The organism is Streptomyces sp. NPDC001781 (assembly GCF_053596035.1).
On the sequence record NZ_JBSFFI010000009.1, the window covers coordinates 1 to 56,592 of the forward strand.

The window sequence follows — 56,592 nt, forward strand, 5'->3', positions numbered from 1 at the left end:
CACATACGCCCAGTATGCGGACGACCCTCCGCCTTGCGATGCACCGCATCTGACGCCGCGCGCTGATCCACCGTGGATTACGGGACAGCCCTTAGTGCTGTGACTGAAAGGTTTGCCGGACGCCGCGAGCCGGTGAACCCTTCCGGTCACAGCACCAGGAGGCCGGCGGCCGCGTCCAGCGTGCCCAGGCGGCCGCCTACGGCTGGGACAGCACCACGCAGGACTCGCCCGGTACCTGGAGCATCCCGTCCGGCCCCGGCGGCTCCACCGAGTCGTCCCACGCGGCCAGGATCTCCAGGTGGCCCGTGCCCAGCGGGATGGCGGCCGGCTCCTTGCCGAGGTTGACCGCGACGCGGATGTCGCCCCGCCGGAAGGCCAGCCAGCGGGCGGACTCGTCGTAGGCGACCTTGGTGTCCGCGAGGTCGGGGACGGTGAGGTCGGGGCGGTCGTGGCGGAGCGCGGTGAGACGGCGGTACCAGGCGAGGATCCGGGCGTGGGGCTCGCGCTCCGGCTCGGACCAGTCCAGGCAGGAGCGGTCACGGGTGGCGGGGTCCTGCGGGTCGGGCACGTCCTCCTCGGCCCAGCCGTGGGACGCGAACTCCCGCCGCCTGCCGCGCCGTACGGCCTCCGCCAGTTCGGGGTCGGTGTGGTCGGTGAAGTACTGCCAGGGGGTGCCGGCCGCCCACTCCTCGCCCATGAACAGCATCGGGGTGAGCGGCGAGGTCAGGGTCAGCGTGGCCGCGCAGGCCAGCAGGCCGGGGGAGAGGATCGCGGCGAGGCGGTCGCCCTGGGCGCGGTTGCCGATCTGGTCGTGGGTCTGGCTGTACCCCAGCAGCCGGTGCCCGCTCAGCCGGGCCCGGTCCAGTGGGCGGCCGTGGGCCCGGCCCCGGAAACTGGAGTAGGTGCCGTCGTGGAAGTAGCCGCCGGTCAGCGTCTTGGCCAGCGCGGCGAGCGGGGCGCGGGCGAAGTCGGCGTAGTAGCCCTGGGCCTCACCGGTCAGGGCGGTGTGCAGGGCGTGGTGGAAGTCGTCGTTCCACTGGGCGTGCAGGCCCAGCCCGTGCTCGCTGCGCGGGGTGATCATCCGGGGGTCGTTGAGGTCGGACTCCGCGATCAGGAACAGCGGCCGGCCCACCTCCTCGCCCAGGGCGTCCACCGACTCCGACAGCTCCTCCAGGAAGTGCCGGGCGCGGTCGTCGCGCAGGGCGTGCACGGCGTCCAGACGGAGTCCGTCGAGGCGGTAGTCCCGCAGCCAGGCCAGGGCGCTGTCCCGGAAGTAGGCGCGCACCTCGTCGGAGCCCGGCGCGTCCAGGTTCACCGCGGCGCCCCACGGGGTCTGGTGCGTCTGCGTGAAGTACGGGCCGAAAGCAGGAAGGTGGTTGCCGGAGGGGCCGAGGTGGTTGTGCACCACGTCCAGCACCACGCCGATGCCCAGTCCGTGCGCCCGGTCCACGAACCGCTTCAGGGCCTCCGGGCCGCCGTACGGCTCGTGCACCGCCCACGGCGCCACCCCGTCGTACCCCCACCCGTGCCGGCCGGGGAAGGAGCACAGCGGCATCAACTCGACGTGTGTGATGCCCAGTTCCCTCAGATGGCCGAGCCGGCCGGCGGCCGCGTCCAGCGTGCCCTCCGGGGTGTACGTGCCCACGTGCAGTTCGTACAGCACCGCGCCCGGCAGGCCGCGCCCCGGCCAGCCGGCGCGCCACGCGTACCGGTCCTGGTCCACGACCGCGCTCAGTCCGTCCGGGCCGTCCGGCAGGCGGCGCGAGCGCGGGTCGGGCAGGACGGGGCCGTCGTCCAGCGCGAAGCCGTACCGGGCGCCGTCCGCCGCGTCCGCCTCGGCCGTCCACCAGCCCGTCCGCCGCGGATCTGGTTCCATCGCCCGCGTGGCGCCCTCGCACCGGAGCGCGACCCGGTCTGCCTGTGGTGCCCACACCTCGAACTTCACGGACGGTTCCCCTTCGTCGGCCCACCGTGACGCAGTCCGTCCATCGTGCCGCGAATTCGATCAATCCGCTTTCGAATCGGGGCTTTCCGCCCGGGTGTCGCGGAAGTGGGCGGGTGCGGGCGCCGGTTGCCTCTTCTGGACACCTCGGGGTGCGCTGCCCGACAATCACGGATGTGACGTCGTCCTTCGAATTCCCCGTGTATCCCGTACGGGTCTCCGACGCGCAGCGCGACAAGGCGCTGCGGGTACTGCGGGACGGCGTCGCACTGGGCAGGCTGTCGCACGACACGTTCGTGCACCGCATGGAGCTGGCCCTCGCCGCGCGCAGCCCCCGCGAACTCGCCGTGCTCACCGCCGACCTCAAGGACGGCAACCGGCTGAGCCGTGCCCTGTTCGGCACCGTGGAGGCCGTGTCGGGCTTCGGTGTCCGGCTGAGCCGGGCCTGGCGCGCCGAGCGGCTGCCCAAGCTGCTGCTCCCCCACCCCGCGCACGGCCACCCGCTGCGCATCGGCCGCGATCCGGCCAGCGGGCTCCGCCTCAACCACGACACGGTGTCCCGCGTGCACGCCGAACTCCGCTACCAGGGCGGCATGTGGGTGCTGCGGGACCTCGGCTCCACCAACGGCACCACCGTGAACGGGCGCCGCGTGCTGGGTGCCGTGGCGGTGCGCGAGGGCGACCTCGTCGGCTTCGGCACGGTCGCCTACCGGCTCGCGGCCGACTGACGCGCGGGCCCGGACCGGTGTGCCCGTGTCCCACGCCAGGGCGGCCGTTCGGGTGAGACGGGCCGGCGCGGCCCGGCCGTCAGGCCGATGCACCCGGCACGACCCGTCTGGCACGCACGGCGGCGCTCGCCGCCCTCATGGCCGCCTGTCTGCTCGCCCCCGGCACCACGGCGCTCGCGGCGTCCGGTGACCGGCTCGCCCTCACCGTCACCCGGCCCGGTACCACCAGCGGCGGCGGCCGCGCCGCCCTGCTGCTCTGCGACCCGCCCAAGGGCCACCCGAAGGCCGCCGAGGCGTGTGCGGAACTCACCTCCGCCGAAGGCGACTTCAGCCGTCCGCGCGACAGCGGCACCCTCTGCGCGCTGGTCTGCGCACCGGTTCGTGCCCGCGCCCAAGGCCGCCGGCACGGCAGGCGTTGCCGAGCAGGACCGGACGGCTCGGCAACGCCTGCGAGATGCGCGGCGAAACGGGTGACGTGTTCGCCCCGGAGGGCTGACGGCAGGGCCGGGTGGCCCCGCTTACCCCGGCCACCCGGCCCGCCCCCGACCCTCAGACCACGTCGCCCGCTTCGTCCACCCGCTCCAGCAGCCCCACCGGCAGGGCGGAGAACAGGTCCTCCGCGCGCACCTCGCCGGTGAACTCACGGTCCGGGGCCAGGACGTCCCGCCAGCGGCCGGGCGGCAGCGCGAGGTGGGTGTCGTGCCAGCCGCCCGCCTCCTCCAGGTGCACCGAGAGCCGGGTCACCGCCGTGATCACCTCGCCGGAGCGGGAGAACGCCAGCACGTGCTCGGCGGAGGGCCCCTCGGCGAGCAGCGGGGCATAGGCTCCCTCCCTGCCGAAGACCTCCGGCCGGCGCGCCCGGAGCCGGAGCGCCGCCCTGGTCAGCGCCTCCTTCTCGCCCGGAGCGGCAGGCGGGAAAGGCACCGGACGCCGGTTGTCGGGGTCCACCAGCGCCCGGTACTCGCTCTCCGTGCCCTGGTACAGGTCCGGCACGCCCGGCATCGTCAGGTGGACCAGAGCGGTGCCCAGCACATTGGCCCGGATGTGCGGCTCCAGCCCCTTGCGGAAGGCGGCCACCCGCTCACCGGGAGGCCCGCAGGGCCCGGCGGCGACGAACGCGGCCACCGCCTCCTCGTAGAGCCGCTCCTGCTCGGTCCAGCTCGTGTACATACCCGCCTCGCGGACGTGCTTCAGCAGCGCCTCGCGTACCCGCTCCTCCTCGGCCGGGCCGAGCCCGAACACCGTCTGCCAGGCGGCCCAGGCCAGCTGGCCGTCCGGGACCACCTCCGGCTCCCGGCTCACCTCGGCGAGCAGCTTGGCCCAGCGGCCGGGACACTCGGTGAGCACGTTCAGCGCCGCCCGGACGTCCGCGCTGCGCTTGGTGTCGTGCGTGGTGACCACCGTGCCGGTGTCCGGCCAGTGGCTCGCCAGCCGGGCGCAGTAGGCGTGGAACTCCGCCGGGGATACCCCCACCCTGCCCGGATCACCGCCCACCTCGGTCGCCGACAGCAGCGGGACGTACCGGTAGAACGCCGTGTCCTCCACCGACTTGGCCCGCAGCGCCGACGCCGTCTGCGCGAACCGGCTGCGGAACTCGCTGAGTTCCGGCGACGTACGGTCGTCCGGGCCGATCAGCAGTCCCCGTACCAGATCGACGGCGCCGGCCTCCTCCGCCACCGCGAACGCCCGCCGGGCCTCGGCCGCGGCCTCCTCGGTGACGACGGCTGCGGCGTCCTGAGAGGCGTAGGGCCGGTAGACCGGCATCCGGACCAGCAGCTCCTCCAGGGCCGTGCGCAGCGCCCAGGGCGCCCGGTCGCGCAGCGCCAGGTCCGGGGAGGCCGCGCAGAGCCGGACCGCCGAGCGGGTGAGCCGGTCCGCCTCGGCGGCCAGCTCATGGGTGAGCACCTTGTACGCGGCCCGGCGCACCGTGGCGTCCCAGTCGCCGCCCCGGTCGGCCTGCGGCGCCGCGAAGGACCGGTAGTGGGCTTCGAGTTCGGCGGCACCGGCCGGACCGGTGAACACGCCGTCGATGCGGCGCAGGGCGTCGTAGCCGGTGGTGCCGGCGACGGGCCAGGAGTCCGGAAGCTCCTCCTCGTCGGCGAGGATCTTCTCCACCACCGTCCAGCGGCCCCCGGTCGCCTCGTCCAGCCGGGCCAGATAGGCGTCGGGGTCGGCGAGGCCGTCCGGGTGATCGATGCGCAGGCCGTCGATCACGTCCTCGGCCAGCAACTGGAGGATCCTGCCATGGGTGGCGTCGAAGACCTCGGGGTCCTCCACACGCACCCCGATCAGCTCGGAGATGCTGAAGAAGCGCCGGTAGTTCAGCTCGGTGCGGGCCAGCCGCCACCACACCGGGCGGTACCACTGGGCGTCCAGCAGCTCGGGCAGCGGCAGGCCCTCGGTGCCGGAGCGGAGCGGGAAGAGGTGGTCGTGGTAGCGCAGCAGCTCGCCCTCGGCCACCAGGTGCTCCCGCTCGGCGCCGACGGGGCCGCCGAGGACCGGCAGCAGCACCTGCCCGCCGCGCGAGCCCCAGTCGATGTCGAACCAGCGCGCGTACGGCGACTCGGGGCCCTCGCGGAGCACCTCCCACAGGGCGCGGTTGTAGCGGGGGGCCATCGCCATGTGATTGGGCACGATGTCCACCACCAGGCCGAGTCCGTGCTCCCGCGCGGTGCGCGACAGCGACCTGAGCCCGTCCTCGCCGCCCAGCTCCGTGCGCACCCGCGTGTGGTCCACGACGTCGTATCCGTGGGTGGAGCCGGGGACGGCCTCCAGGACAGGGGACAGATGCAGGTGCGAGACGCCCAGCGACGCCAGATAGGGCACGGCCGCCTCGGCGGCGGCGAAGGGGAACGAGGGCTGGAGCTGTAGGCGGTAGGTGGCCGTGGGCACCCCTGGTCCGGGTCGCACTGAAGTCATGCAGAGCTACGTACCCCGCGAGCCGCCCTTCGTGTCACCCGAGGGGGCATCCGGCCCGGGACGGCCCACGGGAACCGGACACCGGCCGGGGACGCGGCCACCGCCGTGTCCCCGGTCCGCAACCGTCAGGCGGGGCGCTGCAGCACGGTCAGGCTGCGGTCCGGCAGGGTGAGACGCTCACCCGCCGCCACCTTCGGGCCCGTGCCGGGCGGCACACCCTCGGGCCGGGCGGTGTCCACCACCACCTGCCACTGCCTGCCGTGGTCCACCGGCACCAGGAAGTCCAGCGGCTCGTGGGAGGCGTTGAACATCAGCAGGAACGAGTCGTCCGCGATCCGCTCCCCGCGCGGACCCGGCTCCGAGATGGCGTTGCCGTTCAGGAACACCGCCAGCGCGGAGGCGGGCGCCGCGTTCCAGTCCGCCTGCGCCATCTGCTCGCCCTCCGGAGTGAACCAGGCGACGTCCGACAGCTCGTCCTGCGTGCCCTCCACCGGGCGCCCGTGCAGGAAGCGGCGGCGCCGGAACACCGGGTGCTCGCTGCGCAGCCCCACCATCGCGCGGGTGAACTCCAGCAGCGCCTCCCGTTCGTCCCCCTCGGTCTCCTCCAGCCCGGGCCAGTCCACCCAGGAGATCTCGTTGTCCTGGCAGTAGGCGTTGTTGTTGCCGCGCTGGGTGCGGGCGAACTCGTCGCCGTGGCTGATCATCGGCACTCCCTGGGACAGCATCAGGGTGGCGATGAAGTTGCGCATCTGCCGGCCGCGCAGCTCGCGCACGGCCACGTCGTCGGTGTCACCCTCCACCCCGCAGTTCCAGGACCGGTTGTGGCTCTCGCCGTCCCGGTTCTCCTCGCCGTTGGCCTCGTTGTGCTTGTCGTTGTACGAGACGAGGTCGTGCAGGGTGAAGCCGTCGTGGCAGGTGACGAAGTTGATCGAGGCCAGCGGACGTCGGCCGTCGTCCTGGTACAGGTCGGAGGAGCCGGTGAGCCGGGACGCGAACTCGGCCAGCGCGCGCGGCTCCCCGCGCCACAGGTCCCGCACGGTGTCGCGGTACTTGCCGTTCCACTCGGTCCACAGGGGCGGGAAGTTGCCCACCTGGTAGCCGCCCTCGCCCACGTCCCACGGCTCGGCGATCAGCTTCACCTGGGAGACCACCGGGTCCTGCTGGACCAGGTCGAAGAACGACGAGAGCCGGTCCACCTCGTGGAACTGCCGGGCCAGGGTCGCCGCGAGGTCGAAGCGGAAGCCGTCGACGTGCATCTCGGTCACCCAGTACCGCAGCGAGTCCATGATGAGCTGCAGGACGTGCGGCGAGCGCATCAGCAGGCTGTTGCCGGTGCCGGTGGTGTCCATGTAGTAGCGCGGATCGTCGGTCAGCCGGTAGTAGGAGGGGTTGTCGATGCCCTTGAACGACAGCGTCGGACCCAGGTGGTTGCCCTCGGCGGTGTGGTTGTAGACCACGTCGAGGATGACCTCGATCCCGGCCTCGTGCAGTGCCCGCACCGCCGACTTGAACTCCAGCACCTGCTGGCCCCGGTCGCCCCAGGAGGCGAAGGCGTTGTGCGGGGCGAAGAAGCCGATGGTGTTGTAGCCCCAGTAGTTGTTCAGGCCCATGTCGACCAGGCGGTGGTCGTTGACGAACTGGTGGACCGGCATCAGCTCCAGCGCCGTCACACCGAGCCGGGTCAGATGCTCGATGACGGCAGGATGGGCGAGGCCCGCGTAGGTGCCGCGCAGTTCGTCCGGCAGTCCCGGATGGCGCATCGTCAGGCCCTTCACATGGGCCTCGTAGATCACCGTGCGGTGGTAGTCGGTGCGCGGCGGGCGGTCGTCGCCCCAGTCGAAGTAGGGATTGATCACCACCGAACTCATGGTGTGCGGCGCGGAGTCCAGGTCGTTGCGCCGGTCGGGGGCGCCGAAATGGTAGCCGTACACCTCCTCGCCCCACTGGACCGACCCGCTGACCGCCTTCGCGTACGGGTCGAGCAGCAGCTTCGCCGAGTTGCAGCGCAGCCCCCGCTCGGGCGCGAAGGGTCCGTGCACCCTGAACCCGTACCGTTGTCCCGGCATCACGCCGGGCAGGTACGCGTGCCGGACGAACGCGTCGCTCTCGCGCAGTTCCACCGCCGTCTCGGAGCCGTCGTCGTGCAGCAGACACAGCTCCACTCGGTCCGCGGCTTCGGTGAAGACCGCGAAGTTGGTACCGGCACCGTCATAGGTGGCGCCGAGGGGATACGCCTCTCCAGGCCAGACCTGCATGCGCTCGACTCTTCCAGGTGCGGGGCCCCGGTGGGGGCGCGTTGGCGGCGAGTCTCCCCGAAAGTGAGGGCGACTGACGTCTCCCGCCCCCCGCTGCCGGCCGACCCGTGGTCATGGATCACCTCTACCCCCAGCCGAAGGAGGGAAGCCGGGCCGGGCCCGGCGAGCCCGGCCCGATCCGGGCCGGCCCGCGCGCTCCGGGCGAAAGCCCCCGGCGCACGGGTCGCTCACCAGCGGCGCGCCGCCTCGGGCGCCGGTTCGAGCCGCTATGACTCCGCTCACTCACACTGCTCCCGGACGCCCGGAACAGCCACTGTCGGCAGGCAAGTTGAGAAACCGACCTGTCCATCCGGCTGCACCGCCGACCGCTCCCGGAGTACCCTTCCTTGATCGTTGGGACGGGGAAGGTCCGGGGGACGGAAGGCGGTGCAGGGTGGGCTCGGGAGGGCTGGAGCTGCCCCCTGGTGGCGAGGGTCACGAGGGGAGCGGTTCCACGGACGTCCCGCCCGGCGCGGTGTCCCTGGCGCGTCCGATGAGCGCGGGGTCGATCGGACCGGAACTGGACTGGGACACGGGAGCCTGGCTGGAGGTGCGCACCCGGGCCCAGCGGGCGGGCCGCGCCTACATCTGGCTCAACCTCGTCGAGCAGCGGCTGCGCGCCGTCGTGGCCGCCGTGCTGCGCCCCGTCTACGAACCCGTCCACGGCGACGACTGGGTGGTGGCCGCCGCGGGACCGGCCGGTCAGGAGTGGGTGCAGCGGGCCGTCGCGGTGCGCGAAGTCAGCCGCCGCAAGGGCTACCTGCTCGACCCGGCCGACGACAACGTGCTCAGCTTCCTGACGTTGCCGCAACTGCGCGAGCTGATGGTGCAGCACTGGCCGTGCTTCGAGCCGTACTTCGACGAACGCCGGGACCTCGAACTCGCCCTGGACGAGCTGGAGGTGACCCGCAACGTCGTCTCCCGCAACCGTGCGCTGTCCGAGGCGGTGCTGAACCAGGCCGAGCGCGCCTCCGCCCGGCTCCTGGAGCTGCTCGGCGCCGCCGGTGACGTGCCCTCGGCGGGCCGGCTCCCGGTGGACGCCGTCGAGGACCTGGTCGGCGACCGGTACGCGGACGTGGTCGCCGTGCACTCCGACCGGGTGCGGCTGATGGGCCAGTTCCCGGCCGAGGACCTGTTCGGCGGGGCCCGCCGGCTGGACGCCATCGGCATCGGGCTCAACCTGCTGGTGCAGAACTTCTCCGGCCGCCGCCTGGTCCGGCTCGCGGAGTCCGGCTGCCGCATCCGGCTGCTCTTCCTCAACCCGGCCTCCAGCGCCGTCAAGCGCCGGGAGCGGGAACTCGGCATGAAGCGGGGTGAGTTGGCCCGCTCGGTCGAGATGAACATCCTGCACATGCGCCGGGTCCGCTCCCGGCTCCGCGACCCCGGCGCCTTCGAGATCCAGGTGTACGACGAGACCCCGCGCTTCACCGCCTACCTGGTGGACGGCGACGGCGCGGACGGCATCGCCGTGGTGCAGTCCTATCTGCGCGGGGCACGCGGCATGGAATCGCCGGTCCTGGTGCTGCGCGGCGGCAGCCGGGTGGTCACCTCGGACCAGTCGGGCGATTCCGGACTCTTCCCCACCTACCGGGAGGAGTTCGAGCTGGCCTGGGCTGACTCGCGGCCGGTGTCCTGACGTCCGGCGCCGGCGGGCGGCCCCGGGGCGTTGTCAGTACCCCGTGTCATGGTGGAGCCACTGGGGGAACGCACCACCAAGAAGGGGGGCCGCCCATGGGCTGGCACCGGAAGCCGCTGATCGGCTTCGACCTGGAGACGACCGGGACCGATCCGCGTCAGGCACGCATCGTGACGGGCGCCGTGCTGGAGGTCAGGGACGGCGAGGCAATGGGCCGCCGGGAGTGGCCGGCCGATCCGGGCGTGGAGATACCGCCCGACGCGGTCGCCGTGCACGGCATCAGCAACGAACGCGCCGCGGCCGAGGGCCGTCCGGCCGGCCAGGTCGCCGACGCCCTGGCGAACGCACCGGTCTCCGCCTGGGATTCGGGCATGCCGGCCGTCGCGTACAACGCGGCCTTCCATCCGCGTACTTCGAGTACGTCTCAGGAGGTTCTGGTGGGTGGGGCCCTGTGATGAGCTGGACCAGCGGGACGTTGGTGGCCTTCGACCTGGAGACCACGGGGACCGACATCGAGAGCGACCGGATCGTCACCGCTGCCGTCGTGGCTGTGGGCGCGGATGAACGACCACCGAATGCCCGGACATGGCTGCTCGACCCGGGGGTGGCCATCCCGCGGCAGGCTTCGGCCATCCACGGCATCTCCACGGAACACGCCCGCAGGCATGGGGTAGCGGCAGCTCCCGCGATCGAGGAAATCACTTCGGCCGTCACCGAAGTGCTGGACTCGGGGACTCCGCTGGTGGTGATGAACGCGCGGTACGACCTCTCCCTCCTCGACCGTGAGTGCCGACGCCATGGCATAGAGCCGTTGGTCAAGCGGTTGCACGGAGGGACATCGCCCGTCATCGACCCTTTGGTCCTGGACAAGCACGTCGACCGATACAGGAAGGGGTCACGGAATCTCCAGGCGCTCTGCGAGTACTACGGTGTGCCGCTCAACGACGCGCACAACGCTGTTGCGGATGCGGTGGCCGCAGCGCGTGCGGCGCGATCCATGGGCATCAAGCATTCGGTCATAGGAACGCTGGGGGCTGCGGAGCTCCACGATCTCCAGGTTCGTGCGGCGGCCGAGCAGGCTGCCTCTCTCCAGAAGTATCTGCGTCGTACGTCGAATGCGGCTGCCTACGTCGAGCCGGCATGGCCGATCGTCCCGTTCAGTCGCGAGGAGATCGGTCCTCTGGCGCGAGGGTGAGGGCTGTCCCGTGATCCCCGGCGGGCGCGCGACGACAGCCACGGCGCCTCGCCGCGTTGCCGGATCGCCCCCGTACGCCCAGCACGAGGGCGAACCTCCGTTTTGCGACGCACCGCATCTGCCCCCGCGCGCCCGCCGGGGATCACGGGACTGCCCTTAGCAGGACGAGGGCGAGGACGCCGACGCCGACGCCGACGCCGACGCCGACGATGCGCCGGGTGCTGGCGCCGGCGGAGTGCCGGGCAACTCGCGGATACGGGGGACCGGCGAAGGCAGCACCCAGACCAGGCACAGCACGGCCCCGGCCGTTGCGATCCACAGTGTGGGGCGCAGCCCGATACCCGTGCCGAGTGCTCCTCCCGCGAGTGCGCCCAGCGGGCGTACGCCGTGGGTGAGGGTGCGGTAGGCCCCGTCGACGCGGGCGCGCAGGGCGTGGGGGATGAGGGCCGTTTGCAGTGAGCCCAGCGAGATGTCGACGATCATCGCGCCCACGCAGGAACCGAATTCGGCGAGGAAGAGGAGGCTGAGGACGAGCGCGTCCGGCCCGTCCGCGAGGGGTACGAGCAGCAGCGGGACCGGGAAGGCCGCGAAGCCGATGACGACGGCGGGCCCGATGCCGGCGCGGCGCACAAGACGGCCAGTGAGGGCGGCACCGACCAGCCCGCCGATCGCGCCGACTCCGAGGACCGACCCCAGCACGCCTGCGCTCAGGCCGAGTTCGGTGGTGGCGTAGAGCACGAAGAGTGTGTGAAAAATGAAATTGAAGAACTGAACCGTGGCGGATCCGGCGAACGTGGCGCGCATGACGCGCGAGCGGAAAATCCACCGCAGGCCTGCGGTGAAGTGCCCTTTCGCGGGTGGCGCGGCCTGCGGTTCGGCGGGGGTCGTACGGGCCAGACAGCAGGCGGAGGCCAGATAGGTCACCGCGTCGGCGAGGAGCGCGAGCGGCGCGGTGAACAACTGGACGAGGAGACCGCCTGCGCTGGGACCCGCGACGAAGGACATGGCCCGGCTTCCGTTGACGAGGGAGTTGCCCTCGATGTAGCGCTCGGCGGGGATGAGCGAGACGAACAGGATGGCGTTGCAGACGTCGAAGAGGACGGTCAGTGCGCCGATCCCCAAGGCGACCGCGTAGAGCTGCGTGAAGGTGAGCGCGTCGAGGGCGTACGCGATGGGAACCGACGCGATGAGCAGGGCCCGCGCGAGGTCTGTGGCGATCATGACGCGGCGGCGGTGCGGTCTGCTGTCGGCCCATGCGCCGGCGGGGAGAGAGAGCAGCAGGGCGGGCACGAGCTGCGCCGTCGCGAGCCAGCCCATCTGGGCGGCGTCGGCGTGGAGGGCGAGGACGGCGACGAGAGGGAGGGCGATCTGGGATATCTGGTCGCCTGCCAGGGAGATGCTCTGGCCGGTCCAGTAACGGCGGAAGGAGTGCTCGCGCAGCAGGTCGGGGATCGCCGCGGACAAGCGGCCCGAGGCCGTCACCGCGGGTCGCCCATGCTGTCCGGAGCGAGGGAAGTCTCGTCGTCGCCTGCGTGCCGTCGGGGCAGGGGGAAGGCGGCCCGGATGATCTGGACGAGGCGTACGCCCTCGGGGCGGGCGGCCGGGTTGCCTTGCCGGTCCTCGTAGGGGCGCAATAGACGGTCGAGCTTTTCGCCGAGGTCAGCGAGTTCCTCTGCCGTCAGGTAGAGCACTTGATCGCCGATGTGCTCGGCTTCCTGCCACTCGCGCGGTAGATCGTGGCGCTCTTCGACAGCGCGGCTGATCAGCTCGAAGTAGCGTTCGGCGACCGCGGTTTCCAGTGCCTTGCTGGCCTCCGCGACGGCAGGGTCTTCGGAGTGGCTGGGCCACTCGGTGAAGCGTGCGGTGGCCCGCCAGGGTTTCTCACGGCCTTGGCCACCCGGTGCGACCTCGACCAGTCCGTACTTGGCGAGCATCCGCAGGTGGTACGAGCAACTGGCAACGGATTCGCCTGTGAGCTCGGCCGCGCGGGTCGCGGTGAAGGGGCCTTCGGTACGGAGCAGGCCGACAAGGCGCATGCGGGTGGGATGGGCATAGGCGCGCAGAGCGCGGGGGTCGGTGAGCTGCGTCGTGCGTGCCAGGGTTTCCGCCGGCTCGTCCCTCTGACTGTTCGACATGATGTAAAGGTATCTTTAGAAAGATTGCTTTACAACGGGCTCCGGGCGAGTGTCCTTGCACGAAGGCCGACCGGTCCGGCGGAGGTTCGGGGGAGGAAGTTCCGCGCTCTACGCGGCCCACGACGCCTCGGCGGACGCGCTGGCCGCGGCCCGGCTCGCCAAACGCGACAGCGGAGCGGCACCCGAAGACAGCCGGGCTCGGCCCGGCGGAGCTGCACCGCTGCCAGGTGGAGTGGTACGCCGAATGGGCCGCCGACTTCGAGGTGTTCCTGCGGCGCAAGGGCGAGGCGGACGCGGTCGTCGAGCGGGTCTGGCCGGTGCGCGCGCTGACGGACGCGGTCGCCTCCTAGGCGGCACCGGCAGGGCTCAGAACGGGTACCAGCGCACCGACTCGTCCCCGTCCCGCAGGGACGCCACCCGGCGCTCGAACTCCGCGAGCGCCTTGGGGTTGGCCGGGGCGTGCTGGGCCACCCAGGCGCAGCTCGCCGTCTCGCGGGCGCCTCGCAGCACCGAGCAGCCGTCCCACTCGCGCACATCCCAGCCGTAGGCCGCGGTGAAGGCGTCGTACGCCTCGGCGGGCAGGCCGTAGCGGTCGCGGGAGAGGGCCATCACCACGAGGTCGTGCTCGCGCAGATCTGCGGAGAAGGTCTCCAGGTCCACCAGGACCGGGCCGTTGGGGCCCATGTGCACATTGCGGGGCAGTGCGTCCCCGTGGATCGGTCCGGGCGCCAACCGGGGGGTCAGCGCGGCGGCGGCCGAGGCGAAGCCGTCGCGGCGGGCGCGCAGATAGGCCGCGTCCTCGGGATCGATCGCGTCGCCCGCCAGCCGCAGCCAGCGCTCCACCCCGCCCAGCAGCTCACGGGGCGGCAGCGGCACCGGAGGAGCGGGCAGGGCGTGCACCAGCCGCAGCAGCCCGCCGAGGTCGCGGGGTTCGGCGGGGCGCAGGGCGTCCGGCAGCCGGTGCCAGACGGTCACCGGGTGGCCGTCCACCAGCAGCGGTTCCGGCTCCGCCGCGCGCACCGCGGGCACCCCGGAATCGGCCAGCCAGCCGGCCACGGCGAGCTCGCGGCGGGCCCGGTCGAGCAGTTCGGCGTCCCGGCCGACCTTGACGACCAGGTCCCCGGCGGCGAACACGGCGTTCTCGCCGAGGGCGAGGAGGCGCGCGTCCGCCGCCGGGGGCAGCACTTTCGCCCCGGCCAGTACCGCCCGCGCCCGTGCCTCGTCCATCGTCCGCCTCCGTGCCCTGCGCCCGTGTCGTGTGTCCCGATCCCGGCCAGTCTCGCATTCGCACAGGTCGGACGATGTGCGCTCCCTTGACGGACCGCGCCGTGTTCACGACCATGAACACGCCAACCGGGCCAGGCGAAGGGGCTGATTCCATGACGTCGCCGGTCCAGGCGCGGCGCCCGCCCGTGCGCACCGGCTGCCGCGACCAAGCGGTCTGGTTCCTGGTGCTGCCCGCCCTCGTCCCTATCCTCGTGCTCAGCGTCGGTCCGCTGCTCTACGGCGTCCTGCTGTCGCTCACCGACGCCCAGTCCGGCCGCACCGCGCCGACCCGCTGGATCGGCGCGCTGAACTTCCAGGACCTCCTGCACGACACCCTGTTCTGGGAGTCGTTCCGGATCGGCCTGGTGTGGGCGGTCGGCGTGACCGTGCCCCAGTTCCTGCTGTCGCTCGGACTTGCCCTCCTGCTCGACCAGGATCTCCGGCTGCGCTGGGCGGCCCGCGCCCTCGCGATCGTGCCCTGGGCGATGCCCGAGGTGGTCGTCGGCATCATGTGGCGCCTGGTCTACAACCCCGACGCGGGCATCCTCAACGTGACGCTGAGCGACCTCGGCCTCGGCGGCGGGCGGGACTGGCTGAGCGGTCTCGCCACCGCGCTGCCCGCCGTCGTCGTCGTCGGCGTCTGGGCCGGGATGCCGCAGACCACGGTCGCGCTGCTCGCCGGGCTGCAGAACACCCCGCGCGAACTGCACGAGGCGGCCGCCGTGGACGGCGCCGGCGCCTGGCGGCGGTTCCGCGCGGTCACCTGGCCCGCGCTCAGGCCCGTGGCCCTCTCCATCACCGCGCTCAACCTGATCTGGAACTTCAACTCCTTCGCCCTGGTGTACGTGCTCACCGGCGGCGGACCCGGCGGAAAGACCCGGCTGCCCATGCTGTTCGCCTACGAGGAGGCTTTCCGCTACGGCCAGTTCGGCTACGCCGCCGCGATGGGCTGCGTGATGGTCGCCGTCGTCTCCGTCGTGCTCGCGGTGTTCCTCGCGGGCCGGCTCAAGAGCGGTGAGGACGCGTGAGGACCCGGCCCGCGGCCCGCGCGGGACAGTACGCCGCTCTGCTGGCCTATCTGGTCTTCCTGGCGTTCCCGTTCCTGTGGCTGCTGTCCACCGCGTTCAAGCCGCCGCGCGAACTCGGCAGCCTCCACCCCACGTGGATTCCGCACCACCCCACCCTCGCCAACTTCCGCCAGGCGTTCGCCGAGCAGCCCCTCCCGCACGCCGCCCTCGACTCCCTGCTCGCCGCCCTCGGCGCGGCCGTGACCGCCGTACTGATCGCCACCCCGATGGCCTACGTCATGGCCCGGCACCGCACCCGGCTCGCGCGGGCGGCGAGCGGGTGGGTGGTGATCAGCCAGGCGTTCCCGTTCGTGCTGGTGATCATCCCGCTGTTCCTGGTGCTGAAGCGGCTGCGGCTGATCGACTCCCTGGCCGGCCTGACCCTGGTCTACGTCGTGTGGTCGCTGCCGTTCGCGCTGTGGATGCTGGTCGGGTACGTGCGGGCGGTCCCCGTCGAGCTGGAGGAGGCGGCAGCCGTCGACGGGGCCGGGCGGTTGCGGACCCTGGTGTCGGTGACGGCCCCGCTGCTCGCGCCGGGCATCGCGGCGACCGCGCTGTTCGCGTTCGTCACGGCCTGGAACGAGTTCTTCTTCGCGCTCGTGCTGCTCAAGAGCCCCGGCCACCAGACCCTGCCGGTCGTGCTGACCCATTTCATCGGCGCGGAGGGCGTCGCCGACCTCGGCCCGCTGGCCGCGGCCGCGTTCCTCGCCACCCTGCCCTCCCTCGTGGTGTTCGCCCTGCTCCAGCGGCGGATCACCGGGGGCCTGATCGCCGGAGCGGTGAAGAGCTGATGCGGACCAGGATCACCACGGCGGTCGCCGCCCTTCTGCTGCTCCTCGCGGGATGCTCCTCCGGCGGCCGTCAGGACGGAGGCCCCGTCACCCTGCGGTTCCTGTCCCTCGCCTGGCAGCAGGAGTCGGTCGCCGCCAACAAGCAACTCGTGCGGGAGTGGAACGCCGCGCACCCGGACGTCCGGGTCGAGTACGTTCAGGGCGACTGGAACAGCGTGCACGACCAGTTGCTCACCTCCTTCGAGGGCGGCGAGGCCCCCGACGTCATCCACGACGCCTCCGACGACCTGGCCGACTTCGCCTACGGCGGTGACCTCGCCGACCTGAGCGGCCTGCTGTCCGCCCGGCTCACATCCGACATACCGCGGCGCAGCTGGCAGGCGGCCACCTTCGGCACGGGCGTCTACGGCGTGCCCTTCCTCCAGGAACCCCGCGTGATCGTCGCCAACTCCGACCGGCTGCGGAAGGCGGGGGTGCGTATCCCCACGCCCGGACGTCCCTGGAGCTGGGCGGAGTTCCGGAAGATCACCGCACGGCTCAGCGGCGACGGCAGGTACGGGGTCGCCTGGCCGCTGAAGGAGCCCGTGTCCGTCACCCTCAACCTCGGGCTGTCGGCCGGCGGCACGCTCTTCCGGCGGGACGGCGACGGCAAGGTGAGCGTGCGGTTCGGGGCCGGTGACGCCGTCGTACCGCGCACCGTGCGCGACCAGGTCACCCGCGACGGCAGCGCGCCCGCCTCGACGCTGGGCAGCGGGGGCTCGGACACGCTGCCCGGCTTCTTCGGCGGGCGGTACGCCATGGTCCCGCTGGGCTTCTCCTACCGCCAGCAGATCGAGCAGCAGGCGCCCGAGGGCTTCGAGTGGGAGGTGCTGCCCGCCCCCGCGGGCGCCGACGGCCTCACCCAGGGCGTCAGCCCGCAGACCCTCTCCGTCTCCCAGGACTGCCCGCACAAGAAGGATGCCGTCCGGTTCATCGACTTCCTGCTGCGGCCCGAGAACATGGTCCGTCTGGCCCTCGGCGACTGGATGCTGCCCACCGGCAGCGAGGCCCTCGCCGACCCCGCCCTGCACACCGCCCGCCACGGCTGGGCCACCGGAACCGCCCTGGCCGCGCACCTCCGCCCGGCTCCCGCCCAGTCGGTGCGCGGCTACCCGGAATGGAAGGACAAGGTGGCCACCCCGGCCTTCCAGGAGTACTACAGCGGCGCCATCGGCCTCGCCGGGCTCCGCGAGCGGCTGGAGCAGGACGGCAACCTGGTGCTCGCCCGCTACCAGCGCTGAGCCGGCGGCCGAAACCGGCTGGAGCGGGCCCTCGGGCGGCACCCGGCCTCCACGAGGAGGAGGCCGCGGAGCCGATCCGGGCCGAGCCGCCGAAGACCGAGCGCGGCCGGGCCCCCCACGCCCGGTTCTCGGGCCGCCGACCGGTTCGGCAACGCCGTCATGCTCCAGGCGCTCGGCGTGGCCCGCACTCTGCTCACCGGGGACGCCGCCGCCGAACGCCTGCGCGAGCCCGCCCTCGCCCTGGCCGGCGGCCCCGGTGGAGAAACGTTGGTGAACCAGTCACAAGATCGTGGAGGAGTTGCTCCGCGCCCCTTCGGTCCGACAGAGTCTCCCGCAACGGGCGTACCGTCCGGTACGGCCGTCGTGCCCGCCCCCACGGGGCACGACGGCCGTTCTATCGTGGCCGGATGACGACGACGTACGCGGCGCTGCTGCGCGGGATCAACGTGGGCGGCAACAGGAAGCTCCCCATGGCCGACCTCCGTACCCTGCTCGCCGAGCTGGGCCATGACGACGTGCGTACCCATCTCCAGAGCGGACAGGCCGTGTTCACCGCCTCCCGGGGCGACGAGGACGTCCTGGCGGGGGAACTGGGCGCGGCCGTCGAGAAGCGGTTCGGGTTCCCGGTCGGCGTGATCGTGCGGGACCACGCCTATCTGACGGCGGTCGCGGAAGCCTGCCCGTTCCCCGCCGACGCCCTGGAACCCAGGCAGGTGCACATCACCTACTTCTCCGGCCCGGTGGACCCGGAGCGCTTCACCGGGATCGACACCGCCGCCCGCCGCCCCGAGGAGTTCCGCCTCGGCGACCGGTGCCTGTACCTCTACGCACCCGACGGGCTCGGCCGCTCCAAGCTGGCCGAGGAACTGAGCCGCCCGCGCGTCACCAAGGGCCTGATCGCCACCACCCGGAACTGGAACACCGTCCGCAGACTGGTCGAGCTGACCGGCTGACGGTGCCTTTTACCGGACGGCCGGGGAATGTCAACCCCCTTTCACTCCAAAGGGGTTGATTGCTGGTGCCGCCGGCCGCCTCATGGGTAACGTCGCCGACCGAGCCGACCCGGCACGCTTCCCTCGCCGCAGCCCGGCCCCCGCAAGGCACCCGGATCAGGAGTGAGGACGACCGACGTGAACGCGTACAACCACCCCGGCAGCACCTCGGGCCGACCGGTACCCGGCGGTGACGGAACCGACCTGGAGACCCTGATCCAGCTCGCGGACGGACTGGTCGCCGCGCTGCACGCCGAGTACCCCGTGCTCCTCGAACACGGTGAGATCATCCAGGCCGAGCTGGCCCTCGCGGCCGACGACGGCTTCCCGCCCAACCGGGGCCGCATCCGCCACCAGCTCGACGACCTCTGCATCGGCGCCGCCGCCGGAACCGGCACCCTCGAGTACACCCGGCGCCTGACGACCGCGCTCAGACTCTGAGGGCCGCCTCGTGATCCCCGGTGGATCAGCGCGCGGCGGCGGATGCGTTGCGCCGCAAGGCGGAGGGTCGCCCTCGTACCGGGCGTATGGGGGCGACGCGGCGAGGCGCCGTGGCTGCCGTCGCGCGCCCGCAGGGGCTCACGGGACAGCCCTCAGGCACCCACGGCCGACGGGACGGACCGCAGCGCCTCGGTGTAGCGGTCCAGCAGTACCCGCGCCACCTCCGGCGCCGGACCCAGCACATCGGCCAGGACGTCCGCGTCCGCCGCGCCCCGCGCGATCCGGTCGGGCAGGAAGCCCGGCGCCAGCACATAGGGCGCGACGGCGATCCGCCCGCACCCCTGGGCGCGCAGCTCGCGTACTGCGTCCTCGGTGCGGGGGAGGCGGGCGGAGGCGAACGCGGGTCGCACGGCGCGCCAACCGGTGCGCCACCACTCCCGCGCGATGTCGGCGATCACCGCGATCGCCTCCGCGTCGGAGGACCCCGCCGAAGCCAGCACGACCCCGGTCGAGGACTTGTCGGCGGGATCCAGCCCCGCCTCGTACAGGCGCCGTTCCAGCGCCGAGACCAGCAGCGGCGACGGGCCGAGCACCTCGGCCTGCCGGACCCGCAACCCGCGCGGTGCCTCCCGGAGCACGGCCGGGATGTCAGCCTTGGCATGGAAGGCGCGGGTCAGCAGCAGCGGCTGCGCCACCACCTCGCGGACCCCGTCGGCCGCCAGCGACTCCAGCACACCGCCGACCGAGGGCACGTTGAAGTCGAGGAAGCCGGTCACCACCCTGAGGCCGGGCCGCATCGACCGCACCCGCGAGACCAGGGCGTGCACGGTCGCGGCGTGCCGGGGGTCACGGCTGCCGTGGGCGACGATCAGGAGAACGGGTGTGTGATGCATGGGAGTTCAGCCCTTCACCAGCAGGCCCCGGCTGCGCAGCACCCACCGCTCCAGCGGACTGAAGATCAGCAGGTCGACCGCGATGCCGACGAACAGGATCAGCAGGATGGCCTCGAACACCATCGCCATGTCGAGGGCGTTGCGTCCGTTCTCCAGCAACTGGCCGAGACCGACGCCCAGATCGGGAAAAGACGCGATGATCTCGGCCGCCATCAGCGAGCGCCAGGAGAACGCCCAGCCCTGCTTCATCCCGGCCACATAGCCGGGCAGCGCGGCCGGCAGCGTGATGTGCCAGACCCCGCGCAGCCCACCGGCGCCCATGGTGCGGCCCGCCCGCAGGAACAGCGGTGGCACCTGGTCGATGCCGGAGACCAGGCCGTTGGCGATGGAAGGCACCGCGCCGAGCAGGATCACCGCGTACATCATCGAGTTGTTCAGGCCCAGCCAGATGACCGCCGGGGGCACCCAGGCCACCGAGGGCAGCGACTGCAGACCGGACAGGATCGGGCCGATCGCCGCGCGCACGAACCTCACCCGCGCCACCAGCAGCCCCAGCGGGGTGCCGATGAGCAGAGCCAGGCCGAAGCCGAGCAGGCCGCGCGAGACGCTGGTCCAGATGTAGCCGAGGAGCTTGCCCTCCAGCCAGTCCCGCTGGACCGCGTCCCACACGGCCCGCGGCGCGGGCAGCCTGGTGGGGTCGGAGACGACCCCGAACGACACCAGGGCCTGCCAGACCAGCAGCACGACCAGTACGGCGGTGACCGGCGGCAGCACCTTGGTGACAAGGGTCTGCCTCAGCGGCGGCCTGGCGCCGCGCGGGGTCTCCAGGGCGTCCAGGCCCGCCTCCACGCTTCCCGTTCCGGGCGCCGGTGTCGTCTCAGTGCTGGCCATGGCGGCGGATCTCCCCTCGCAGCGCCTCGGTGATCTCCAGGGACAGTTCCGCCACGGGGGCGTCCTCGATGCGGCGGGGCTGCGGGATGCCGACCGTCCACTCGCGGGCCACCCTTCCCGGCCGGGAGGACAGCAGCACGACCCGCTGGGCCAGCCGTACCGCCTCGCGCACGTTGTGCGTCACGAACAGCACCGACAGGCCGGTCTCCGCCCAGACGCGGGTCAGCTCGTCGTGCAGCACGTCGCGGGTGATGGCGTCCAGGGCCGCGAACGGCTCGTCCATCAGCAGCAGCCCGCTCTCCTGCGCCAGCGCGCGGGCCAGCGCCACCCGCTGCCGCATACCGCCGGACAGCTCGTGCACCCGCTTGCCGTACGCGCCCCCCAGCCGGACCAGTTCGAGCAGCGACTCGGTCTTGTCGCGGCGCTCGCCCTTCGGCACGCCCCGCAGGCGCAGGGCGAGTTCGATGTTCTTGCCCGCGGTCAGCCACGGGAAGAGGGCGTGCTCCTGGAACATCAGGGCCGGGCGGCCCTCGGTGTCGATGGACCCGGCGCTGGGCCGGTCCAGGCCCGCCACCAGGTTGAGCAGGGTCGACTTGCCGCAGCCCGAGGCCCCCAGGAGGGTGACGAACTCGCCTGGCGCGACATCGAGGCTGATGTCGTCCAGCACGAGCTGTTGCCCGCCCGGAGCCGGGAACGACTTCGAGACGTGGTCGAGGCGGGCGGCGTACTCGATCGCCGGGCCGGCCGCGGTGAGGGTGGGGGCCATGGTCGTCACCTCCTGGGGACTCGTCGGTCGGCGTCGGTCAGTCGGTGCCGAGCCCGGCGGCGTCGACCTTGGGGGCGCCCTCGGCGCCGAGCACCTTGTTGAGCAGGGTCAGGTCGTAGATGCCCTTGAGGTCGGGCTCGGCCAGCAGGCCCGCCTTGACCGCGTGGTCGGCCTCGGTGCCCAGGGTCGCGGCCAGCGGGTCGTCGGTGGTCTGGATCGACTTCCACGCCGGGTCCAGCACGGCCGGGGGCAGGGACTTCCCGGAGTCGGCCTCCAACTGCCTGTTCGCCGACTCCTTCGCCGCGTCCGGGTTGGCCTTGATCCACTTGTTGGTGCGCACCGAGGCCCGCAGGACCGCCTCGACGGCCTTCGGGTGGGCCTTGAGGAACTTCTGCGACACGATCACGTTGGTGATCACGAACTTCTTGTCCGGCCACAGGCCGGACTCGTCCAGCAGCACCCTGCCGCCCTCGGCGACCAGCTTGGAGGCGGTCGGCTCCGGCACCCACGCGCCGTCCAGGGAACCGGCCTTGAAGGCGTCCGGGGTCACCTTGTTGTCGCTGCGGACCACGGTGACGTCACCCTTGCCGCTCTGCGCGTCGACCTTGTAACCCTGCTCCGCCGCCCAGTTGAGGAAGGCGACGTCCTGGGTGTTGCCGAGCTGGGGCGTGGCGATCCGCTTGCCCTTGACGTCCTTCAGCGACTTGATCTTCTTCGGGTTGACGACCAGCTTCACTCCGCCGGACGCCGAACCGCTGATGATCTTCAGGCTGCGGCCGCCGGACTTGGTGTAGCCGTTGATCGCGGGGGAGGGGCCGATCCAGCCGATGTCGATGGAGCCGGAGTTGAGCGCCTCGATCTCGGAGGGGCCCGCGTTGAAGGTGGCGTAGTCGGCCTTGGTGGCGCCCAGTTCCTTCTGGAACAGCCCCTGCTGGCGGCCGACCAGCGCGGTGGCGTGGGTGAGGTTGCCGAAGTAGCCGATCTTCACGGAGTCCAGGCCGTCGATCTTCCTGGCTCCGGCGGCGACCTTCTGGTTGGCGGCGTCGTCCTTGGCCTCGGACCCGTAACCGCAGGCCGCGAGGGCCAGCAGCGGGAGTACGGCGAGGACGGTGAGACCGCGGCGCGGCAGCGGCGAACTGATGGCAGGCACGGGAGGCGTTTCCTCTCGTCGGCCCGGGGGCACGGCGGTCAGGCCGTGGCCGGGAGGTCGATGGGTCTTCGTCGTCGCAACCGGGACGTCGTCGGGTGGGAGGAGGACGTTGCGTGGGGGAGCAGGGCGCGCGAGCGGTGCGCGTACGTCAGCGCGCACATCGCGCGACCCCGCCCTGCCCCGAGCCGAGCGCGCCGCTGCCGATGCGGCCGCCCTCCTTGGCGAACGTCGAGAAGACCTCGGTGCGCTGCATGGTCAGAAGTCCCACCCGTCGTCGTCGGCGTCCCTCACCGGCTCGGGCGCGGCGAAGGACTCGCCGACCATGCCCGCGGTGAGGGTGGTGCCGTCGCCGGGGTCGATCAGGATGAAGGAGCCGGTGCGTCGCGAGTCGGCGTAGGAGTCCACCGGCAGCGGCTCGGCGGTACGGATCTTGACCCGGCCGATGTCGTTGGCGGCGAGCGTGCCCGGATGCGGGTGCAGGGAGAGGTCGGCCAGGGTGAGCCGGGAGGGGATGTCCTTGACGATCGCCTTGACCGTGCGGGTGCCGTGCTTGAGCAGCACCCGGTGGCCGACGGTCAGCGGCTGGTCGGCCACATGGCAGACGGTCGCCTCCACGTCCTGCGTGGTCGCGGGCGCGTCCTTGCTCGGCACGATCAGGTCGCCGCGCGAGACGTCCACGTCGTCCGCCAGCAGCACGGTCACCGACTGGGTCGTCCAGGCCACGTCCACCGGCTCGCCCAGCAGGTCGATCCCGGCGATCCGGGTGGTGCGGCCGGACGGCAGCACCGTGACCTCCTCGCCCACCCGGAAGGTGCCGGCCGCGATCTGCCCGGCGTAGCCCCGGTAGTCGGGGAGTTCGGCGGTCTGCGGGCGGATCACGTACTGCACCGGCAGCCTGGCGTGGCAGTGCGCCAGGTCGTGGCTGACCGGCACCGTCTCCAGGTGCTCCAGCACGGTCGGGCCGCCGTACCAGTCCATCCGGGCGGAGGCGTCGACCACGTTGTCCCCGGCGAGCGCCGAGATCGGTATCGCGGTGACCTCCGGGACGCCCAGCTCGGTCGCGTACGCCGTGAACTCCTCGGCGATGGCGGCGAAGACGCGCTCCTCGTAGCCGACCAGGTCCATCTTGTTCACCGCGAGCACCACGTGCGGGACGCGGAGGAGGGCGGCGATCGCCGCGTGGCGGCGGGTCTGCTCGACCACGCCGTTGCGGGCGTCGACCAGGACCACGGTCAGTTCGGCGGTGGAGGCGCCGGTGACCATGTTCCGGGTGTACTGCACGTGCCCCGGCGTGTCCGCCAGGATGAAGCGGCGGCGCGGGGTGGCGAAGTAGCGGTAGGCCACGTCGATGGTGATGCCCTGCTCGCGCTCGGCCCGCAGGCCGTCGGTGAGCAGCGCCAGGTCCGGTGCCTCCTGGCCCCGGCTCGCGGACGCCCGTTCCACGGCCTCCAGCTGGTCGGCCAGGACCGACTTGGAGTCGTGCAGCAGCCGTCCGACCAGGGTGGACTTGCCGTCGTCGACCGAGCCCGCGGTGGCGAACCGGAGCAGGGTGGTGGCCGACAGCGCCTCGGCGGTGATCGTGCTCATGATCAGAAGTACCCCTCGCGCTTGCGGTCTTCCATCGCGGCTTCGGAGAGCTTGTCGTCGGCGCGGGTGGCGCCCCGTTCGGTGAGCCGGGACGCGGCGATCTCGGTGATGACCGCCTCCAGGGTGGTGGCGTCGGAGTCGACGGCGCCGGTGCAGGACATGTCGCCGACCGTGCGGTAGCGCACCAGCCGGGTCTGCACCGGCTCGCTGTCCTTCGGGCCGCCCCACTCGCCTGCCGTCAGCCACATGCCGCTGCGGGAGAACACCTCGCGTTCGTGGGCGAAGTAGATCTCCGGCAGCTCGATGGACTCGCGGGCGATGTACTGCCACACGTCCAGCTCGGTCCAGTTGGAGAGCGGGAACACCCGCACGTGCTCACCGGGGGCGTGACGGCCGTTGTACAGGTTCCACAGCTCCGGGCGCTGGCGGCGCGGGTCCCACTGGGAGAACTCGTCCCGCAGGGAGAACACCCGCTCCTTGGCGCGGGCCTTCTCCTCGTCGCGCCGCCCGCCGCCGAACACCGCGTCGAACCGCTCGCTCTGGATCTTCTCCGTCAGCGGCAGCGTCTGCAGCGGGTTGCGGGTGCCGTCGGGACGTTCCTTGAGCACACCCCGGTCGATGTAGTCCTGGACGGAGGCCACATGGAGGCGCAGCCCGTGTGCGGTCACCACACGGTCCCGGTACTCCAGCACCTCGGGGAAGTTGTGTCCGGTGTCCACATGGAGCAGGGCGAAGGGCACGGGCGCGGGCGCGAACGCCTTCAGCGCCAGATGCAGCATGACGATCGAGTCCTTGCCCCCGGAGAACAGGATCACCGGGTTCTCGAACTCGCCCGCCACCTCGCGGAAGATGTGCACCGCCTCGGACTCCAGCGCGTCCAGATGCGAGAGGGCGTACGGGCTGTCCGTGCCCTCGCCGCCCCCGGTCACCTCGGTGACGGTCGTCATGCCAGTCCCCTCTCGCCGAGCAGGGTGTGCACCGAGGCCGCCGACTGCGTGGCGGTCTGCCCCTGCGTCTCGATCCGGAGGTCCGGTGCCGCCGGCTCCTCGTACAGGTCGTCCACACCGGTGAGCCCGGTCAGCTCGCCCGCCGCCTGCCGGGCGTACAGCCCCTTCACGTCCCGCTCGCCGCACACCTCGACCGGGGTCGCCACATGGACCTCCAGGTAGGGGGTGCCGTTCGCCGCGTGCCGCTTGCGCACCGCCTCACGGCTGTCCGCGTAGGGCGCGATCACCGGGACCAGCGCCAGCACGCCGTTGCGGGCCAGCAGTTCGGCGACGAAGCCGATACGCTGGACGTTGGTGTGCCGGTCCTCGCGGGCGAAGCCGAGCCCGGCAGAGAGGAACTCGCGGATCTCGTCGCCGTCGAGCACCTCCACGCGCCGCCCCTCGGCGCGCAGCCGGCCGGCCAGTTCGGTGGCGATGGTGGTCTTGCCGGCGCTCGGCAGACCAGTGAGCCAGACGGTGGCTCCGGTCGTCACGTGTCCTCGCTCCTCGTATCGGTCGGTCGTCATCCGTGCAGCCCGCATTCGGTCTTGCCCCGCCCGGCCCAGCGGCCGGCTCGCGCGTCCTCGCCCGCCAGCACCCGCCGGGTGCAGGGCGCGCAGCCCACCGAGGCGTAGCCGTCCATCAGCAACGGGTTGGTCAGCACGCCGTGTTCGGCGACGTAGGCGTCCACGTCGTCCTGGGTCCAGCGGGCGATCGGGGAGACCTTGACCTTGCGGCGCCGGGCGTCCCAGCCGACGACCGGGGTGTCCGCCCGGGTCGGCGACTCGTCCCGGCGCAGTCCGGTCGCCCACGCCTGGTACTCCGTCAGACCGGCTTCGAGCGGCTGGACCTTGCGCAGGGCGCAGCACAGGTCGGGGTCGCGGTCGTGCAGCCGGGGCCCGTGCTCCGCGTCCTGCTCGGCCACCGTCCTCGCGGGGGTGAGCGTGACGACGTTGACGTCCATCACGGCGTCCACGGCGTCCCGGGTGCCGATGGTCTCGGGGAAGTGGTAGCCGGTGTCGAGGAACACCACGTCCACGCCGGGCCGTACCCGCGAGGCCAGGTGGGCCACCACGGCGTCCTCCATGGAGGAGGTCACGCAGAACCCGTCGGCGAAGGTGTCCACCGCCCAGCGCAGCACCTCCAGCGCGGGCGCGTCCTCCAGCGCACGCCCGGCGCGCTCGGCAAGCTCCCTCAACTCACCCTCGGAAAAGCTTTGCTGAGTGTTCGTCATGTCCGGGCGTCCCCTTCGTCGTCGCCCCGCTTCAGCCCCCGGGAGAGCAGCCCGAGGAACTTGAGCCGGAAGGCGCGATTGCAGGCTCCGCATTCCCAGGCGCCATGACCCTCCTCGCTCGGGCGCAGGTCCTCGTCCCCGCAGTAGGGGCAGTGGAACGGTGCGGCACGCTCGCTCACGACAGCGCCTCCTCGTCTGCCCGCGCGGCCCACGCGGCGAACCGCTCGCCGTCCGCGCGTTCGGCCTCGAAGCGGCGCAGGACCCGCTCGACGTAGTCGGGCAGTTCCTTCGACGTGACCTTCAGGCCGCGCACCTTGCGGCCGAAGCCCGCCTCCAGCCCGAGCGCGCCGCCCAGATGCACCTGGTAGCCCTCGACCTGGTTGCCGTCCTCGTCCACCACCAACTGACCCTTGAGACCGATGTCCGCCACCTGGATACGGGCGCACGCGTTCGGGCAGCCGTTGAGGTTGATGGTGATCGGCTCGTCGAACTCCGGCAGGCGGCGCTCCAGTTCGTCGATGAGGGCGCTGCCGCGCGCCTTGGTCTCGACGATGGCCAGCTTGCAGAACTCGATGCCGGTGCAGGCCATGGTGCCCCGGCGAAACGGCGAGGGGCTGACCCGCAGGTCCAGCGCCTCCAGACCGGCGACCAGCGAGTCGACCCGGTCGCCCTCCACGTCCAGCACGATCATCTTCTGCTCGGTGGTGGTACGGACCCGGCCGGAGCCGTGCTCTTCGGCGACACCGGCGATCTTCGCCAGCGTGGGGCCGTCGACCCGGCCGACGCGCGGGGCGAAGCCCACGTAGAAGAGGCCGTCGCGCTGGCGGTGCACGCCGACGTGGTCGCGCCAGCGCTCCACCGGCTGCTCGGGCGCCGGACCGTCGAGCAGCTTGCGGCCCAGGTACTCGTCCTCCAGCACCTGGCGGAACTTCTCCGGGCCCCAGTCCGCCACCAGGAACTTCAGCCGGGCGCGGTTGCGGAGCCGGCGGTAGCCGTAGTCACGGAAGATCGAGATGACGCCCTCGTGGACGTCGGCCACCTCGTCGAGCGGGACCCAGGCGCCCAGCCGGACGCCGATCTTCGGGTTGGTGGACAGGCCGCCGCCCACCCACAGGTCGAAGCCAGGCCCGTGCTCTGGGTGCTCCACACCGACCAGCGCGATGTCGTTGATCTCGTGCGCCACGTCCAGCAGGGGGGAGCCGGAGATCGCCGACTTGAACTTGCGGGGCAGGTTGGAGAACGCCTTGTTGCCGATCACCCGGCGCTGGATCTCCTCGATGGCCGGGGTGCCGTCGATGATCTCGTCCTCGGCGATCCCCGCGACCGGCGAGCCGAGGATCACGCGGGGGGTGTCGCCGCACGCCTCCGTGGTGGACAGCCCGACGTCCTCCAGACGCCGCCAGATCTCGGGCACGTCCTCGATCCTGATCCAGTGCAACTGGATGTTCTGCCGGTCGGTGATGTCGGCGGTGCCGCGCGCGAACTCCTGCGAGATCTCGCCGATCACACGCAACTGGGCGGTGGTCAGCCGGCCCCCGTCGATACGGACCCGCAGCATGAAGTACTTGTCGTCCAGCTCCTCCGGTTCGAGCACCGCGGTCTTGCCGCCGTCGATACCGGGCTTGCGCTGGGTGTACAGACCCCACCAGCGCATGCGGCCGCGCAGGTCGTTGGGGTCGATGGAGTCGAAGCCCCGCTTGGAGTAGATCGTCTCAATGCGTGTCCGCACATTGAGACCGTCGTCGTCCTTCTTGAACTGTTCGTTGCCGTTGAGCGGGGTGTGGTGTCCCGCCGCCCACTGGCCCTCACCACGGTGACGGCTCACCTTGCGGCGGGGCGCGGCGGCAGCGGGGTCCTGGGGACTCGGGGCCATGGTTCTACGTCCTTAGGAACAGGCAGTCAGGCGGGGGCTTCGGGTGGGCGGCTCTGGCCTGCGCGCTCTCGCGCACGCGGGCACGCCTGCGCGGCTTTGCGCTGAACGGGGGATGGAGAAGAGGTCGGCGGTGCTGGAGTACTCAGCTCGCCCGACACATGGCACTGGACATGCGGCCGAGGTCGACGTGGCGTCGACTCACCAGGGCGATCCCAGTTCCAGACATGACGGCAGCGTGTCACGCGCTTCTCCGGCCAGTCCAGCATTGTCCGTCATCTGGACGAATCTATTCTGAATGGCGAGACGGCTGCCGGGGTGACGTGCCGCTCAGTCGTCCAGGAACGCACCCGGCCACGGTCCCGGGGTCGGGAGGTCCGCCTCCAGCTCCACCTTCGTGTCGAACAGCGTGAAGCCGCGCCTCAGATAGTTGTCCAGCGCGTACGGCCCGTCCTTGCTGCACGTGTGCAGCCACACCCGCTTCACCGGGGTGAGATCCGGCCACCGGGCCGCCAGGTCCCAGGCGCGGGCGGTGCCCACCGACAGCAGATGTCCGCCGATGCGGCGCCCGCGGAACGCGGGCAGCAGCCCGAAGTAGGCGATCTCCACCACGCCCTCCCCGGTCGCCTCCAGCTCGACGTACCCGGCGGGCGTGCCCCGCTCGTACGCCACCCAGGTCTCCACGCCGGGCCTCGCCAGGTACTCCCGCCACCGGGCGTGGGTCCAGCCGAGCCGGTCGGTCCAGCGGATGTCGCCGCCGACCGAGGCGTACAGGAACCGGCTGAACTCGGGGGAGGGCACCTCGGCCCGTACGATCCGCAGCGCGTCGCCCTCGGGTGCCGCGGCGGGCAGGAGGTCGGACGGCGAGGTCTGTTCGAGGGACCAGGTGGTGACAGGGACGCTGCTCATGGGCTTCAGGGAATCATCCCGCCCACGCGGCTGTCGATCGCCGGCGATGTGGGCGCGGCTCAGTCCAGCGAGCGTTCCAGCGCGGCCAGCGGGACGGCGAACAGCATCCGGTCCGACAGCGACCACACCTCGCCGGTCTCCTGCCAGTACGACAGCGACACCGCCGACTCGGTCCAGCAGTGGTGCGAGCCGTCCGACCCGCACCGGGCGCCCTTCGCGCCGTCCGTGTCCTGCCGCCACAGCCCGCCCCTGCCGTCCTCGGCCCCGGGCAACTGGCCGGTGTACCAGGACGCGCCCGGCGCCCCGGCGTGCCGGTACGACAGCACGCCCCGCACGCCGCGTGCCTTGGTCCGGAAGACCTCGACGGCGTCGGCGTGCCCGGCGGAGTCGGTGGCGAGCAGGCCGGCCCGCGCGGGGGAGTCGCTGAACGCGTACCGCCACAGCCGGGCCCGGCGGGCGCCGTCCGGGGAGGTGCGCTCTGCCGCGACCAGGCTGTCCGGGGCGGCGCCGCGGTCCAGTGCCAGCGGTCCGGGACAGGGCGGGCGGCCACCCTCGCATCGGCCCTGCGTGTAGCGGTAGGAGCCCACGGCGGGCAGTACGTACCGGTACCCGGCCGCCGACCAGCCGTGCGGCACCCGGCCCACGGCGGGCTCGTTGGTGGTGGTGCGCTGGATGCGGTCCAGGTCGAAGACGTACAGCGCCTCGGCCCCGCCGCCGGACGCGCTGACCAGCAGCTTGCCGTGGTTCCACACCATGCCGGACACACCCGGGGCCAGGGGGCGGTAGTCCCGGCCGCCTGCGGCCGGCACCACCAGCAGGACCCAGCGGTAGACCGGGCGGGCGGGGTCGTCGAGATCGGTGAAGGCGACGCGGGTCAGGCCGCGCTCGGCCGGGCGCCCCGTGTCCGTGGCGTGGCTCCAGCCGGTCAGCACCACCCGGTGGCGGCCCCACACCCCGTCCTCGTCGGCGTCGCCGGAGGTGGTCACGGCGGCGGGACGCCAGGCGGTGTCGGCCGTGTCCGCCGGGTCCCAGCAGTAGGAACGGGTGGCCTCGGGGCTCAGCGGCAGTGAGGAGCGGTCGTCACCTGCGCAGTCGGCGCCCGCGCGCATCCGGCGGTCGGCGTCGCCGAGCACGGTGTCCACGCCGACCGGGCGGCCCATGGCCGCGGAGAGCCGGTTCAGCTCGGGGGCGGGCTCCAGGCGTTCCTCCAGGCGCAGCGGGGCGGTGTCGGAGGCGGCGGTGAGGGGCCTGAGCGCGCCGGGGTTCCCGGCCACCTCGGCCTGGGAGGTGCTGATCAGCGTGGCCGCCGCGGTGAGCGCCAGGCCGGTCCCGGTGAGGGCCGCGCGCAACGCCACGCCCCGTCTGCGCCTGCGGTGTCTGCCGCGCTGCTTCATGTCTCCTCCCGAGACGGGCCAACTGTGCCCGGCGATGGTCATGTTGCTCACCCGGCACTGGACGGACCCGTCTCGGATGCTACGGCAGCACACGCCGTACCGGGGCCAAGAGGCCGCAAATACCCGGAAGATGCCGGGTGCGCGGCAGGAGGCGCCCGGCGTGAAAGAGGGCGCTCGACGCGTCCTGAACGGCTACCACCACCATCACCAACCTCCCTTCGCCGCACGACGGTTCGGCGGCCGCCTGCGGCAACCAGCCCCCGGCCGGCGGCCCCGCCGCGCACGTGCCCGGCGGGGGCACGTGCGCTGACGTGGTCCGCCGATGTCCGCCACGCCGAAGAGCCGGCCGTCCCCGGGGCCGGGGAACACCCTCCGCGCATCGTCGGCGACAAGATGCAACCCCCTGCGACCCTGGTGAACCCGGCAGGGTGGCAGGAGACTTGACTCCCGCGCCGCCCGAGGGCGGCGTGCGCCCGGTCGCGGGCCCGTGCCGTGGGGGCGGTGCCGAGTCGGCGCGGCACCGCCCCCACGGCGCCGCACCGCCGGCCGGCGCCGTCGCGTGGCGTGCCCCGCGAGGTGAGGGGCACGTGGTGCGGCGGATACCGTTAGGACGTGCAGTCAGCAAGCGAATCCTCCAAGCAGCCCCACGGTCGCCTCCACCGGGCCAAGGCTCTCTACCGGAACGTCTCCAAACGGAGGACGGCCTGGCTGCTGCTGACGGACACCGTCAATTCCTGCATGGAGTACCGCATCCTGGGCCTCGCCGCCGAGGCCGCGTTCTTCACGCTGCTGTCCGTGCCCCCGCTGCTGCTCAGCCTCATCGGCCTGCTCGGCTACGTCGACGACTGGACCGGCGCCGACACCATCCACAGCCTGGAGACCAACCTCCTCGAAGCCTCCCGCACCGTCCTGTCCGACAAGGGCGTCAAGGAGATCGCCGAGCCGATCCTGGACGACGTGATGAAGGGCGGCCGGCCCGACGTCATCTCCATCGGCTTCCTGTTCGCCCTCTGGTCGGGCTCGCGCGCGGTGAACGTCTTCATCGACACCATCACCGTGATGTACGGCCTCGACGGCGTCCGGGGCATCGTCAAGACCCGGATCATGGCGTTCCTGCTCTTCGTGGTGGCCCTGCTGATCGGTTCGGTGGCGCTGCCGCTGATGGTGGCCGGGCCGGACGCGGTGGTCGGGGTGCTGCCCTGGTCGGCCACGCTCGTCCAGGTGCTGTACTGGCCGGTCGTCCTCGTGCTCTCCGTCGCCTTCCTGACCACGCTGTACCACGTCTCCGTACCGGTCCGCTCGCCCTGGATCGAGGACGTGCCGGGGGCACTGGTCGCCCTCGCCATGTGGGTGGTCGGCAGCCTCCTGCTGCGCGTCTACCTCACCCACACCATCGAGGGCGCCACCATCTACGGCTCCCTCGCCGCCGCCGTCGCGGTGCTCCTGTGGATCGGCGTGTCGGCGTTCGCCGTGCTGGTCGGTGCCGCTGTCAACGCCGCCATCGACCGGGTCTGGCCCGCCGCGGCCACGGCTGCCGCCCGCGAGGCCAACGAACGTCAGCGGGAGGCCCAGGTCGCGGACTACGTGGCCTGGGCGGCCGGACTGCGCGACGCCGACCCGGACGACCCCGACATGCCGTCCGAGTTCCCGGAACGCTGGTCCCGCTTCCTGCCCCCGGAGGACATCACCGGCCGGCTGCGCGGCCACACCAGGAGCGGCCACCAGCCGCCCGGGGATTCCGAGGACGACTGACCGTACGGACGGTCGGTGCGCCGGAATAGATCCACTCCGCGCGGCGCTCTGGCAGAAAGATGTGGTGCGTGCCGCCGCGGCGGCCGCACCGGCGACGAAGGGCTGGTGGGTCATGACGGCTGACCGGACGGGCCCGGTGGCCCGCACCCCGTACGGCGCGGTACGCGGCCGGTACGAGCACGGGAACGCGGTGTTCCGGGGAATCCCCTACGCGGCGCCCCCCTTCGGTCTCCGCCGCTTCCGCGCGCCCGAGCCGCCCGAGACCTGGGACGGCGTGCGCGACGCCGGAGCCTTCGGGCCGACCGCGCCGAAACCCCCGTACTCCGAGGCGTTCGCCCAGTACCTCTCCGATCCCTCGGTGCCGGGCGACGACTGCCTCAACCTCAACGTCTGGACCCCCGAGCCCGGCCCCGGCGCCCGCCTCCCGGTCCTGGTATGGCTGCACGGCGGGGCTCTGACCAGGGGCTCCTCGGCGGTACCGGTGTACGACGGCCGGGCCTTCGCCCGCGACGGCGTCGTCCTCGTCTCGGTCAACTACCGGCTCGGCGTCGAGGGCTACGGCCTCTTCCCCGACGCCCCCGCCAACCTGGGCCTGCGCGACCAGCTCGCGGCGCTGCGCTGGGTCCACGAGTCCATCGCGGCCTTCGGCGGCGACCCCGGCAACGTCACCCTGGCCGGGCAGTCGGCCGGCGCCATCAGCACGGGCGTCCTGATCGCGGCCCCCCAGGCGCGCGGGCTGGTCCGGCGCGCGGTGCTGCAGAGCGGAGCGCCGGAGGTCTCGGAGCGCGAGAAGGTACGGCGCATGGTGCGCCGGATGGCGACCCGGCTGAAGGTGCCCGCGACCGCCGCCGCCTTCGCCGAGGTCGACCGCGACCTGCTGCTGCGCACCCAGGCCGAGGCCGGCCGCCGCGGCAGCCCGGTCCTGGGCGGACCCGGCTTCGGACTCGTCGTCGACGGCGACCTCGTGCCCGCCGACCCGCTGACCGCCCTCACCGACGGCGACGCGGCGCCCGGCGTCGACCTGCTGATGGGCTGGACCCGCGACGAGTACCGGCTCTGGCTGGTGCCCGGCGGCCTGGTCGAGCACGTCGACCGGCTCGGCGCGGTCGCCCTGGCCGGCGCGATGGCCCGCTGTCACGTCGGCTCCGAGGTGCCGCGCGGTTACCGCGCCCTGCGGCCCGCCGCGGGCGCCGCCGAACTGGTCGGCCAGATGGTCACCGACCACATGCTCCGCCTGCCTCTCCACCGCCTGGCCGGCGCCCGCCCGTCCCGCTCGTACGTGTACGAGTTCGCCTGGCCGTCCCTCCTCCCGGCCCTCGGCTCCTGCCACTCCCTGGAACTCGGCTTCGTCTTCGACACCGGCGAGGTCGAGGAGGCCGTGAGACTGGCCGGCAAGGGCGCCCCGCAGTCCCTGGCCGACACCGTGCACGCCTCCTGGGTCGACTTCGCCACCACGGGAAGCCCCGGCTGGCCCTCCTGGGACCCGACCCACCCCACCCGCGTCTTCGACGTCGCCGGGCCTGAACTGGCCCACGGCCCCCGGGACGCGGAACTGGCCCTCTGGGCCCGCCCTGCCGTGCCCGGTCAGACCCCCTTCCCGGACCGGCTCGCGGCCGTGCGGCGGCTGCGCCGGTCCCCGGTGCTCCGCAGGCGCTGAGCCGGAAGGTCAGCCGCGGCCCAGCGCCCGGGCGATCGCGGTGATCGTCTCGGGGCCCACGCGGCAGCAGCCGCCCACGAGGCGGGCGCCCGTGGCCGGGAAGGCGGGGGTGAGGGTGGGGGAGTCGTCCCAGGCGCGGGTCCGGGCGTTCCAGGTCTCGCCGCTGTTGGGGTAGACGACCACGGGCTTTCCGGTCGTCCGGGCAGCTGTCCGCACCGCGTGCGGGACGTCCTCGGGGGCGCAGCAGTTCACGCCCACCGCGACGATCTCCTCGGCGTCGGCGGCCAGGGCGAACGCCTCCTCCAGCGGCTGGCCGGCGCGGGTGCGGCCGCCGTCGATGCTGTAGGAGAGCCAGGCGGGGACGCCCAGGCCGCGCACCGCCCGCAGCAGGGCTTCTGCCTCGCCGGTGTCCGGGATCGTCTCCAGGGCCAGGACGTCGGGCGCGGCCTCGGCGAGGACCTCCAGACGAGGACGGTGGAAGCGCTCCAGCTCGGCCCGGGTCAGGCCGTAGCGGCCCCGGTACTCGGAGCCGTCCGCGAGCATCGCGCCGTACGGGCCGACCGACGCGGCCACCCACAGGGGACGGGCGGCCTCCGCGCGCCGGGCGGCCTCGCGGGCCAGTTCCACGCTGGACGCCATCATGCGCGCGGCCTCCGCCCGGCCGGTGCCCCGCCTCCTGAAGCCCTCGAATGTGGCCTGGTAGCTGGCCGTGATCGCCACGTCGGCGCCGGCCCGGTAGTAGGCGAGGTGGGCCTCGGTGATCGCCTCCGGGGCCTCTGCGAGCAGGCGCGCGGACCACAGTTCGTCGCTCAGGTCGTGGCCGGCCGACGCCAGCTGGTTGGAGAGGCCGCCGTCCAGGACGAGCGGCGGGCCCTCGGCGAGGGCGGTGGCCAGGTCGGTGCTCATCCCTCGACGCTAACCGAGGTGAGGGCCTCGGTGAGCCGGTCCGCGAACTCCTCCGGGTGCTCCAGCGTGCCGAGGTGGCCGCCGGGGAGTTCCAGCAGGGGACCCGGGGACAGGAACTCGGCTGTGGCGTAGGGGAGACGGCCGCGTGAATCCGCTCCGGCCGCGAGCGTCAGCCGGGTGAGCGCGGGTGGGGGGACGTACGCGGTGAACGGGCGCAGGACATGGGCGAGGAAGACGCCCATCGGGGTCGCGTCCGGGCCCTCGGCGGGCGGCCGCCCCGCGCCGTCCAGCGCGGCGATCAGCTCCCTCCGTCGTTCCGCCCCGTCCGGCAGCACCAGCGCGCACGGCGGCTCGTGCGCGACCACGTGCGCCGCTCGTGCCGGGTACCGCGCCGCCAGCGCGAGCGCCGCGATCCCGCCCGAGCTGGTCCCGAAGACGTACCCCCGCTCACCGGGCGGCAGCACGGCGGCCAGCACCCGGTCCGCGCCGTCGGCCCAGTCCTTCGGCCGCTGGTCCGGCACCGGCTGCCCGAGCCGCCCGTGTGCCAGGCCCAGCGGGTCGTACGTCACCACGGTGAACCGGCGTGCCAGCCGCGCGACCAGCGGGCCCAGCCCCATCGGATGCCCGGCGCCGCCCGGCAGGAGCAGCAGCACCGGGCCGGTACCGGTGACGTCGAAGTGGGGGGTCGTCACCCGCTCTCCCTCGGCCAGTGTTCGAGCGCCCGGTGCAGCGCCTCGACGCCCTTGTCCCAGGAGGCGTCCACCGCGCGGCCGGCGCCGAAGCCGCCCGCCGACTCCAGGACGCAGTAGCCGTGGAAGGTGCTGCGCAGCAGCCGTACCGCGTCCGTGAGGTCGGGCTCCGAGAGGCCGTAGGCGCGCAGCATCCCGTTGGTGATCTCGGCGGTGCGGCGCAGGGCGGGGGAGTCCGCGACCAGGGACTGGTCGACGCGGATCTGGGTGGCCGCGTACCGGCCGGGGTGCTCCAGGGCGTAGGCGCGGTACGCGTTCGCGAAGGCCGCCAGCGCGTCCCGGCCCGCGCGTCCGGCGACCGCCGCCGCGATGCGGTCGATCAGCTCGCCGCCCGCGTACAGCGCCAGCCGGGTGCGCAGGTCGTTCAGGTTCCGGACGTGCGAGTACAGGCTCGCGTCCTTCACCCCGAAGCGCCGGGCCAGCGCGGAGAGGGTGACCTGCTCGAAGCCGGCCTCGTCCGCGAGCTCGGCGGCGGCCGCGACCAGCCGGCCGGCCGTGATCCCGGCACGCGCCATGACCCACCTCCTTGGATTCCTAGCCCAAATCCTAGAGGGTCTAGGAAAGAATCTCCCGCACAAACGCGTTGGCGAACTTCCCCGCCGGGTCCAGCCCGGCCGCCAGTGCCCGGAAGCCGGCCAGCCTCGGGAACCGCTCCCGCACCACCGCCGACGGCATCTCGAACACCTTCCCCCAGTGCGGCCGGGCGTCCAGCGCGCCGAGCGCGGCCTCCACCGCGCGGACCACGGGGAGTACGGCCGCCGCGTCCTCGATCCAGGTGAAGTGCAGCGCCACCGAGTCGCGCCCGTACGCCGGGCTGAGCCACTGCGTGTCGGCCGCGACCGTACGGACCTCGCAGGTCAGCACCACCCCGGCGAGCGCCTTCCGGATCGCGTGCAGGGCATGCAGCGCCACCATGGCGTCCGCCCTCGGCAGCAGGTACTCCGACTGGAGTTCCGATCCGCTGCTCGGCGTGAACTCGGCCCGGAAATGCGGCAGCCGCTCGTGCCAGGGGCCGGGCACGCCGCCCTGCTCGGTGCAGTTGACCGCGGGCATCCCCGGCACCGGATGCATCGCCCCGGCCGCGGGCTCCGCCCACGGGAAGTCCACCGGGGCCTGGTCGGTGCGCCGCTTCAGCCACACCTGCCGGAACCCCGGTGCCCGCCAGTCGGTGAACAGGCTCACGCTGTACGCCGAGGCCGCGACCGTCTCGTACTCCAGTCCGTCCAGGGGGAGTTCGGCGAAGACGTGCTGCTCGACCTCGTACGCCGGTTCCAGGTCGAGGGTGAGCGCGGTGACCACGCCGAGCGCGCCCAGCGAGGTCACGGCGCCGTCGAAGCGGGCGTCGTCGCGGGCGATCCGCAGCGTGCCGCCGTCCGCCGTCACCAGTTCCACCTCGCGCACCGCCGAGGCGAGCGGCCCGTTGCCCACGCCGGAGCCGTGGGTGCCCGTCGCCACCGACCCGGCGACCGAGATGTGCGGCAGGGACGCCATGTTGGCGAGGGCCAGCCCGTGCGCGTGCACCGTGCGGGCCAGCTCCGCGTACCGGACGCCGCCCCCGACCCGTACCGTCCGGGCCGTCGTGTCCACGTCGATCACCGGGGGCAGCCCGGCCACCGACAGCAGCACGCCCCCGGTGCCGGGGTCCGCGATCCGGTTGAAGGAGTGCCCGCTGCCCAGCACCCGCACCCGCGCGCTGCCCGCCACCAGTGCCCGCAGCGCGTCCGGCGAGGCGGGCCGGTGGAACTCGTCGGCCGTGTACGTGATGTTCCGTGCCCAGTTGGTGACCGCTCGCGCCGACCTGGTCATCCCTGCCGTCCCTCCCGAGAGTGCCTGTGCCCAGACCCTCTCATCACCGCCGCGACCTGCGAAGACCCGGACCGCGGACAACACGTCGCATGCCTCACGGCCCCCCCGGGAGGGCTTGCCGGGAAGTGGGGGCATACGGTGTGAGATGTACGTGTGAGCCGGGACCTTAGCCGGAGGAGACAGGGATGGGCAGCCGCACCGCGCTGGTCGAGGATCTGATGGAGCGGTTCCCGCATGTGCCGCGGGAGGCCGTCTTCAAGGAGGACCTGCTCCGGGGCGGAGTCGCCTTCGACGCCTCGGCCCTCAGCGACAACGAGAGCGGCGAGGTCAAGCCGAAGTCCTACTTCATCTTCTCCTTCGACCACGGCACCCTGCCCGAGCTGGGCGAGGCCGCGCTCCGCAGGCCCCCGGAGGAGATCATCCTCACCGGCGGCCCCTACGACCTGCGCCGTACCGTCGTCTCCGTACGCGTGAACCCCGCCTCCCCCTACCGGGTCGCCGCCGACGAGCACGGCCAGCTCGGCCTCTACCTCGACGGCAAGCGGATCTCCGACGTCGGCGTGCCGCCGATGCCGGAGTACTACCGCCACAAGCTCTCCAACGGGAAGTCGGTCATGGAGGTCGCCCCGACCATCCAGTGGGGCTACCTGATCTATCTGACCGCCTTCCGCGTCTGCCAGTACTTCGGCGCCAAGGAGGAGTGCCAGTACTGCGACATCAACCACAACTGGCGCCAGCACAAGGCGGCGGGCCGGCCGTACACGGGCGTGAAGGACGTCGACGAGGTCCTCGAGGCGCTGGAGATCATCGACAGGTACGACACCGCGAAGATCTCCACCGCGTACACACTCACGGGCGGCGCGATCACGACGAAGGTCCAGGGACTGGACGAGGCCGACTTCTACGGGCGGTACGCCAAGGCCATCGAGGAGCACTTCCCGGGCCGCTGGATCGGCAAGGTCGTCGCCCAGGCGCTGCCCAAGCCGGACGTCCAGCGCTTCAAGGACTACGGCGTACAGATCTACCACCCCAACTTCGAGGTGTGGGACGAGTACCTGTTCAAGATGTTCTGCCCCGGCAAGGAGCGGTACGTCGGCCGGGACGAGTGGCACAGGCGCATCCTGGACTCCGCCGACGTGTTCGGTGCGCGCAACGTGATCCCCAACTTCGTGGCGGGCGTGGAGATGGCCGAGCCCTTCGGCTTCACCACCGTCGACGAGGCCATCGCCTCCACCACCGAGGGGCTGCGCTTCTTCATGTCGCACGGCATCACGCCCCGGTTCACCACCTGGTGCCCCGAGCCCACCACCCCACTGGGCAAGGCCAACCCGCAAGGCGCGCCGCTGGAGTACCACATCCGGCTGCTGGAGGCCTACCGCAACACCATGGACGACTTCGGCCTCTCCTACCCGCCCGGCTACGGGCCGCCCGGCCCCGGCAACGCGGTGTTCTCCGTCAGCTCCTTCATGGACAGCCTCTCCGCCGAGGAGCCGGTGGAGGTCTGAACCGGCCGCCGGCCCGGTGTCATGAACCGCCGGGCGCCCGCTTCCGTATCCTCCGGCGGAGTGGCGGGCGCGCGGCGGACGAGCACGCTCACGCCGGGCGACGAGCCGCTCACCCGATCTGCCGGACGCGCTTGTCAGCCCGGCGGCGGCGTGAGAGGCTCCTGCCTCCGCGAGGCCCCAACTCCACCATCATTGTGGTGAGTTGCCCCTCGCTCGTGGACGCTGGAGACCGATGCCCGATCTGCCGCCACCTCAGGACGCCGCCGAAGCGGCGCTGTTCACCGAGTGCTGGGACGCGGTGCTCTCCTACGCCGACCTGTGCACGGCCGGAGCGGGGACGGCGCACCAACTGGCCGACGAGGCCTTCACGCTGGGGATGCGCGAGCTGAGGGCCGCGCAGGGTGCCGTGCGCGGCCGTACCGCCCGGCTGCCGGCCGTCCCCCAACTCCTGACCGCCGTGAGGGAGACGGCGGCCGGCTGGGAGAGCGCGGGCAGGGGACACAAGCTCGACCCCGACCTCCGCCTCTGGCTCAGCTCCGAGGCGGCCGCCCGCTACACGGGTCCTCCGCCGGGCCGCCCCATCGCGCTGCGCGGCCTGCGCGACATGCCCGAGGCCGACGCCACGCTGCTCTGGCTCGCCGAGGTGGAGTCGCTCCCGCTGCCCGGCGTCGCCCGCCGGCTGGGGCTCGACCCGCTCACCGCGGGCGCCGAACTCGACCAGGTCCGTGTGCTGTTCCACGACCGCTGCCACCGCGCCCACCGCGACGGCCCGCTGGACAGCGAGTGCCGCAGCTACGCCCGCCTGCTGGACGCCGTCACCCGCTCGCCCGGCGCCGAGACCCCCGAGGACCTCTCCCGCCATCTCGCCACCTGCGTCCCGTGCGCCGAGGCCGCGGCCTGCCTGCGCCTGCACGGCGGCGGTCTTCCGGCCGCGCTCGCCGGCGGTGTCATCGGCTGGGGCGCCCTCGCCTACCTCGAACGCCGCCGCCGCGCCGCCGAGGCCCGCCTCGGACCGGGCGCGCCCGCGGGGCCGGGAGCGCGCACGGACGACGACGCGGCGCGCGGCCGCGTCCTGCGCGGCAGCCTCCTCGCCGCGGCGGGCCTGCTGTCGGCGGTGGCCCTGGGGGTCTCCCTGATGCCCTTCGGCACCCCGGACGAGGCCGACGTCTCCGCCCGCGACGACCAGAAGCCGGTCGCCGCCCCGGACACGCCGTATCCCGCCCCCACCCCGGCCCCCTCCCGCTCGGCCGCCCCGGCGACGTCGCGTACGGTCCCGGTCTCCGCCTCCCCGCTCCCGACCCGGTCCCGCAGACCGGTGCCCCCGGCGCCGAAGCCCTCCGCGACCCCTTCCCCCACGCCCGTCCCCACCACCTGCCGTGTCGTCTACCACCTGGACGACGAGTGGAGCGACGGTTTCCGGGCCGGCCTCCGCATCACCACCGACACCCCCCTGTCCGACTGGCGGCTGACCTGGACCTTCCCCGACGGCCAGCACATCGGCCAGACCTGGGACGCCACCTCGCACCAGACGGGCGCCCAGGTCACGGCGGAGGCCGAGTACTACAACCGGTCGGTGGCCGCCCGCGGAACGGTCGCGTTCGGCTTCGTGGGGACACGGGGCGGGGAGAATGGGGCGCCACGGGCGTTCCGGCTCAACGGGGAGCCCTGCGCGAACAGTTGAGCGAAGTCGCTGGCCGGCCGAGCCGCTCGTGGAAGCGGTGGGCGTCGGTGCGGGCCGAGCCCGGAGCGAGCTGGAGCAGTCGGCAGCCCTGACGGCGGGACCCGTCGACACCCCGCTGGACGAGCCGGGCACCGAGGCCGTGGCCGCGCTCGGAGCCGTGGATCCGTACGCCCTCGACGGCCGAGCGGGTCGAGCCCTCGGGCGGGACGGAACCGGCAACGACCGCGAGCCGGAGCCTGCCGAGGGCTGTGCCGTCACGGTCGGCGACGATCAGCAGCCGCTTCAGGTCACTTTGCGTTCGCTCACAGTCGGACCGGTGAGGAGCCGGATCGTCCGGCGACTCGCGGGCGGCCCCCAGCGCGTCGTCCGCGATCACGGCGGCGACGGCCGAGAGGGCGTCCCCCCTCTGGCGACACGGATGCCGATAGTGGTCATACGACTCATAACGACCAAATACCCCATCCGTGAGACGGCTGCCCGACCGGAGGTGGATCACTGTCGTTCAGGCTCGGTTCACCTGCCAACATCCAGTAATGAAGCGGAGGTTGGAATCTTGGATTCCGTGAGTCATCTCACAATGCGAGCCGTTGCAGCCCCGCCTCCCGTCGCGCAAGATCGCATCGGGGTGTGCCGGGGGGCCCGAATCCGATCCGGATCGTGTGGTCACCACCCGGCCGTAACCAACTGAGGATGGGGGAGTCCTGCATGTCTACGGCCCTTGATGTTCACGCCTGGGAACTTTCCGAGCAGGGGTACACGCTGCTCGGGGGGATCGCCACGGACGAGGAGGCCGCCGCCGCGATCGGCGCCTTCGGTGATCTGGTTCCGCAGTACGACGGCTCGCTGCGCTACCAGGTGAAGGCCGCTCCCGGATTCGAGGAGCGCCGCTACTCCAAGAGCGTCAACACGATCCTGGTGCACACCGAGGCGCCGGGCTGGAACCCGCCGCCCACCTACCTGGCCCTGCATTGCCGGGTCCAGGCCACCTGCGGCAGCGGCCACACCGAACTCGCCGACATGCGGCAGTTCGTCGCCTCACTGCCCGAGCTCGACCGGGCCGCTCTGTACGAGCGCACGATCGACTGGATCGGCCACAACACGGGGGGAGTCGGCACCGAAGGGGTGCGTCGCCCGGTCGTCGAAGTCACCGCCGGCGGCCAGGAGATCCTGCGCTTCAGCTACAACCTGCTGACCACCGGCCAGTACGACCCGCCGGTCGACGCCTCCGTCGACCCCGAGCAGCTGCCGCTCGGTAGCTTCGGTATCCGCCTCGCCGAACAGGCCGAGGCGTTCTTCCGGGAGAACCGCGTCTCGGTGCTCATCCCCGAGGACCACGTCCTGGTCTGGGACAACCAGCGCATGGTGCACGCCCGTTCCGCCTACGAGGACAAGCGGCGCCATCTCACCCGTTACTGGATCGCCGCCCAGCGCTGACCCGCGCCGGCCGCCGGCCCACCGCGCGCTGCGACAGCCGCCAGTGGGCCGACCGGGCTCCGCGGCCCCCCGCCGTACGGAGCCCCGTCGCCAGCTCACCGATATCTCGACCAGGTAAGGCCAGAACCATGACTGACGTCCGGAACGAGCCGGTTCAGTACGAAGAGTTCCCGACCGGACTGCCGGAGGAGCTCCAGGGGCTGCCCGAGGGCGTTCCCCGCCACAACCCCGACGACCAGATCGAGAGCGCCGTCATCCGCCGCCTCGTCGGCAACTGGCAGCGGCGCGCCACCGTCAAGCGCGACGAACCGAACCTCGACGACCTCTTCGAGCTCGACCGCCCGGACTACCCCGAGCGGATCCTGCCCTTCCGCGACCACCCCACCTTCCAGGCGCTCGACCCCGAGAAGAAGAACCGCCTGCTCAGCTGGTCCTGGATCGCGTACAACCGGCACACCATCATGGCCGAGCAGAAGGTGGCCAACCCCGCCTTCGCCCTGGTCATGGAGGGCGAGTACCCCGAGCTCCAGGACGAGGCGCTCAACATCTCGCTGGCCCAGGCCATGGTCGACGAGCAGTACCACACGCTGATGCACCTCAATGCCAGCGCCGTCACCCGCCGCAAGCGTGGCTGGGTGATGCCCGATCACGAGCTGCCGGTCTCCCACACGGCGCGCGAGCACCTGCGCCTGCGCGAGAGCGCGTCCGAGCGCTGGCAGGCCTCGCTGACCACCCTCGCCTTCGCGACGGTCTCCGAGATCTCCATCAACGCCTACCTGGACCTGCTCGCCGACGACCCGGACATCCAGCCGATCAACAGCAGCACGGCCAAACTGCACAACCGGGACGAGTACTGCCACGCCTCGATCTCCGCCGTGCTGGCCGAGGTCGTCCACGACCGCCTCGACGAGAAGAAGCAACGCTTCTTCCGCGACATGCTCTTCGAGGGGCTGGAGGCATTCGTCGCCACCGACTACACGACGTGGCACCGGATCATGGACCTCGTCGGTGTCGAGGGCGGGCACGAGATGCTCCACGACTGCCAGGCGGAGCAGAGCCGCAGTCGTCTCGTCCGCGACTACACCGGTCTGCACACTCTGATCGAACGCATGGGCGTCCAGGATCTCGTCGAGTTCGACTGGTCCAAGTCCCACGTCGCGCGCTGAGCGGGAATCGAGCAACCTGGTGAAGCACTACGTGAACGAGCGCCTGGCACAACTCGCGCTGGACCGAGGCATGCCGGACGAGTACGTCCGAGACCTGCGCGTGGTCTCCAGCGTCCTGCCCTTCAAAGTCAACGAGTACGTGGCCGACGAGCTGATCGACTGGTCGGCCGCGCCGGACGACCCGATCTTCCGGCTCACCTTTCCGCACCGCGACATGCTGCCCGCGCCGGTCTTCGACCGGATGGCGGCGCTGCTGGACGCCGGGGCGCCGCGCGCCGAGCTGCGCGAGGCCGCCACCGCCGCCCAGCGGGACCTCAACCCGCACCCGGGTGGCCAGCTCGAGTCCAACGTGCCCACCCTCGACGGACGTCGGCTGGACGGCCTCCAGCACAAGTACGCCGAGACGGTGCTGGTCTTCCCCTCCCAGGGGCAGACCTGCCACTCGTACTGCGGATACTGCTTCCGATGGGCGCAGTTCGTCAGCCAGCAGGACCTGCGCCAGGCGCTGCGCGACCCGGCGGATCTCACGGGTTACCTGGCCCACCACCCCGAGGTCACCGACGTGCTGTTCACCGGCGGCGACCCGATGATCATGCGTACCGACGTGGTGCGCCGCTGGGTCGAGCCGCTGCTGGCGCAGACACCGTCGGTGCGCACCCTGCGGTTCGGCACCAAGGCGCTGTCGTACTGGCCGCAGCGGTTCACCACCGGCCCCGACGCGGACGACCTGCTGCGGCTGATCGAGGAGTGCGTCGCGCAGGGCCGGCACGTGGCCCTCATGGCGCACTTCTCGCACCCGCGGGAGCTGGAGACGGACCAGGTGCGCGAGGCGATCGCCCGGATCCGTGCCACCGGCGCCGAGGTACGGGCGCAGGCCCCGCTGGTCGCGCACGTCAACGACGACCCGGCCGCCTGGTCGCGGATGTGGCAGCTCCAGGTCGAACTGGGCGTCATCCCCTACTACATGTTCGTGGAGCGCGACACCGGGGCGAGCAGCTACTTCGGCCTGCCCCTGACCCGCGCCCTCGACATCTACCGCGAGGCCGTCCGGAGCGTCTCCGGCCTGGCCCGCACCGCCCGCGGCCCGGTGATGTCGGCCGGTCCCGGCAAGGTCATGCTGCACGGGACCACGGAGGTGGCGGGCGAGAAGGCGTTCGTCCTCAGCTTCCTCCAGGCCCGCCGGCCCGAGTGGGTCGGGCGGCCGTTCTTCGCGGCGTACGACGAGCACGCGCAGTGGTACGACGAGCTCAAGCCGGTCTCCTTCGGCACGACCCTGCCGACGGGCGCGGGAGATCAGTGGTGAGGCTCCACGTCCACGAGATCCGTCTCACGGACCACGACGTCTGGCGCAGCGCCCGCGAGGCGATCCCGGTGCAGCCGGGCGTGCTGGTGGAGCTGACGGCGGGCGGTCGGTCCGGCTTCGGCGAGGCCTCGGCCTTCATGACCGACCACTACAACTCCTCGCTCGACGCCCTGCACGCTTCGCTGCGCTCCGTCGCGGGCACCCTGCGGGACCTGCCGGCCGACGACCCCGAAGGGGCGTGGTCGGTGCTGTCCCCGCGGCTGGCCGGCGCCCCGTTCGCCCTGGCCGCGCTGGACGTGGCCGCGCACGACCTGTCGGCCCGGCTGGCGGGCGTACCGCTGTGGCGCCGGCTCGGCGCCGAGCGCCCGGGGGAGCTGCGCTCCAGCTACAGCATCGGGCTGGACGAGCCCGACGTGATGGTGCGCAAGCTGCTTCAACGGCCGGGCTGGCCCGCGTACAAGGTCAAGCTGGCCGCCCCCGGCGACCTGCACATCCTGAGGGCGCTGCGCGAACACACCGACGCACCGTTCTTCGTCGACGGAAACTGCGGCTGGGAGCCTGCCGCGACGGCCGCCGTGCTCGGCGCGATGGCCGACCTCGGCGTGACGCTGCTGGAGCAGCCCTTCCCCCGCGAGTCCTGGGCGGAGGCCAAGGCGCTCAAGGAGGTGTCCCCGATCCCGGTCTACGCGGACGAGAGCATCACCGGGCCGCACGACCTCGACGCCTGCGCCGAGGCGTTCCACGGAGTGAACCTCAAGCTCATGAAGGCCGGCGGCATCACGCCGGCCCTGCGGATGCTGCGCGCGGCACGTGCCGCGGGACTCGGCACCATGCTCGGCTGCATGCCGGAGTCGAGCGCGGGCGTGTCGGCCACGGCCCACCTCGGCCCGTTCGTCGACCACCTCGACGCCGACAGCATCGCGCTGCTGGCGGTGGACACCGGCACCGGCCTCCTGCTGGACGACGCGGGCGGCATCACGCTGCCCGAGGTACCCGGGACGGGCTTCGTGCCCGACTACCGCGGGCCGGCCTTCACCGTGCGCCCCGCGGCGGCCGGCCGGGACGGCGACGAGCTGTCCCTGCACCGTGACGGCACCGCCCTGGCCTCGGTGCGGCTCCGGGACCGGCCGGCGCCCGGCAGCGTACCGCCTAGCACGGTCCGGCAGTTCGACGTCCTGACCGCGCCGTCCGCGGGCCCGGCGACCGCCGAAGAGCTGGCGGCGCTCGTCCGCGGAGCGGTCACCCGTGCGGTGGCCGACGGAGCGGACACCCTCTGGCTCTGGTCCGGACACGACGGCGTACGGGAAGCCTGCCGCGCGGCTGGTTTCCACGCCCTGCCGAGCTCCACCGGAACCGATGGCGGCGGCGGTCACGACAGCACCCTCCCGGACGGCCACGGCCCGTCCTCCCCCATGGTCTGGAAGGCGAACGAACCCGCATGACCCACACGCACGACGTGCCGCACCCGGCGGCCGCCGGGCCCGCCACGGGCACCGCTGCCCCAGCCGCGCCGCTGCTCCCGGCCGCAACCGCCGTGACCCTGGCCGAGACCGCCCTGACCCGCGCCGGCCTGTCCACCGAGGACGCCCGGGACGTGGCGCAGGCCCTCACCGACACCTCGCTGCGCGGCATCGACACCCACGGCCTGCGGCTGCTGCCGCAGTACCTGGACGAGCTGGCCGACGCGATCGCCACCGCCCGCCCGGAGATCCGGACCGTCAAGGACAGCGGCGCGGCCGTGATGCTCGACGCCGACGGTGCGCTCGGCGTGGTCGCGGGCCTGGCCGCCGCCCGGATCGCTGCCGAGCGGGCCCGCAGCCACGGCGTCGCCGCCGTGGGTGTCCGCAACTCCAACCACTTCGGCGCGGCCTCCGTCTACAGCCGCCACCTGGCCCGGCAGGGCCTGGTCGGCATCGTGACGACCTCCGCCGCCTCGCGGGTGGCCCCCTTCTCCGGGACCGAACCGCTGTACGGCACCAACCCGCTGAGCTTCGCCGCCGCCGTCGAGCACGACGAGTTCGCCCTGGACATGGCGACGAGCCAGGTCTGCTTCGGCGAGATCAAGGAGCGCCGCAAGCAGGGCCGGGCGCTGGACGCCGGCTGGGCCACCGACGTCGAGGGCCGCCCGACCACCGACCCGGACCAGGCGTACGCCCTCTCTCCGCTGGGCGGTTACAAGGGGCAGGGCCTGGCCATGGTGGCCACCCTGCTCGGCGCGGTGCTGACCGGCTCGCCGGCCGACTGGGAGCTGGAGCACATCGGCGCCTCCACTCCCGGCCGCAGCCGCGGCATCGGCCACCTGGTCGTCTGCCTGGACCCGGCCGCCTTCGCGGGCCAGGAGGACTTCGCGGCGGGGCTCACCAGCATGCTCGACACCACCCGGGGCACCCGGCCCGGGGCCGACGCCGACCAGCCCGTCCAAGTGCCCGGCGACCCGCAGCGGCGGATCGCCGCCGAACGGGCGGAGCTGGGCATCCCGCTGGACCCGCACACCGCTTCGGCCTTCGCGGAGCTCGCGGCGGAGCAGGGCGTGGCCTGGCCGGAGGTGCCCGCATGATCCTCGTCCTGCTCAGCCCGCGCAACGCGGGCCTGCCGTTCGCCGGTTGGCTGCGCGAGGAGTCGGGCCGGCTGCTGGCCGTCACCGCCGAGGGCGTGGCCACCGGGCCCGGCTTCGCCGACGTCGAGCGGGTCCCTGACTACACCGACGACGCCGCCGTCCTCGAGGCCGCTCGGCGGATCGCCGGCCGGCACGCCGTCACGCGCGTCCTGGCCCTGGCCGAGGTGGACGTCGAGCGGGCGGCGGCGCTGCGCGCCGATCTCGGCCTGCCCGGCCAACTCCCCGAAAGCGCCCGCGCCTACCGCGACAAGGTGCTGATGAAGGAGCTTGCCGCGGCGGGCGGAGTGCCGGTACCGCCGTTCGCGGCGGTCGCCTCCCCGGCCGACGTCGAGGCGTTCATGGCCGCGCACCCGGGCCCGGTCGTGGTCAAGCCGCGCGGCGGATCCGGTTCGACCGGCGTCGAGGTGCTGCACGACCCGGCGCGGGTCGAGGAACTGGCCGACCGGCTGACTGCCGGGGACCACGAGGTCGAGGGGTACGTCGCCGGCCGGATGTGCCACGTGGACGCGCTGCAGGTCGGGGGGGAACCCGTCGTGTGCGTGCCGTCCGCCTACACCGACGGCGGCTGCCTGTCCCACTGGACCGACACGGGCAACGGCAGCTGGACGCTGCCCGCCGACGACCCCCTGTACGAGAGGCTGGTCGCGGAGACCTGGAAGCTGGTGGGCGCGCTGCCGGCCGCCCCCGCACTCTTCGTGCACGCCGAGTTCTTCGTGACGGACTCCGGCGGGATCGTGCTCTGCGAGATCGCCGGCCGGGTGGGCGGCACCCCTATCCCGGCCATGCTGGACGCCCTGCTCGGACTCGACCCGCGGCACCTGTGGGCCAGGATCGAGTGCGGGCTGCCGGTGGACCTGGACGCCGTCCGCGCACACGCCGCCGCCGCGCCGCTGGTGGCCAACTTCGGCCTGCCGCCGCGCAACGGCCGCATCGTCCGGCTGCCCGCCGAAGCTCCGGCCGGGACCCGGGAGTTCACCGTCCTCGCGCAGCTCGGCGAGGACTGGGGCGGCGCCCGCTACGCGGGCCGCAAGTCCGGCGACTTCATCGCGACCTGGCTGGTCGAGGCCGAGAACGCACAAGAGCTGCTCGCCCTGCTCGACAAGACGAGCGCGGCGGCGGAGGCCGGCTTCGGCTGGGAACGTGCAGCGGACGAGGCGGACTTCCCGGAGGCGGCCCGGTGAGCGACCTGACCGCCGAGCTCCTCGACCCCGACCGACGCCCCACCGCCGCCGAGTTCCCCGCCCTCGCCGCGCCCGCGGTGATCTGGGACGACGACCGCTGGTGGCGCTTCACCGAGCGCACCGACCTGCACGAGGTCCGCTACCTCGCCGTGCGTGAGGCCGGCGAACTGGTCGCCCTCGCCCCCCTGCTCGTCACCCGCGACGGAGGCGGCCTGCTCTTCTACGACACGCCCAGGATGACCGGCGAGCTCAACGCCTTCGGCGCCCCGGAGCTGCTGACCCCGCGGGAGAAGGAACGCTGGGACGCGCTGGCCGGCCGGCTGGCCGAGGCCCGAACCGGCCAGTACCCCTCGCTCGCGCTCGGCGTGTTCGGCTCGCACCACGGCATCGTGCACGCTGCCGGCCGCGACGCGGACGGCCGGGCCCGGGTCCTCGCCGAGCTGCCGCGACTGCTGGACGAGGCCGCCGACCAGCTCCACTGCCGCAGCAGCTCCCTGCTGTACGCCACCGACGAGCAGGCCGCGGTCCTCGGCCCGGCGGCTGAGGCCCGCGGACACGTCCCGGCCGTGCTGGGAGCCGAGTCCGTCCTGCGACTCGAGGCGCCGGACTGGGACGCGTACCTGGCGGGTCTGGCCAGCCGCAAGCGCAGGCGCGCCAATCGCGAGCTGCGCGAGTACGCGCAGGCCGGCTTCCGCACCGTGGTCCGAGAGGGACCGCAGGCGCTGTCGGACCCGATCGTCGACCTCCAAGTCGCCCTGAGGGCCAAGTACGGGCTGCCCGGCGGACGGCCGCGCGTCCAGCGGGACTTCGACGCCATCCGGGAGACCGTCGGCGACAGCTGCCTCGTCCTGAGCGCCGAACGCGACGGCGAGACACTCGGGTTCGTCCTGTACCTGCGGGCCGGCCAGGCCCTGTACGGGCGGACCGCGGGCTTCGACGACGACCGGGCCAAGGGCGTCTACTTCGCCCTCACCTACCACGAGACGATCCGCTGGGCGCTGGCCCACGGCGTGCGTGAGATCTGGTACGGCCTCGCCGCCTACGAGGCCAAGAAGCTGCGCGGCTGCGACCTCGAAGCGCGGCACGGCTGGTTCCGCTTCACCGGCGAGGGCCGTGCCGACCTCGAGGAGACCGTACGACTGCAAGGCGCAAGCGAGCACGACCGGCTGCTCGGCCTCGGGCAGGACAGCACCACCTCACAAGGAGACTGAGCAAGCATGCCACTGACCCCGACACCGTTCATCTGGATGGACGGCGAGCTGGTCCCCTGGGACGACGCCAAGGTGCACGTGCTCACTCCGAGCCTGCACTACGGATGGGGCGTCTACGAGGGCATCCGCGCCTACGCCACCGCCTCCGGTCCGGCCGTCTTCCGGCTGCGCGAGCACATCGCCCGGCTGCGCGACTCGGCGCGGGTGTACCTGATGGAACTGCCGTGGACCGACGAGGAGCTGGTCTCGGCGGTGCTCGAGCTGGTCCGGATCAACGGCCACGACTCCTGCTACATCCGCCCCATCGCCTACCTCGGCTACGGGGAGATGGGCGTGGCCCCGCAACTGGACGCGGTGCGGATGTCGATCGCGGTGTGGCCCTGGGGCTCGTACCTCGGCGACAAGGCCGAGTCCGAGGGGTGCCGGCTGATCGTCAGCAACTGGCAGCGCAACTCCCACCAGACGGTGCCGCCGCTCGCCAAGGCCACCGGCGCGTACGTCAACAGCGCGCTCGCCAAGGTGGGCGCGCAGCGTGCGGGTTACGACGACGCGCTGATGCTGACCGCGACCGGGCACATCGCGGAGGCCTCGGCCGCGAACCTGTTCCTGGTGCGCGACGGCGCCCTGATCACGCCGCCGGTCAGCGACGGTGTCCTGCCGGGCATCACCCGCGACAGCGTCGTCACCATGGCCCGCGACCTGGGCCTGGAGGTGACGGAGCGCAGCATCCCGCGCAGCGAGGTCTACGTCGCGGACGAGGCGTTCCTGACCGGGACCGCCGCCGAGATCGTGCCGGTGGCCTCGGTCGACGAGCGCCCGCTGGGCGCCGGCGGCGTCGGCCCGGTGACCAAGCAGCTGCGCGAGCTGTTCCGTGACGTGGTCGGCGGCCGGCACGACGGCTACACGCGCTGGCTGGAGCGGGTGTGAGCGCAGCGGGGACGGCCGGGGGAGCCGGCGCGCCGGCCGACCCGGGACCGGCGTCGGCCCGGGCGGCCGTCGCCGGTCTGGAGAGCGCCGCGCTCCGGCTGCGTACGGTACTGGCGCCGACCGGCGGCGCGGCCCGGGACGCGGCCTGGCGGGCCGCACTGGACGAGGAGCTGTGCGACCGGCTGATCGACCTGGCGGCAGCCCGCGCCTGGGCCGGGCGGCAGGCCGCCAGGGGACCGGACCGGGACGCGGCGGCCGAGGTGCTGGGCGGGTGCGTGCTGTGGGCCGTTGAGACGGACACCGCCCGGATCCAGGCCATGACCGGAACGGGCACGTCCGCGACGGACGGCACCATCCCCGCCGCCGTGGCGGCGCACGGCCGGGTGGCCGCCCTGGTCACCGCGCTCGCGGCGGCCGACGTGTACGACGCGGTGCGCGAGCGGCTGCGGGCCGCGCTGGGTCCCTGCCCGGCCGGCCGGGCCGCCGCCGCCTGGGAGACCGCCGACACGGCGCTGTCCGGCCTGGGCACCACGCGGGACGAGTGGGTCGGCACCGAACCGGCCCACACCGCCGCCGGCGGCCGGGTGCTCGTGGACCGCATCGGCCGGCTCGCGCTGACCGCGGCCCTGCTGTCCGCCGCCCCCGGGTACCCGGCCGACCAGGGCGAGACCTGCGTCAACGCGGCCCGTCGGCACGCCTGGAACCACCTGCGCCAGCCGCCCCCGGAGGCGGCCACCGCCATCCACGTACGGCGCACCGCCGAACTGGTCGACTGGATCGCCGGATCCGCGTCCGCTTCCGCGTCCCCGGAACGGAGCGGCGCATGAGCGGGCAGCCCGGCGGCACGACGGACGGGGAGCAGCGCGCGGCAGGCCGGCTCGTGGGCCTGCTGCTCGCCATCCTGCCCAAGACGCCCGCCGGACGCCGGCTCGCGGCCGGCGCCGCGGTCGACTCGGTCGGCTCGGGGATGTTCCTGGCCGCCTCCACGCTGTACTTCGTCACGGTGGTGGGCCTGCCGGCCGCCCGGGTCGGCCTGGTGCTGTCGGTCGCGGCGGTGGCCGGGCTGCTCAGTCCGGTCCCGCTCGGCCGGCTGGCCGACCGGGTCGGCCCGGTACGGGTGTACGTCGCCCTGCTGGCGCTGCGCGGCCTCGGCTACGCCGGCTTCGCCCTGATCGACGGCTTCTGGCCGTACGCCGTGCTCACCTGCGTGCTCACGGCCCTGGACCGGGGCTGTTCACCGCTCCAGCAGGTGGTGGTGGGCACCATCGAGGGCGGGCAGGACCAGACCCGCACGATGGCCTCCATCCGCTCGGTGCGCAACATCGGTCTGACCGCGGGCTTCCTCATCGCGGGCGCGGTGCTGGCCATCCACGAACGGGCGGCCTTCGTCGCACTGTTCCTGGCCAACGCCGCGACCTTCTGGGTCATCGGCGCCGTGGTGGAGCAGCTGCGCCGCCGGACCGCAGCCGATGCCCCGGCCGCCCCCGCACCGCGGGCGGGCGCCGCCGGGCCCGCACCGGCCGAGCCGGCGCCGGCGCCGGTCCGGAGCCCCTTCCGGGACCTGCGGTTCATGCTCTTCACCGTCTCCAACGGCGTGCTGTCCCTGCACGACTCGGTGCTCTTCGTACTCCTGCCGCTGTGGCTGACCACGGCCACCGACGCACCGTCCTCGGCGGTCTCGGTGGTGCTCGCCGTCAACACCGCGCTCACCGTGCTGCTCCAGGTGTACGTGGCCCGGTTCGCGGAGAGCACCGCGGGCGCGCTGAGACTCGTCCCCATGGCCCTCGTCCCGCTGCTGGCCTCCTGCGTGGCGTTCGCCGGCGCCGAGCACGTACACGTGTGGCCCGCCGCGGCCTGCGCGGTACTCGCCGTGGTGTTGCTGACGGTGGGCGAGAACCTGCACTCGGTCGCCGTGTGGAACCTGTCGTACGAGCTGTCGCCCGCGCCGGCCCGGGCCCGCTACCTGGCCACCTTCAGCCTGGGGATGACCGGCCAGCAGATCCTCGGCCCGGCCCTGATGACGGGCGTGGTGCTGCCGCTGGGCACGACCGGCTGGGCCGTGCTCGCCGCGGTGTTCACGCTGGCTGCCCTGGTGGTCCGGGTCACCGGAGCGCCCCGCCCGGTGCCGACGCCGGCCGGCGTCGCCCCGGCTCTCTCTTCTGCTCCCAGTTCTTCCAGCGAGGTGACCCCATGACCGAACACGTGCTGATCGTCGGCGGCGGCCGCGAAATCCCCGGCCTGATCCGGGAGGCGGGCGGCCCCGGCGTCGTCACGACCATCCTGTGCCGGATGGACTTCGTCCCCAAGATCCGCAAGCCCGGCCGGCACGACCGGGTACTCGCCCTGCGCAGCGACGCCCCCGACGAGGAGTGGATCGCGCTGGCCGCCGCCGTCCACGAGCGGCAGCCCTTCACGCGCGTCGGCACCTTCGGCGAGCGGGACCAGGACCGGGCCGCGGCGGTCGCCGCGGCCCTGGGCCTGCCCTGCCACTCACCGCGGACCATCGCCTACGTCCATGACAAGGACGCGATGCGCCGTCGGCTGACGGAGCTCGGCGTGGACGAGACCCCGGGTGGGCGGGTCGCCGATGCGGCGGAACTGCGGGCCTTCCTCGCGGAACACGGCACTCCGTGCGTGGTGAAGCCGGTGCAGGGCGCGGGCAGCTTCGGCGTCTCCGTGGTCCGTACCGCCGGCGAGGCCGAGGCGGCCTTCGACCGCGCCGCGGCCGACTTCGACGTGATCCCGGACGCGGGCGTGCTGGTGGAGCGCTTCCACGAGGGCCCCCAGTTCAGCGTCGAGGCCTTCTCCGAGGACGGCGAGCACGAGATCCTCGCCGTGACAAGGAAGTTCTCCGACCCGGTGGGCTTCGTCGAGCTCGGCCACGTGGTGCCCGCCGAACTGTCCCCCGAAGAGACCGACGCGGTGCACGGGTACGTGCGGCGGCTGCTCGACGCCCTCGACATCGGGTACGGCGTCACCCACACCGAGGTCGTGCTGACCGCGGCCGGGCCCCGGGTCATCGAGACCCATGTCCGGCTCGCCGGTGACGAGATCCCGTACCTGGTACAGGACGTCACCGGAGTCGACCTGGTGGACTGCGTGGTCCGCCAGACGCTCGGGCAGCCGGTGCTGGCGGGCATCCGCAAGACGCTGGCCGACCCGGCCGTGGACCGCAGCCCGGAGGCGATCTGGTTCGCGGTGCCGCGGGCGCGCGGCACGCTCGCGCGGATCCGCGGCCTCGACGAGGCCGCCGCCCGGCCCGGCGTGGTGGCCGCCGAGGCCCTGCTCGAGGTCGGCGACACACTGGGCGACCTGGACAGCTCGGAGTCCCGGGCGGCCTTCGTACGGGCCCGCGGCGCGGACGCGGCCGAGGCCGTGGCCCGTGCCCGGCAGGCCGTGGCGGCGCTGGAGTTCGACGTCACGGTGAACGGTGACGGCGCGGGGGACTCGGTCTGACATGACGGCGCCGGAACGCAAGCCGCAGGCCGCCGGCATTCGCGCGTCGGGGGAACTGGCCGCGCGGGCGCGCGACCTCCTGCCGCAGGCCGCGTACGAGTTCTACGCCGCCGGATCGGACGAGGAGATCAGCGCGGGAGAGGCGGCCGCGGCCTGGCGCGGCCGGCGACTGCTGCCCCGGGTGCTGCGCGACGTCTCGTCCGTCGACACGGGCCTGGAGCTGCTCGGTACCCGGCTCGCGTCGCCCGTGCTCGCCGGCCCGACGGCCTTCCACCGCATGGCTCATGACGAGGGCGAGACGGCCACGGCGGCAGGCGTCGCCGCGGCCGGCTCGCTGCTGGTGCTCTCCTCCCGCGCGACCCGCCACCCGGAGGACGTCGCCGCGGTGGCCGGGCCCTGGTGGTACCAGGTGTACTGGCTGCGGGACGCGGAGATCACCCGTCGCCAGGTCGAGCGGGCCGTCGCCGCCGGGGCACGGGCCCTGGTGCTGACGGTCGACGCGCCGTACGTGCCGGCACGGGCGACCTCGGGGCTGCCGCTGCCGCTGCCCGACGACGACGAACTGTGCCGGTCGGTGGGCGTCGGCACCCGGCTCCCCGGCTGGGAACAGGACCCGTCACTGGGCCTGGACGCCATCGGCCGGCTGCACCGGATCTCCGGGCTCCCCGTCCTGGTCAAGGGCGTGCTGCGGGCCGACGACGCGAAGGCGTGCGTGGCCGCGGGCGCGGCCGGGGTGATCGTCTCCAACCACGGGGGCCGGCAGCTGGACCGCGCGGTGTCCTCCGCGGACGCCCTCCCGGCGGTCGCGGCGGCGGTGGGCAGGGAGGTCCCGGTCCTCGTCGACGGCGGTATCCGCACCGGCACCGACGTCCTGGTCGCCCTCGCCTCGGGCGCCCGGGCCGTCCTGCTGGGCCGCCCGATCGTGTGGTCCCTGACGCTCGGCGGGGCCGAGGGCGTCACCGCCCTGCTGGACTCGTACCGCACGCAGCTCTCCACCTCCATGGCCCTCGCCGGCTGCGCCCGACTGGCGGACATCGACGGCGAACTGCTGCACCCGGGGCCCTGACGCGCGCCGTCCTCCCCACCCGGGGCACGGGTGGGGAGAAGCCCCTTGTTAATCAGTGGTGCCGTGCCATGGGGCGGCGCTATGGTGCTGCTCATCCGCTCCGAGGGGCGGAGTCGGCATGTCGAGGAAGCAGGAGGTGAGGACATTGATGACTGTCACGGTGACGGGCGCTGCCCGCATTCAGGAGTTCATCGTTCCCACCCCTGTGGTCTCCGGCTGACACCCACTCGATCCGCGCGCTCGGAGCGCGCCGCCGGGGCCACCCTTCGAAGGGTTCCCCTTGTCCAACGCTCCGCTCCACCCGTCTTCTCCCTCTTCTCCTTCCGCTGTCCAGCACCCGCTCGCCGTCCACGGCTGGGACGAGGGCTGGGAGGCCGAGTTCGCCCCGCACGCCGCTCAGGGCCTGGTTCCGGGCCGGGTGGTCCGGGTCGACCGGGGGCAGTGTGACGTCCTCACCGCGGACGGGGTCGTCCGCGCGGACACCGAGTTCGTCGTCCCCCGTGACCCGGTGAAGGTCGTGTGCACGGGGGACTGGGTCGCCGTCGATCCCGCGGGCAGTGACCCCCGGTACGTCCGCGCCTACCTCCCCCGCCGGACGGCGTTCGTCCGGTCCACCTCGTCCAAGCGTTCCGACGGGCAGATCCTGGCGGCCAACGTGGACCACGCCGTGGTCGCCGTGTCGCTCGCCGTCGAGCTGGACCTCGGGCGGGTCGAGCGGTTCCTCGCGCTGGCGTGGGAGTCCGGGGCGCAGCCGGTGGTCGTGCTGGCCAAGGCCGACCTCGTGCCGGACCCCGCGACGCTCGCGCACCTCGTGCAGGACGTCGAGACCACCGCGCCCGGCGTCCCGGTGCTCACCGTCAGCGCGCTGAACGGCGACGGGCTGGACGCGCTGCGGGCGCTGATCGGGACCGGTACCGCCGTGCTGCTCGGGCAGTCCGGCGCGGGCAAGTCCACGCTGGCCAACGCGCTCGTCGGCGCGGACGTCATGGACGTCCGGGCCGCACGGGACGTGGACGGCAAGGGCCGGCACACCACGACCACCCGCAACCTGCTGCCGCTGCCCGGCGGCGGCGTGCTCATCGACACCCCCGGCCTGCGCGGCGTCGGCCTGTACGACGCGGAGAGCGGAGTCGGCCAGGTGTTCTCCGAGATCGAGGAGCTGGCGGCGCGCTGCCGGTTCCACGACTGCTCCCACGGTTCCGAGCCCGGCTGCGCGGTCGTCGCCGCCGTCGACTCCGGCGAGCTGCCCGTCCGCCGGCTGGACAGCTACCGCAAACTGGTCCGCGAGAACCAGTGGATCGTCGCCAAGACCGACGCCCGCCTGCGCGCCGAGATCCGCAAGGACTGGAAGCGCAAGGGAGCCGAGGGCCGCGCTGCGATGCGGGCCAAGCGGGGTCCCTGGACGTGATCCCCCGGGGCCGGGCTGCATGTCCGTTTTCCGCTGGCCCGGCCCCCCTCCCGCGTCCGACACTGGACGCATGACGGACGACGACAGCAGGTACGAGGCGGTGCGCGGCCGCGACGGGCGGTTCGACGGCGTCTTCTTCTTCGCCGTCCGGACCACCGGGATCTACTGCCGCCCGAGCTGCCCGGCGGTGACCCCCAAGCGGTGCAACGTGACGTTCTTCCGCACGGCCGCCGCCGCCCAGGGCGCCGGGTTCCGGGCCTGCCGCCGCTGCCGCCCGGACGCCGTACCGGGATCGGCCGAGTGGGACGTCCGCGCGGACGTGGTCGGCCGGGCCATGCGGCTGATCGCGGACGGCGTGGTCGACCGCGAGGGCGTCACCGGCCTCGCCGCCCGCCTCGGCT

At 73.0% G+C, this 56,592-nt stretch carries 52 protein-coding genes and 1 pseudogene (1 of these 53 only partly in view); 29 read left to right on the forward strand and 24 right to left on the reverse strand.

All coding sequences use genetic code 11. The features are described 5' to 3' along the window. Positions 1–196: 196 nt before the first annotated feature. Entirely contained in the window at positions 197–1,945 is a 1,749-nt protein-coding gene (gene treZ / locus ACWCV3_RS10755; protein ID WP_451221518.1) for a malto-oligosyltrehalose trehalohydrolase, read from the reverse strand. A gap of 173 nt (positions 1,946–2,118) precedes the next feature. Here treZ and ACWCV3_RS10760 point away from each other — a divergent pair, with 173 nt between their 5' ends. Both ACWCV3_RS10760 and ACWCV3_RS10765 read left to right on the forward strand, forming a co-directional pair. Then, a complete protein-coding gene (locus ACWCV3_RS10760) occupies positions 2,119–2,670 on the forward strand; it encodes an FHA domain-containing protein (RefSeq protein ID WP_451221521.1) in 552 nt (183 codons plus the stop codon). 137 nt (positions 2,671–2,807) lie between these two features. Beyond that, positions 2,808–3,308: an SSI family serine proteinase inhibitor gene (locus ACWCV3_RS10765; protein ID WP_451221523.1), complete on the forward strand. Its 501-nt coding sequence runs from the start codon at positions 2,808–2,810 to the stop codon at positions 3,306–3,308. On the opposite strand, the gene treY is transcribed toward ACWCV3_RS10765, so the two are convergent. Then, the gene (gene treY / locus ACWCV3_RS10770) at positions 3,220–5,562 is read right to left on the reverse strand and encodes a malto-oligosyltrehalose synthase (protein ID WP_451222043.1); all 2,343 of its coding nucleotides are present in this window, start codon (positions 5,560–5,562) and stop codon (positions 3,220–3,222) included. The two genes, ACWCV3_RS10765 and treY, sit on opposite strands and share 89 nt — an antisense overlap. Positions 5,563–5,714: 152 nt before the next feature. Further along, a complete protein-coding gene (gene glgX / locus ACWCV3_RS10775; RefSeq protein WP_451221526.1) occupies positions 5,715–7,844 on the reverse strand; it encodes a glycogen debranching protein GlgX in 2,130 nt (709 codons plus the stop codon). 433 nt (positions 7,845–8,277) lie between these two features. Between glgX and ACWCV3_RS10780 the strand changes: the two genes are divergently transcribed. The 3 genes from ACWCV3_RS10780 (at position 8,278) to ACWCV3_RS10790 (ending at position 10,714) form a co-directional block, all read left to right on the forward strand. Then, positions 8,278–9,519: an SAV2148 family HEPN domain-containing protein gene (locus ACWCV3_RS10780; protein ID WP_451221528.1), complete on the forward strand. Its 1,242-nt coding sequence runs from the start codon at positions 8,278–8,280 to the stop codon at positions 9,517–9,519. Positions 9,520–9,614: 95 nt separating this feature from the next. Next, complete coding sequence (locus tag ACWCV3_RS10785; protein ID WP_451221530.1) at positions 9,615–9,974, forward strand: hypothetical protein; 360 nt, start codon at positions 9,615–9,617, stop codon at positions 9,972–9,974. Beyond that, positions 9,974–10,714 carry an exonuclease domain-containing protein gene (locus ACWCV3_RS10790; RefSeq protein ID WP_451221532.1) on the forward strand — a complete coding sequence of 247 codons (741 nt, stop codon included), beginning with the start codon at positions 9,974–9,976 and terminating at the stop codon, positions 10,712–10,714. The genes ACWCV3_RS10785 and ACWCV3_RS10790 overlap by 1 nt, the downstream gene beginning before the upstream one ends. A 156-nt stretch (positions 10,715–10,870) precedes the next feature. Here the strand turns inward: ACWCV3_RS10790 and ACWCV3_RS10795 are convergent, their stop codons facing one another. Together ACWCV3_RS10795 and ACWCV3_RS10800 are read right to left on the reverse strand one after the other, a co-directional pair. Then, complete coding sequence (locus tag ACWCV3_RS10795) at positions 10,871–12,178, reverse strand: MFS transporter (RefSeq protein WP_451221534.1); 1,308 nt, start codon at positions 12,176–12,178, stop codon at positions 10,871–10,873. 14 nt (positions 12,179–12,192) lie between these two features. Next, on the reverse strand, positions 12,193–12,849 hold the full coding sequence (locus ACWCV3_RS10800; RefSeq protein ID WP_451221536.1) for a winged helix-turn-helix domain-containing protein: 657 nt from the start codon (positions 12,847–12,849) through the stop codon (positions 12,193–12,195). 106 nt (positions 12,850–12,955) lie between these two features. Here ACWCV3_RS10800 and ACWCV3_RS10805 point away from each other — a divergent pair. Next, positions 12,956–13,199: pseudogene (locus ACWCV3_RS10805) on the forward strand (3'-5' exonuclease); the annotation flags it as partial. Positions 13,200–13,215: 16 nt separating this feature from the next. On the opposite strand, the gene ACWCV3_RS10810 reads toward ACWCV3_RS10805, so the two are convergent. Beyond that, on the reverse strand, positions 13,216–14,076 hold the full coding sequence (locus ACWCV3_RS10810; RefSeq protein WP_451221539.1) for a phosphotransferase enzyme family protein: 861 nt from the start codon (positions 14,074–14,076) through the stop codon (positions 13,216–13,218). 152 nt (positions 14,077–14,228) lie between these two features. Here ACWCV3_RS10810 and ACWCV3_RS10815 point away from each other — a divergent pair, with 152 nt between their 5' ends. From ACWCV3_RS10815 to ACWCV3_RS10835, 5 genes are all read left to right on the forward strand, one after another. Next, entirely contained in the window at positions 14,229–15,143 is a 915-nt protein-coding gene (locus ACWCV3_RS10815) for a carbohydrate ABC transporter permease (RefSeq protein WP_451221541.1), read from the forward strand. Continuing rightward, entirely contained in the window at positions 15,140–15,973 is an 834-nt protein-coding gene (locus tag ACWCV3_RS10820) for a carbohydrate ABC transporter permease (RefSeq protein WP_451221543.1), read from the forward strand. The genes ACWCV3_RS10815 and ACWCV3_RS10820 overlap by 4 nt, the downstream gene beginning before the upstream one ends. Next, on the forward strand, positions 15,973–17,253 hold the full coding sequence (locus ACWCV3_RS10825) for an ABC transporter substrate-binding protein (protein WP_451221546.1): 1,281 nt from the start codon (positions 15,973–15,975) through the stop codon (positions 17,251–17,253). The genes ACWCV3_RS10820 and ACWCV3_RS10825 overlap by 1 nt, the downstream gene beginning before the upstream one ends. A 407-nt stretch (positions 17,254–17,660) precedes the next feature. After that, on the forward strand, positions 17,661–18,206 hold the full coding sequence (locus ACWCV3_RS10830; protein WP_451221549.1) for a DUF1697 domain-containing protein: 546 nt from the start codon (positions 17,661–17,663) through the stop codon (positions 18,204–18,206). 177 nt (positions 18,207–18,383) lie between these two features. Next, entirely contained in the window at positions 18,384–18,686 is a 303-nt protein-coding gene (locus ACWCV3_RS10835; RefSeq protein ID WP_451221552.1) for a hypothetical protein, read from the forward strand. A 152-nt stretch (positions 18,687–18,838) separates the two neighbouring features. Here the strand turns inward: ACWCV3_RS10835 and ACWCV3_RS10840 are convergent, their stop codons facing one another. From ACWCV3_RS10840 to ACWCV3_RS10900, 13 genes are all read right to left on the reverse strand, one after another. Further along, positions 18,839–19,579, reverse strand: coding sequence for a sirohydrochlorin chelatase (locus ACWCV3_RS10840; protein WP_451221555.1), 741 nt, complete (start codon positions 19,577–19,579; stop codon positions 18,839–18,841). Positions 19,580–19,585: 6 nt separating this feature from the next. After that, on the reverse strand, positions 19,586–20,470 hold the full coding sequence (locus tag ACWCV3_RS10845) for an ABC transporter permease (RefSeq protein ID WP_451221558.1): 885 nt from the start codon (positions 20,468–20,470) through the stop codon (positions 19,586–19,588). Next, on the reverse strand, positions 20,457–21,236 hold the full coding sequence (locus ACWCV3_RS10850) for an ABC transporter ATP-binding protein (RefSeq protein ID WP_451221561.1): 780 nt from the start codon (positions 21,234–21,236) through the stop codon (positions 20,457–20,459). Before ACWCV3_RS10850 ends, ACWCV3_RS10845 begins: the two co-directional genes overlap by 14 nt. A gap of 37 nt (positions 21,237–21,273) precedes the next feature. Next, positions 21,274–22,386, reverse strand: coding sequence for an aliphatic sulfonate ABC transporter substrate-binding protein (locus ACWCV3_RS10855; protein ID WP_451221564.1), 1,113 nt, complete (start codon positions 22,384–22,386; stop codon positions 21,274–21,276). A 255-nt stretch (positions 22,387–22,641) separates the two neighbouring features. After that, positions 22,642–23,973, reverse strand: coding sequence for a sulfate adenylyltransferase subunit 1 (locus ACWCV3_RS10860; protein ID WP_451221567.1), 1,332 nt, complete (start codon positions 23,971–23,973; stop codon positions 22,642–22,644). A 2-nt stretch (positions 23,974–23,975) separates the two neighbouring features. Continuing rightward, on the reverse strand, positions 23,976–24,920 hold the full coding sequence (gene cysD / locus ACWCV3_RS10865) for a sulfate adenylyltransferase subunit CysD (RefSeq protein ID WP_451221570.1): 945 nt from the start codon (positions 24,918–24,920) through the stop codon (positions 23,976–23,978). Then, complete coding sequence (gene cysC / locus ACWCV3_RS10870) at positions 24,917–25,501, reverse strand: adenylyl-sulfate kinase (protein WP_451221573.1); 585 nt, start codon at positions 25,499–25,501, stop codon at positions 24,917–24,919. Before cysC ends, cysD begins: the two co-directional genes overlap by 4 nt. Beyond that, entirely contained in the window at positions 25,483–26,193 is a 711-nt protein-coding gene (locus ACWCV3_RS10875) for a phosphoadenylyl-sulfate reductase (protein ID WP_451221576.1), read from the reverse strand. Before ACWCV3_RS10875 ends, cysC begins: the two co-directional genes overlap by 19 nt. Next, positions 26,190–26,372 carry a hypothetical protein gene (locus tag ACWCV3_RS10880; RefSeq protein ID WP_451221579.1) on the reverse strand — a complete coding sequence of 61 codons (183 nt, stop codon included), beginning with the start codon at positions 26,370–26,372 and terminating at the stop codon, positions 26,190–26,192. The genes ACWCV3_RS10875 and ACWCV3_RS10880 overlap by 4 nt, the downstream gene beginning before the upstream one ends. Beyond that, positions 26,369–28,066 carry a nitrite/sulfite reductase gene (locus tag ACWCV3_RS10885; protein WP_451221582.1) on the reverse strand — a complete coding sequence of 566 codons (1,698 nt, stop codon included), beginning with the start codon at positions 28,064–28,066 and terminating at the stop codon, positions 26,369–26,371. The genes ACWCV3_RS10880 and ACWCV3_RS10885 overlap by 4 nt, the downstream gene beginning before the upstream one ends. Positions 28,067–28,208: 142 nt before the next feature. Next, entirely contained in the window at positions 28,209–28,292 is an 84-nt protein-coding gene (locus tag ACWCV3_RS10890; protein WP_350748019.1) for a putative leader peptide, read from the reverse strand. 101 nt (positions 28,293–28,393) lie between these two features. Further along, on the reverse strand, positions 28,394–28,972 hold the full coding sequence (locus tag ACWCV3_RS10895) for a GNAT family N-acetyltransferase (RefSeq protein ID WP_451221585.1): 579 nt from the start codon (positions 28,970–28,972) through the stop codon (positions 28,394–28,396). A 59-nt stretch (positions 28,973–29,031) separates the two neighbouring features. Further along, positions 29,032–30,366 carry a hypothetical protein gene (locus ACWCV3_RS10900; protein WP_451221588.1) on the reverse strand — a complete coding sequence of 445 codons (1,335 nt, stop codon included), beginning with the start codon at positions 30,364–30,366 and terminating at the stop codon, positions 29,032–29,034. 612 nt (positions 30,367–30,978) lie between these two features. Between ACWCV3_RS10900 and ACWCV3_RS10905 the strand changes: the two genes are divergently transcribed. Further along, positions 30,979–32,118, forward strand: a complete 1,140-nt coding sequence (locus ACWCV3_RS10905) for a YihY/virulence factor BrkB family protein (RefSeq protein ID WP_451221591.1) — start codon at positions 30,979–30,981, stop codon at positions 32,116–32,118. A gap of 112 nt (positions 32,119–32,230) precedes the next feature. After that, the gene (locus ACWCV3_RS10910) at positions 32,231–33,775 is read left to right on the forward strand and encodes a carboxylesterase/lipase family protein (RefSeq protein WP_451221594.1); all 1,545 of its coding nucleotides are present in this window, start codon (positions 32,231–32,233) and stop codon (positions 33,773–33,775) included. A gap of 9 nt (positions 33,776–33,784) precedes the next feature. Here the strand turns inward: ACWCV3_RS10910 and mmuM are convergent, their stop codons facing one another. Genes mmuM through ACWCV3_RS10930 form a run of 4 tightly spaced genes read right to left on the reverse strand, consistent with a single transcriptional unit; the run spans position 33,785 to position 37,236 of the window. After that, complete coding sequence (gene mmuM, locus ACWCV3_RS10915) at positions 33,785–34,681, reverse strand: homocysteine S-methyltransferase (protein ID WP_451221597.1); 897 nt, start codon at positions 34,679–34,681, stop codon at positions 33,785–33,787. Beyond that, positions 34,678–35,373, reverse strand: coding sequence for an alpha/beta fold hydrolase (locus ACWCV3_RS10920; protein ID WP_451221600.1), 696 nt, complete (start codon positions 35,371–35,373; stop codon positions 34,678–34,680). The genes mmuM and ACWCV3_RS10920 overlap by 4 nt, the downstream gene beginning before the upstream one ends. Beyond that, positions 35,370–35,945 (reverse strand): TetR/AcrR family transcriptional regulator, encoded by a 576-nt coding sequence (locus ACWCV3_RS10925; RefSeq protein WP_451221603.1) that lies wholly within the window; start codon positions 35,943–35,945, stop codon positions 35,370–35,372. The genes ACWCV3_RS10920 and ACWCV3_RS10925 overlap by 4 nt, the downstream gene beginning before the upstream one ends. Positions 35,946–35,985: 40 nt before the next feature. Further along, the gene (locus ACWCV3_RS10930) at positions 35,986–37,236 is read right to left on the reverse strand and encodes an FAD-binding protein (RefSeq protein ID WP_451221606.1); all 1,251 of its coding nucleotides are present in this window, start codon (positions 37,234–37,236) and stop codon (positions 35,986–35,988) included. A gap of 185 nt (positions 37,237–37,421) precedes the next feature. Here ACWCV3_RS10930 and ACWCV3_RS10935 point away from each other — a divergent pair, with 185 nt between their 5' ends. Together ACWCV3_RS10935 and ACWCV3_RS10940 are read left to right on the forward strand one after the other, a co-directional pair. After that, positions 37,422–38,741 (forward strand): radical SAM protein, encoded by a 1,320-nt coding sequence (locus tag ACWCV3_RS10935; protein ID WP_451221609.1) that lies wholly within the window; start codon positions 37,422–37,424, stop codon positions 38,739–38,741. Positions 38,742–38,973: 232 nt separating this feature from the next. Further along, a complete protein-coding gene (locus tag ACWCV3_RS10940; protein WP_451221612.1) occupies positions 38,974–40,422 on the forward strand; it encodes a cellulose binding domain-containing protein in 1,449 nt (482 codons plus the stop codon). Here the strand turns inward: ACWCV3_RS10940 and ACWCV3_RS10945 are convergent. Beyond that, complete coding sequence (locus ACWCV3_RS10945) at positions 40,394–40,798, reverse strand: GNAT family N-acetyltransferase (protein WP_451221615.1); 405 nt, start codon at positions 40,796–40,798, stop codon at positions 40,394–40,396. The genes ACWCV3_RS10940 and ACWCV3_RS10945 overlap by 29 nt on opposite strands. 329 nt (positions 40,799–41,127) lie before the next feature. Between ACWCV3_RS10945 and ACWCV3_RS10950 the strand changes: the two genes are divergently transcribed. The 14 genes from ACWCV3_RS10950 to ACWCV3_RS11015 form a co-directional block, all read left to right on the forward strand. After that, a complete protein-coding gene (locus ACWCV3_RS10950) occupies positions 41,128–41,856 on the forward strand; it encodes a TauD/TfdA family dioxygenase (RefSeq protein WP_451221618.1) in 729 nt (242 codons plus the stop codon). 128 nt (positions 41,857–41,984) lie between these two features. Beyond that, positions 41,985–43,022, forward strand: a complete 1,038-nt coding sequence (locus ACWCV3_RS10955) for an AurF N-oxygenase family protein (protein ID WP_451221621.1) — start codon at positions 41,985–41,987, stop codon at positions 43,020–43,022. A gap of 19 nt (positions 43,023–43,041) precedes the next feature. Next, on the forward strand, positions 43,042–44,325 hold the full coding sequence (locus ACWCV3_RS10960) for a KamA family radical SAM protein (protein WP_451221624.1): 1,284 nt from the start codon (positions 43,042–43,044) through the stop codon (positions 44,323–44,325). After that, complete coding sequence (locus ACWCV3_RS10965; protein ID WP_451221627.1) at positions 44,322–45,767, forward strand: dipeptide epimerase; 1,446 nt, start codon at positions 44,322–44,324, stop codon at positions 45,765–45,767. The genes ACWCV3_RS10960 and ACWCV3_RS10965 overlap by 4 nt, the downstream gene beginning before the upstream one ends. After that, positions 45,764–46,882 carry an Ldh family oxidoreductase gene (locus tag ACWCV3_RS10970; RefSeq protein WP_451221630.1) on the forward strand — a complete coding sequence of 373 codons (1,119 nt, stop codon included), beginning with the start codon at positions 45,764–45,766 and terminating at the stop codon, positions 46,880–46,882. The genes ACWCV3_RS10965 and ACWCV3_RS10970 overlap by 4 nt, the downstream gene beginning before the upstream one ends. Further along, positions 46,879–48,123 carry an ATP-grasp domain-containing protein gene (locus ACWCV3_RS10975; protein ID WP_451221633.1) on the forward strand — a complete coding sequence of 415 codons (1,245 nt, stop codon included), beginning with the start codon at positions 46,879–46,881 and terminating at the stop codon, positions 48,121–48,123. Before ACWCV3_RS10970 ends, ACWCV3_RS10975 begins: the two co-directional genes overlap by 4 nt. After that, positions 48,120–49,334, forward strand: a complete 1,215-nt coding sequence (locus ACWCV3_RS10980) for a GNAT family N-acetyltransferase (protein ID WP_451221636.1) — start codon at positions 48,120–48,122, stop codon at positions 49,332–49,334. The genes ACWCV3_RS10975 and ACWCV3_RS10980 overlap by 4 nt, the downstream gene beginning before the upstream one ends. Positions 49,335–49,340: 6 nt before the next feature. Beyond that, entirely contained in the window at positions 49,341–50,261 is a 921-nt protein-coding gene (locus tag ACWCV3_RS10985; RefSeq protein ID WP_451221639.1) for a branched-chain amino acid transaminase, read from the forward strand. Then, positions 50,258–51,088: a hypothetical protein gene (locus ACWCV3_RS10990; RefSeq protein WP_451221642.1), complete on the forward strand. Its 831-nt coding sequence runs from the start codon at positions 50,258–50,260 to the stop codon at positions 51,086–51,088. The genes ACWCV3_RS10985 and ACWCV3_RS10990 overlap by 4 nt, the downstream gene beginning before the upstream one ends. Then, on the forward strand, positions 51,085–52,455 hold the full coding sequence (locus tag ACWCV3_RS10995; RefSeq protein ID WP_451221645.1) for an MFS transporter: 1,371 nt from the start codon (positions 51,085–51,087) through the stop codon (positions 52,453–52,455). Before ACWCV3_RS10990 ends, ACWCV3_RS10995 begins: the two co-directional genes overlap by 4 nt. Then, complete coding sequence (locus ACWCV3_RS11000; protein ID WP_451221647.1) at positions 52,452–53,717, forward strand: ATP-grasp domain-containing protein; 1,266 nt, start codon at positions 52,452–52,454, stop codon at positions 53,715–53,717. Before ACWCV3_RS10995 ends, ACWCV3_RS11000 begins: the two co-directional genes overlap by 4 nt. Position 53,718: 1 nt before the next feature. Further along, positions 53,719–54,783, forward strand: coding sequence for an alpha-hydroxy acid oxidase (locus tag ACWCV3_RS11005; RefSeq protein ID WP_451221650.1), 1,065 nt, complete (start codon positions 53,719–53,721; stop codon positions 54,781–54,783). 280 nt (positions 54,784–55,063) lie between these two features. After that, positions 55,064–56,191, forward strand: coding sequence for a ribosome small subunit-dependent GTPase A (gene rsgA / locus ACWCV3_RS11010; protein ID WP_451221653.1), 1,128 nt, complete (start codon positions 55,064–55,066; stop codon positions 56,189–56,191). A gap of 70 nt (positions 56,192–56,261) precedes the next feature. Beyond that, positions 56,262–56,592, forward strand: partial view of a bifunctional transcriptional activator/DNA repair enzyme AdaA gene (locus tag ACWCV3_RS11015; RefSeq protein ID WP_451221656.1) — the beginning only. 1,061 nt of this gene lie beyond the right edge of the window; the window shows 331 of its 1,392 coding nt (coding positions 1–331); its start codon is at positions 56,262–56,264; the stop codon falls past the right edge of the window.

Coding starts and splice junctions, on each gene's coding strand:
- ACWCV3_RS10800 (WP_451221536.1), bottom strand. CDS start 12,849: ATGTCGAACAGTCAGAGGGACGAGCCGGCGGAAACCCTGGCACGCACG.
- ACWCV3_RS10885 (WP_451221582.1), bottom strand. CDS start 28,066: ATGGCCCCGAGTCCCCAGGACCCCGCTGCCGCCGCGCCCCGCCGCAAG.
- glgX (WP_451221526.1), bottom strand. CDS start 7,844: ATGCAGGTCTGGCCTGGAGAGGCGTATCCCCTCGGCGCCACCTATGAC.
- ACWCV3_RS10900 (WP_451221588.1), bottom strand. CDS start 30,366: ATGAAGCAGCGCGGCAGACACCGCAGGCGCAGACGGGGCGTGGCGTTG.
- ACWCV3_RS10815 (WP_451221541.1), top strand. CDS start 14,229: ATGACGTCGCCGGTCCAGGCGCGGCGCCCGCCCGTGCGCACCGGCTGC.
- ACWCV3_RS10845 (WP_451221558.1), bottom strand. CDS start 20,470: ATGGCCAGCACTGAGACGACACCGGCGCCCGGAACGGGAAGCGTGGAG.
- ACWCV3_RS11000 (WP_451221647.1), top strand. CDS start 52,452: ATGACCGAACACGTGCTGATCGTCGGCGGCGGCCGCGAAATCCCCGGC.
- ACWCV3_RS10940 (WP_451221612.1), top strand. CDS start 38,974: ATGCCCGATCTGCCGCCACCTCAGGACGCCGCCGAAGCGGCGCTGTTC.
- ACWCV3_RS10995 (WP_451221645.1), top strand. CDS start 51,085: ATGAGCGGGCAGCCCGGCGGCACGACGGACGGGGAGCAGCGCGCGGCA.
- ACWCV3_RS10910 (WP_451221594.1), top strand. CDS start 32,231: ATGACGGCTGACCGGACGGGCCCGGTGGCCCGCACCCCGTACGGCGCG.
- ACWCV3_RS10850 (WP_451221561.1), bottom strand. CDS start 21,236: ATGGCCCCCACCCTCACCGCGGCCGGCCCGGCGATCGAGTACGCCGCC.
- ACWCV3_RS10790 (WP_451221532.1), top strand. CDS start 9,974: ATGAGCTGGACCAGCGGGACGTTGGTGGCCTTCGACCTGGAGACCACG.
- ACWCV3_RS10785 (WP_451221530.1), top strand. CDS start 9,615: ATGGGCTGGCACCGGAAGCCGCTGATCGGCTTCGACCTGGAGACGACC.
- ACWCV3_RS10970 (WP_451221630.1), top strand. CDS start 45,764: ATGACCCACACGCACGACGTGCCGCACCCGGCGGCCGCCGGGCCCGCC.
- ACWCV3_RS10895 (WP_451221585.1), bottom strand. CDS start 28,972: ATGAGCAGCGTCCCTGTCACCACCTGGTCCCTCGAACAGACCTCGCCG.
- ACWCV3_RS10925 (WP_451221603.1), bottom strand. CDS start 35,945: ATGGCGCGTGCCGGGATCACGGCCGGCCGGCTGGTCGCGGCCGCCGCC.
- ACWCV3_RS10825 (WP_451221546.1), top strand. CDS start 15,973: ATGCGGACCAGGATCACCACGGCGGTCGCCGCCCTTCTGCTGCTCCTC.
- ACWCV3_RS10840 (WP_451221555.1), bottom strand. CDS start 19,579: ATGCATCACACACCCGTTCTCCTGATCGTCGCCCACGGCAGCCGTGAC.
- ACWCV3_RS10950 (WP_451221618.1), top strand. CDS start 41,128: ATGTCTACGGCCCTTGATGTTCACGCCTGGGAACTTTCCGAGCAGGGG.
- cysD (WP_451221570.1), bottom strand. CDS start 24,920: ATGACGACCGTCACCGAGGTGACCGGGGGCGGCGAGGGCACGGACAGC.
- ACWCV3_RS10830 (WP_451221549.1), top strand. CDS start 17,661: ATGACGACGACGTACGCGGCGCTGCTGCGCGGGATCAACGTGGGCGGC.
- ACWCV3_RS10890 (WP_350748019.1), bottom strand. CDS start 28,292: ATGTCTGGAACTGGGATCGCCCTGGTGAGTCGACGCCACGTCGACCTC.
- ACWCV3_RS10955 (WP_451221621.1), top strand. CDS start 41,985: ATGACTGACGTCCGGAACGAGCCGGTTCAGTACGAAGAGTTCCCGACC.
- mmuM (WP_451221597.1), bottom strand. CDS start 34,681: ATGAGCACCGACCTGGCCACCGCCCTCGCCGAGGGCCCGCCGCTCGTC.
- ACWCV3_RS10985 (WP_451221639.1), top strand. CDS start 49,341: ATGCCACTGACCCCGACACCGTTCATCTGGATGGACGGCGAGCTGGTC.
- cysC (WP_451221573.1), bottom strand. CDS start 25,501: ATGCGGGCTGCACGGATGACGACCGACCGATACGAGGAGCGAGGACAC.
- ACWCV3_RS10935 (WP_451221609.1), top strand. CDS start 37,422: ATGGGCAGCCGCACCGCGCTGGTCGAGGATCTGATGGAGCGGTTCCCG.
- ACWCV3_RS10930 (WP_451221606.1), bottom strand. CDS start 37,236: ATGACCAGGTCGGCGCGAGCGGTCACCAACTGGGCACGGAACATCACG.
- ACWCV3_RS10860 (WP_451221567.1), bottom strand. CDS start 23,973: ATGAGCACGATCACCGCCGAGGCGCTGTCGGCCACCACCCTGCTCCGG.
- ACWCV3_RS10765 (WP_451221523.1), top strand. CDS start 2,808: ATGGCCGCCTGTCTGCTCGCCCCCGGCACCACGGCGCTCGCGGCGTCC.
- ACWCV3_RS10810 (WP_451221539.1), bottom strand. CDS start 14,076: ATGGACGAGGCACGGGCGCGGGCGGTACTGGCCGGGGCGAAAGTGCTG.
- ACWCV3_RS10975 (WP_451221633.1), top strand. CDS start 46,879: ATGATCCTCGTCCTGCTCAGCCCGCGCAACGCGGGCCTGCCGTTCGCC.
- ACWCV3_RS10875 (WP_451221576.1), bottom strand. CDS start 26,193: ATGACGAACACTCAGCAAAGCTTTTCCGAGGGTGAGTTGAGGGAGCTT.
- ACWCV3_RS11005 (WP_451221650.1), top strand. CDS start 53,719: ATGACGGCGCCGGAACGCAAGCCGCAGGCCGCCGGCATTCGCGCGTCG.